The organism is Hamadaea sp. (assembly GCF_013362815.1).
Taxonomy (GTDB): Bacteria; Actinomycetota; Actinomycetes; order Mycobacteriales; family Micromonosporaceae; genus Hamadaea.
Genome location: NZ_JABFVK010000028.1, coordinates 1 through 56,049, shown reverse-complemented (window position 1 = coordinate 56,049; position 56,049 = coordinate 1). Strand labels below are relative to the sequence as shown.

Sequence of the window (56,049 nt, the reverse complement as noted above, 5' to 3'; positions counted from 1 at the left end):
GCTGCGCGCCGCCCCCGACGAACCGCTCCACATCGGACTGTCAGCGGCTGAGCGTAGTGCGGCGAAAGCAGAGCTCGAAGGCGTCACGCCGCTCTGTGTCGCCAGCTACGTGAAGGTGGCGGCCGAGGGCGACGACGACGAGTGCGTGGCGAACGCGCTCGCCCATGCCGAGTTGGCGAAAGACTTGGGCATCCCCGCCGTTCGCGTCTTCCCTGGCTCGGCTGAATCGGGGCCGGAGGCGGACGAGCGAGCCGTCAGAAGGCTCAAGACGATCGCACCACGGCTGCCGGAAGGCGTGCAGATCTGGCTGGAGACGCACGACTCCCACCCGCGAGGAGTCGACGTCGCCCGCGTCCTGCAACAGGTGGACGACGAGTGCGTACGCGCGATCTGGGATGTCCTGCACCCGTGGCGGGTCGGTGAACCGCTGACGGTGTCGGCGGCCGCACTGCACCCGTATCTCGCACACGTGCAGGTCAAGGACGTGCTCAGCCCGACCGAACGGACTCCCCTGCCCCTCGGCCAGGGCACCGTTCCGCTGCGCGACGCGCTGGAACTGCTCCGGCGAGAGGCGTACGCGGGCTGGCTGAGCCTCGAGTGGGAGAGCAAGTGGCACCCGGAGGCCGGCCCGTTGCGGGAGGCCTTGATCGCGAGCCGGGCGTGGCTGGCATCATGATCGCGTGAGCGCCCCCTCCGCCACTCTGCGTTCGAAGGCCGCCGACGAGACCGCCGCCATCGGCAAGATCGCCGGGAAGAAGGTCACACCCGCCGAGCTCTTCTGCGATCTCGTGTTCGTCTTCGCGATCGTCCAGGTCTCGGCCCTGCTGCACCACGACCACAGCTGGGCCGGGATCGGGTACGCCGCCGTGCTGTTCCTGCCGCTGTTCTGGGCGTGGTCGGCGATCTCGATCCACGCCAATCTCAACCCGATCGAGAACTCCGCCGACCGGATCACGATGTTCGTGGCGGCGCTGGGCGCGCTGTTCATGGCGATCTCGGTTCCCGAGGCGTTCGGCGACCGCGGGCTGGTCTTCGGGGCCGCGTACCTGGTTCAGCGGGCGGCGCTGACGCTGCACGAGGCGATCACTCCGACCGACCGCCATCCGGGCGTCTTCTTCCTGATCTTCTTCCAGATCAGCGGCCCGTTGATGTTCGTGGGCGGCTTCTTCCACGGCAATACGCGGCTGGGGATCTGGTTACTCGCGATCGCGATCGACATCGTGATGCCGCGGCTCATGCGACGCCACCTCAGCCGGATGACCTTCGACCTGCCGCATCTGCTCGAACGTCACGGCTTGTTCCTGCTCATCGCGCTCGGCGAGTCGATCCTCTCGGTCGGCGCGACGGCAGCCACGCTCGAACATCTGAAGGCGCCCGTGGTCGCCACGATGATCAGCGGCTTCGGGCTCGTCTGCGGACTCTGGTGGATCTACTTCGTGTTCGCCGGAGCGGCGCTGGAGGAACGGCTGCCGGTCGCCATCGCCCGCCTGCGGACCGATCAGCTCGGCCGCATGCTCGGCTTCAGCCATCTCTGGCTGGTCGCCGGGGTCATCGCGGTCGCCGTCGGCCTCGCCGAGGCCATCGCGCATCCCGACCATCATCTGGACCGCGGCGTCGCCAGCCTGCTGTTCGGCGGGGTCGCGCTCTATCTCGCCACCTTCGGCTACACGACTTGGCGCATGTTCCGCCGGCTGCCAGTCGCGCGGCTCGTCTCGGCCGGGCTCGTGCTCGGCATGCTGCCGTTCGCGACCGAGGTGCCGGCCGTGCTCGCGCTTCTCGATCTCGCCGTCGTGCTCATGCTCCTCGCCATCATCGAGTACGCCGTCCGCGCGTACCGGGAGCGTCAAGCGCGTTCCCGGCAACCTGCACCGGAAGAAGCACCGCAGTGACGAAGAAGCTGGGCGGGCGCGACTTCGCCCTGTTCTGGGCCGTGGAGACGCTGTCGGTGTTCGGCAGCTCGTTCTCGGTCATCGCGGTGCCGTTGATGGTGCTGCACGCGACCGGCTCGGTGACGCAGATGGGCCTGCTCACCGGCGCGCTCGGCGTGGCGACCTTGGTCAGTGGCTTCTTCGCCGGAGTCGTCGCCGACCGGTTCGACCGCATGCGGCTGCTGATCATCTGCAACGTCGCCCAGGCCGTGCTGTTCGGCGTCGTGCCGGTCGTGTGGCTGTTCGCCAGCCCGATCTGGCTGCTCTACGTCGTCGTGCCGTTGACCGGTGCGTTCGCGATGCTGTTCCGGGTCACCTACGTGACGGTCGTCCCCCGGCTCGTCGACGCCGACCAGCTCACCCGGGCGAACGGGCGGCTCTCGGCGAGCTTCGCCGCGACCCAGGTCATCGGGCCGATCCTGGCCGGCGTGGTCTCCGGGCGGTTCGGCGCGTCCGTCGCGATCGCGGTCGACGCCGCCACCTTCGTCCTGGCCTCGATCGGACTCCTCTTCGTACGCCTCCGGTCCCAGCCCGCCGTTGAAGACCACAGCGCACCGGCCAAGCTGTCGTTCTGGGCCGAGTTCAGCGGCGGCGCCCGGTTCCTGTGGCGGCACCCGGTGCTGCGGTCGATGCTCGTCCTGCTGACGATCCTGATCTTCTTCTGGCAGGGCCTGGTCGACGTCGTGATCTTCTACCTCAAGCACGACCTCGGTCAGCCGGACCGCACAGTCGGCTATGTCATGGCGGTCGCCGCCGGGGGAACCGTCGCCGGAGCGCTCGTCGTCGCCCGCGTACGCAAGGTGATCGGGTTCGGGGTGACCTGGATCGGCTCGACCATGCTCGCCGGGCTGTCGGTCGCCGCGATCGCGCTCACCCGTTCGGTGCCCGGCGTGGCGGTCTTCGCGACGCTCGCGTTCGCCTGCACCGCGGTCGGCGGCATCTGCTCGATGTCCCTCCGGCAGGAGATCACCCCGAGTGCGCTGCTCGGGCGGGTGACCTCGGCGTGGTGGACGATTCACTTCTCCTTGGGCCCGATCGGCGCGGCGGTGGTCACCGCGTCGGCCGAACGCTTCGGGGTCGCCCTCGTCATCGGCATCGCGGGCTTGGCGTACCTGGTCATCTCCGCGATCGGCTTCCTCACCCCGATCCGGCAACCTCATCCCGAGCGGCTGGTCGTCGACGCCGCCTGATTCGCGGCACCGGACAGGTCGCCGGAACCGGACGAGTTCGGCATACTGTCGGAGCGTCCCAACCGACCACTGTGTACTCACCGGAGGATCGCCGGATGACCGCCCCCGAGCCGCCGCCCGCTCTCCCGTACGCCCCGGCCGCCTCGTCTCCGCCGCCCACACCGTTCACCCCGCCGTCGCAGGAGGTGGCGCTCCCCGGCAGCCGGATCGCGGAGGTGGCCCGGACCTCGACCGACGCGTTGCGGCGTACGACGGCCAAGCACAACGTCCTGGCGATCGTGGCGCTGCTGACCGTCGCCCTGTCGGTGCTGACCTTCGGCATCCTCGCCCCGGTCGGCGCGATCCTCGGGCACCTCTCGTTGCGGCAGCTCAAGGGCCGCGAGCAGACGGGCCGCGGGATGGCGCGCGCGGCGGTCATCCTGGGCTGGACGTTCACCTTCTTCCTGCCCTGTCTGACGCTCTTGTTCGGGATGGGCACCATCCTCGCGCTCATCAAGGCCGGGGCGGATGTGATCGGCCTGTTCGCGGGCTGACTCGGGCGTCCGAGCCGGCTGGCGACGAGCTGTGGGACACCGTGGTGTCACAGAGTGACCGCCTTCACACTGCCGATGACGATCTTGTGATCGCCGGGCAGTCTTGCCTGCATGGCAGCCCCCGCTCGCTCTCCCCGCACGTCCCGCAAGCTCGTCCGCGCCGCGCTCGTCGCGGTTCTCGCGGGGGCGGTCGTCGCCGGCTTGGCGGTGCCCGCGAGCGCGCTGGCGGCCTGGGCGGTCGACCACGCCGGGGTGGCCTGGGACGACCTGCCCGAGGCGCTGCAGAACCCGGCCCGGCAGGAGGCCAGCTACCTGTACGCCAGCGACGGCAAGACCCTGCTCACCACGTTCTACGACCAGAACCGGCGCGACGTCGGGCTCGACGAGGTGGCCCCGGTCATGCGGCAGGCGGTCGTCGCGGCCGAGGACACACGGTTCTACGAGCACGGCGGAGTGGACCTCAAGGGCATCCTCCGCGCGGTGGTGGCCAACGGGGCGAGCGGTGAGGTCGAGCAGGGCGCGTCGACGCTGACCATGCAGTACGTCCGCAACGTGCTGAAGAACGACCCGACGCTGACCGACGAAGAGCGGGCGGCCGCAACGCAGGTGACCGCCGGTCGCAAGATCAACGAGGCCCGGTACGCGATCACGCTGGAGACCCGGCTGACCAAGGACCAGATCCTGGAGCGGTACCTCAACATCGCGTACTTCGGGCACGGCGCTTACGGCGTGCACGCCGCCTCCCACACCTACTTCTCGAAGGACCCGGGCAAGCTGACCCTCGACGAGGCGGCGTTGCTGGCGGGCCTGCTCCAGTCCCCCGAGTCGGACAACCCGATCGACGGCGACACCAGCCGCGCGCTGAGCCGGCGCAGCTACGTCCTCCAGGCCATGGTCGGCCTTAACGAGATCACCCAGGACCAGGCGAAGGCGGCCACCGACGCCGAGCTGAAGCTGACGCCGGGAGCGTCGCCGAACGACTGCACCGCCGCCAAGGCGTCGACCGGATTCTTCTGCGACTACTTCCGCAGCTGGTGGCAGGGGCAGACGGCGTTCGGCGAGACCGCCGCCGACCGGTTGCAGGCGCTCAAGACGGGCGGCTACCGCATCATCACGTCGCTCGACGCGAAGGTGCAGGCGACTGCGCAGGAGCAGGTGCTGACGGTCTACGGCTACTCGAACAAGCGGGTGTCGCCGATGGCGGTCGTCCAGCCCGGCACCGGCAAGATCCTGGCGATGGCGGTGAACCGGCACTACAGCGCCGCCACCGGGACCGGCAACACGATGAACCAGCTCGTCGCGGGCAGCGGCACCGGCCTGCCCGGCTACCAGGCCGGTTCGACGTTCAAGATGTTCACGATGCTGGCCGCGCTGGAGGCGGGCAAGGCGCTGGACACCGGCTTCTACTCGCCGAATCAGTACCAGTCGCAGTACCCCGACTCGGGCCCGAACAGCTGTGACGGCTACTGGTGCCCGGAGAACGCCGCCGCCTCGATGGCCGGCTACCGCAACATGTGGACCGGGTTCGGCCGATCGGTGAACACGTACTTCGTGCAGCTCGAGGAGTCCGTCGGGGCGGACAAGGTCGTCGAGATGGCGCAGCGGCTCGGCATCCAGTTCCGGTCCAGGGAGAACCAGCAGAACGCGCAGGACGCGTCGAGCTGGGGCGCGTTCACCCTCGGCACCTCGCTGACCACGCCGCTGGACCTGGCCAACGCGTACGCCACCGTTGCGGCCGAGGGCAAGTACTGCACGCCGACCCCGATCTCCTCGATCACCGACGCGGAAGGGCAGCCGCTGGCGGCCGGTCAGCCCGACTGCAAGCAGGTCATCAGCGCCGAAGTGGCTCGGGCCGCCACCGACGCCGCCCGGTGCCCGGTGGGTCAGCAGTCGGCGTACTACCGCTGCAACGGCGCGACCGCGAGCTCGGTCGCCGGCATCGTCGGCAGCCGCGACGTCGCGGGCAAGACCGGCAGCTCCGACGGCAACGTCACCGAGTCGTTCGTCGCGTACACGCCGCAGTTGGCCATCGCCTCGATCGCCGCCAACCCCAGCACCAGCCGGGACGCCGTGGGGGCCGCCGTGCAGCGAGACGTCATCCAGGCGGTCGCGCGTACGCTCAACACTTCGCTGAAGGGCGTGGCCGAGAAGAAGTTCGTGGCACCCAAGCTGACCAGCGCGTTCGCCTCCGGTTACGAACCTCGTGAGGAGCCGAGCCCGACCCCGACCGAGTCGGCGCAGAACGGCAACGACAACGGAAACGGCGGCCGGAAGAACCGCAACACGCCGACGCCGTCGACGAGCCCGACCAGCGGACTCGGCGGCATCATCGGCCGCTGGGGCAACTGAATCCCACCATTCAGCAGCTCTATGGGCCGGGCCGGATGATCCTATAGGATCTTGCGGCGTGAGGGTTGCACTGTTCGTGACGTGCCTGGCCGACGCCATGTTCCCCGACGTAGGCCGGGCGACGGTGACAGTGCTGGAACGCCTCGGTGTCGAAGTCGCGTTCCCGCCCGGACAGACCTGCTGCGGGCAGATGCACGTCAACACCGGCTATCAACGCCAGGCGCTGGCCTTGGTACGCAACCACGTCGAGGCCTTCGAGCCCTTCGATCACGTGGTGGCGCCGTCGGGTTCCTGCGTCGGATCGGTCCGTCACCAGCACGCGATGGTGGCCCGCAATGCCGGCGACGCCGCCCTCGCCGAGCGGGCCCAGGCGGTCGCAGCCAAGACCTATGAGCTCTCGGAGTTCCTGGTCGACGTGCTGAAGCGGGAAGACGTCGGGGCGGCGTACCCGCATCGGGTCACCTATCACCCCACCTGCCACAGCCTGCGGATGCTGCGGGTGGACGACAAACCGCTGCGGCTGCTGCGCCAGGTACGCGGTCTCGACCTCGTCGAGCTGCCCGACGCCGAGCAGTGCTGCGGCTTCGGCGGCACGTTCGCGGTGAAGAACGCCGACACGTCGACGGCGATGCTGGCCGACAAGATGCGCAACGTGCTGTCCACCCGGGCCGAAGCCGTCTGCGCCGGTGACTCGTCGTGTCTCATGCACATCGGCGGCGGGCTGTCGCGGCTGCGCACCGGCGTACGCCCCGTCCATCTGGCCGAGATTTTGGCGAGTGACTCATGACCCAGACTTTCCTCGGTATGCCGCATGCCCCCGCCGGGGTCGGCCACCTGCACGGCGACCGGCCGTTCCCCGCCGCCGCCCGGGACGCCCTCGCCGACACTCAGCTGCGGCGCAACCTGGGCCACGCGACCGCCACCATCCGGGCCAAGCGGGCCGCGGTCGTCGGCGAACTCGAGGACTGGGAAGACCTTCGCCGAGCCGGGGAGGCGCTCAAGGCGTACACGATGGCGAATTTGGACGAGCTCCTGCTGCAGCTGGAGACGGCCGTGACCGCGCGCGGCGGGATCGTGCACTGGGCCCGCGACGCGACCGAGGCGAATCAGATCGTGGTTGACCTGGTCCGCGCGACCGGGACCGACGAGGTCGTGAAGGTCAAGTCGATGGCCACCGCGGAGATCGGCTTGAACGAGGCCCTGGCCGACGCGGGCATCGCGGCGGTCGAGACGGACCTGGCCGAGCTGATCGTCCAATTGGGTCACGATCTGCCCAGCCACATCCTGGTTCCGGCGATCCACCGCAACCGGGCGGAGATCCGGGAGATCTTCCTCCGCGAGATGCCGGACGCCGACCCGTCGCTGACCGACGAGCCGAGGCAGCTGGCGATGGCCGCGCGCGCCCACCTGCGGGCGAAGTTCCTCAGTGCGAAGGTCGCCATCTCGGGAGCGAACTTCGGCATCGCGGAGACGGGCACGATCACCGTGGTGGAGTCGGAGGGCAACGGCCGCATGTGCCTGACCCTGCCGGACACCCTGATCACCGTGATGGGGATCGAGAAGGTCGTGCCGACCTGGACCGACCTCGAAGTCTTCCTCCAGTTGCTCCCCCGCTCGTCCACCGGCGAGCGGATGAACCCCTACACCTCGACCTGGTCCGGCGTGACGCCTGGTGACGGGCCGCAGACCTTCCACCTCGTGCTCGTCGACAACGGCCGGACGGCGGTGCTCGCCGATCCCGCCGGCCGATCGGCGTTGCATTGCATCCGCTGCTCGGCCTGCCTCAACGTCTGCCCGGTCTACGAACGCGCCGGCGGGCACGCCTACGGCTCGGTGTACCCGGGGCCGATCGGTGCGGTGCTGACCCCCCAGCTGACCGGGGCCGCCACCTCGCTCCCGTACGCCTCCAGCCTGTGCGGAGCCTGCTTCGACGCCTGCCCGGTACGCATCGACATCCCCTCGATGCTCGTCCATCTCCGGTCGACGCAGCCCCATCCGGTCATCGAACGCGCTTCCTTCGGCGCAGTCGCGTGGACGATGGGATCGGCCCGGCGTTTCCGGTTCGGTGAACAGCTCCTGCGCCTCGGGCGGCTGATCGCCCGCCGGGGACGCATCCGGCGGCTGCCGCCGCCGCTGTCGGCCTGGACCGACGCCCGCGACCTGCCCGCGCCACCGGCGCAGACCTTCCGCGATTGGTGGGCCGCCCGATGAACGCCCGTCCGCCAGCGGGCTCCGCCCGGGACGCCGTGCTGGCCCGGATTCGGGCCGCCAACTCCGGTGTTGCCGCCCCCGCCGTTCCTCGGGACTACCGGCGTACGCCGACGGTTTCGGGCGAGCCGTTGCTGGAGTTGTTCGTCGACCGGCTCGTCGACTACAAAGCGACCGTACGCACGTGTGCTCCCGGCGATCTGTCGTCCACATTGGTCGACATCTGTCGTGAGTGGACCATCGTCGTCCCACCCTCGTCCGGCTTGACGGTGCCGGGCGCCGTGGCGGACGACGGCCTTTCCCATACGCAGCTGGACGAGATCGACGCCGTCCTGACCGGCTGCGCCGCCGCCTGCGCCGAAACCGGCACCATCGCCCTCGACGCCGGCCCCGACCAGGGACGACGCGCGATCACCCTCATCCCCGATCGGCACGTATGCGTCGTCCGCGCCGATCAGGTGGTGCACACCGTGCCGGAACTGCTCGCCCGGCTGGACCCGGCCCGGCCGCTGACCTTCATCAGCGGGCCCTCCGCGACCAGCGACATCGAACTTCACCGGGTCGAAGGCGTTCACGGTCCGCGTACGCTCATCGTCGTTCTCGTCGCCTGACGCTCCTCGCCCGCTCGGCTCGCTCCGCTTCCGCCCCGCGGCTTGGGGTACGCCCGCCGCGCGCCGCCATGATCGTCGGGTTCCGACATTCTTGGCGGTTCGGCCTTCCATGATCGTCGGAAGCCGACATTCGTGGGCGTTTTCGTGCACTGATCGTCGGGTTCCGACGATCTTGCCAAGGCGGAGCGCGCTGATCGTCGGAACCCGACGATCATGGAGTTGCCAAGCGCGCCGGCGTACAAGATCAAGTGCCGGTGGTCAGCGCCGAGGCGCCGAATCCAGAGATCAAGTACCCAGGATCAGCGCCCAACGCCAGGTTCCGCGCTGACCACGGGTACTTGATCTTCCAAACGGGCCGGAAATCGCTGACCACCGGCACTTGATCTTGCCGCAGGACGGAGGACGACGAGTACAACGGCCGGGCGGGGGGCGGATCAGGTGGCGCGAGCGAGGATCGCAGCGGCGACCCGGTCCGGAGCGGCGTCAGGAATCCAGTGGCTGACGCCCGTGAGCTCGACGTACGCGTACTCGCCAGTGACGAAGCGCGCGCAGTCCGCTGCGGCGGTACGCCCGATGGCGACGTCTTCGTCGCTCCAGATGAACGTCGTCGGCACAGCGACCGGGCCGAGCCGGGCGAAGTCGCGGTGCCCCATCGCGCGGTACCAGTTGAGCGCGCCGGTGAGCCGGGCGCGGTCGAGCATCGGCGTGACATAACTGTCGACCCGGTCCGATGGGCACCCGAGGAACATCGCCCGCAACCGCAGCCCGTCGTCTTCGAGGATGACATCTTCGGCTTGCGGCGTACGGAAGAAGTCCATGTAGGACGATCGTTCGCGCTGATCGGCGTCGTCACGGATGGCGCTGCCGAACGCCGCCAGGTGTGGTACCGACAAGGCGGTGAGCGTACGGGTGCGATCGGGATGCACGCCGGCGAGATACCAGGCGACCGCCGCGCCCCAGTCATGGCCGACGATGTGCGCCTGTTCGGCCCCGAGCGCATCCAGGACGGCCAACGCGTCAGCCGCGCACTCACTGATCCGATAAGCCGCCACATCGTCCGGCCGCGCGCCCGGCGAGTAGCCGCGCTGGTCGAAGGCGACCGTCCGCAGCCCGGCTTCGCGCAGCGCCGGGCCGACGAGCTCCCACTCGCCGCGATGCTGCGGGAAGCCGTGGAGCAACAGCACCACCGGCCCGTCCTCCGGGCCCGCCACGTCCGCGTCGAAGGTCAGGCCGCGTACCTCGAGATCCATGCCCACGATCCTTCCCGGGCGGTCAGACCATGCGCAATACCGTGGTGTGCTTCAGGTCCGCGTCTTCCAGATCCGCATTCACTGGTACGCGGAAAGCAGCGACCTGTTCGAAGCCCGTCGTCGGGCGATAGGCGCGTCCTGGGTCCCCGACGAGCACCAGTGCCCCGCGTTCGTGCTGCCGTCGCAGGAACCCGAGCATCGCAGCCGCCATGTCCCGGCTGTAGAAGACGTCCCCAGCGAGGACGACGTCCGCTTCGGGCAGCGGCACCTCCGGCGGCGTACGCAGCAGGTCGCCGAGCGCCCGCTCGACGGCGACTCCGTTGAGGTCGGCGTTGAGCGCGATCGCCGCGTCGGCGTACTCGTCGATCTCGTTGGCGATGACGCGGCTCGCACCGGCCCGCGCGGCCGCGAGCGCGACGAGCCCGCTGCCGGCCGCGAGATCGAGCACGGTCTGGCCGGCGACCGTCGCCGGATGGTCGAGCACGTAGCGGGCGAGGCCCTGGCCACCGGCCCAAGCGAAGGCCCAGAACGGCGGCGGGAGGCCTTTGCGGCCGGTGACCTGCTCCATCAGCTCCCACAACGGGATGGCCTCGGCGGCCTGCCGCAGCTTGAGCTCGGGCAGGAACGGGAGCGCGGCCGGTTCGGTGTGGGCCCGGACGAAGTCGATCTGCACGCCTCGACCCTACCCATCGGGCTGATCCACTCCGCGTCACCGGCCCGTACGCTGTCGGCCGTGACCTCCGTCGAACACATCCGGGACGCCGCCCGCGCCGACCAGTATTGGGCGCTCGTGCCGCAGGGCCCGGGTTTCTGGAGCCTCTGCCGGCTGGACGACACCACCGGGTTCATCAGCCCGCCGGTGCATGTCTCCGGCGCCATCGGCGTCCATCCGGGGGTCGCCGTCGGCTGGGCCCAGCGGGTGACCGGACTGCCCGCGTGGGTGCCGATGACGTCCCGCCCCGGCATCCTCATCGAGGAGGCGTACTCGCTGGTCCTGGAGATCGCCCGGCAACCGCGCACCGGGCGGCGGATCGTGCTGCGGGTCGAGGCGGACCCGCAGCGGCCGAGCGGAGCGTCCGTCGTCGTCCGCGAGCGGTGGGACGCGTCCGGGCTGTACAGCGACGCGCTGTCGGTGGTCGACCGGGCGGAGTTCGCCGACGAGGCGCAGATGCTGCGGCAGACGGCGGAGGGGTTCGGGCTCGACCCGGCGCTGTGGACGCCGGTGCTCCCGGGCGTCGAGTACGCACACGGCCCCCTGTCCTGACCGGACACTGTCCTCATGTGACAGACAACCGGACTGGACGGCCACCCAGCGGTGCCCCAGGATAGGTGTCGGTGCGGCGGCGCCTCGTTCGACACGGCTCGCACCCGACCGCGTCGCCGCACCGACACCCGTCGGCGTCAGAGCACGCCGGCCTGCTGGATCACGCCGACGACCGCCTTGGCGACCTCGGGCATGCCGCCGTCGGAGGCACAGTCCACGTAGGCCACGCTGACCACGTCGACGCTGACCACGTAGGAGAAGGCGTCCCGGCATTGGGTCGGCTTCTGCGACCGCAGCGCCTCCTGGCCGAGCCGCTGGTCTGAGGTCAACGTCAGCAGCTGCTCCAGCTGAGCCGCGGTGAGCTTGCCCGACTTCGTCGTGCCGTCCTTCGCCGTCTTCGTCCAGCTGCCGTCCGGCGTGACGGCGACCTTGTCACTCATTCCAGCGATGCCGCCCGCCCGGCGTACCTCGAGAGTGGTGAACCGTGCGGCGAGGGTGGGTGCCGCCATCGTCGCCTCCGTCGAGGGCTGCTGACCAGGGGCGTCAGCGCAACCAGCGAGCAGCGCCAGGGCTACCGCTATGACACCTAGTGTCCGTCGGCTGGACAAGGATGTCACATTTCCAGCATTCACAATGTGTCTTCCTTCGATATATAAATCTCTCGGTGGCTACCGCCATCATCACACTAAGTCGGGGAGGACTCAGTGAGAAGATCCATCGCGATCGCCGGCGCCGCCCTATTGATGGGCGGCGTTTTGCTCGGCACCGCGCCCGCGAGCGCGGCTCCGAGCGGCTCGGCGTCCGCCGTCGACCGCGCCGGTCAGGCGCTGTCCGAGCATAGGGCCGCCGCGGCGGCGTCCGGGGCCGACGCGTTCAGCGCCTACCGGACCATCACCGACGCGAACGGCGCAGCGCACGTGCGCTATACGCGTACCTACCATGGGCTGCGGGTCTACGGCGGCGACATCGTCGTGCACACCAGCTCCACCGGCGCGTACGCCGGAACCTCGGTCGGTCTCGCCGCACCGCTGACCCTGAGCCCCACGGCGAAGACCTCGTCGGCTCAGGCGAAGGCGGTGGCCCGGCAGAACTTCCGGGGCACCATCACCTCCATCGGTGACTCCGAGCTGTTCGTCGACGCCTCCTCCGGCGCCGGCAAGCTGGCTTGGGAGACCGTCGTCACCGGCTGGGGCCCGGACCGGCAGACCCCGTCGAAGTTGCACGTGATCAGCGACGCGGTCACCGGGGCGTACCTCGGCGCGTTCGACGAGATCGAGACGGTCGCCGGCACGGGCAACAGCATCTTCTCGGGCACGGTCACCGTGGACACGACGCTGTCGGGCAGCACCTACTCGATGGTCGACCCGTCGCACGGCAACGGCCGCACCTGCGACCTGAACAACGGAACGTCCACCTGTACGACGTTCACCGACACGGACAACGTCTGGGGCAACGGGACGAACTCCAACCGGCAGTCGGCCGGCGTCGACGCCCACTACGGCGCGGCGCTGACGTTCGACTACTACAAGAACGTCCACGGCCGCAACGGCATCTTCGGCAACGGCACCGGCGTCCCGTCCCGCGTCCACTACGGGAGCAACTACGTCAACGCGTTCTGGGACGGCGCGCAGATGACCTACGGCGACGGATCGGGCAACGCCAACCCGCTCGTCGCGATCGACGTCGCCGGGCACGAGATGTCGCACGGCGTCACCGAGAACGTGGTCTCCGGCGGTCTGACCTACTCCGGGGAGTCCGGCGGCCTCAACGAGGCGACCAGCGACATCTTCGGCACGTCCGTCGAGTTCTACGCCAACAACACCTCCGACCCGGGCGACTACCTGATCGGCGAGGAGATCAACATCAACGGCGACGGCACGCCGCTGCGCTGGATGTACAACCCGGGTCTCGACGGCGCTTCCCACACGTGCTGGTCCACCAGCACCAACAGCGTCGACGTGCACTACTCCTCCGGTCCGGCCAACCACTTCTTCTTCAACCTGTCCGAGGGCACCGGCGCCACCTCGTGGGGCACCAGCCCGCTTTGCGGCAGCGCGCCCGGCATGGTCGGCATCGGCCGGGCCAAGGCGGAGAAGATCTGGTTCCGCGCGCTCGACGTCTACTTCACCTCGAACACGAAGTACGTGAACACGACCACGCCGTCGAACACCTCGCGGGCGTACACGCTCAGCGCCGCCACCGACCTCTATGGTCTGTGCAGCGCCGAGTACAAGGCCGTCCAGGCGGCGTGGACCGCGGTCAACGTGGCCGGCTCCGACGCGGCCTGCCCGGCGGGCAACGACTTCTCGATCTCGGCCTCGCCGGCGTCGGGCTCGGTCAACCCCGGCGGTACGCTCACCAGCACGATCAGCACCGCCCTGACCAACGGCTCGGCCCAGACGATCAACCTCACCGCCTCCGGGCTGCCGAGCGGCGCGACCGCGACGTTCAGCCCCACCTCGGTGACCACGGGTGGATCGTCGACGCTGACCATCGCCACCGCCGCCAGCACGCCGGCCGGCACCTACAACGTCGTCGTCACGGGCACCGGAACCTCGGCGACCCACACGACGACGTACGCGCTGACGGTCAACGGCCCGCCCGGATGCTCGCAGACCAACGCGACCGACGTGACGATCCCGGACAACACCACGGTCGAGTCCCTGATCACCATCTCGGGCTGCACCGGCAACGCCGGCGCCGGCTCGACGGTCGAGGTGCACATCGTGCACACGTACATCGGTGACCTGGTCGTTTCGCTGGTCGCCCCGGACGGCACCGTCTACACACTGGCCAACCGGGCCGGTGGCTCGGCGGACAACATCGACACCACGTACACGGTGAACCTGTCCAGCGAAGTGGCCAACGGCACCTGGCGGTTGCGCGTACAGGACGCCGCCAGTAACGACACCGGTTACATCAACAGCTGGACGCTCAACCTCACCTCGGTCGCCCCGCCGACCTGCTCCGGCACGAACGGCTCCGACGTCACGATTCCCGACAACACCACGGTGAACAGCCCGATCACGATCTCGGGTTGCACCGGCAACGCCGGCTCGACCTCCACTGTGGAGGTGCACATCGTGCACACCTACGTCGGTGACCTCGTCGTCTCGCTGGTCGCGCCGGACGGCACGGTGTACGCGCTGCGCAACCGGACCGGTGGGTCGGCCGACAACATCGACCAGACCTTCACCGTGAACCTGTCCAGCGAGGTACGCAACGGCACCTGGAATCTGCGCGTCCAGGACGCCGCCAGCGTCGACACCGGTTACATCAACAGCTGGACACTGACCCTCTAACAGCACCCTGGAGCACCACCGCACACCCCCGCGGAGCGGCGCCGGTCCTCGTGACCGGCGCCGCTTCGGATGTCAGATGCGGGTGTAGCTCCAGCTCACCATCTCGCCGTCCTGATAGGGCATGACCCCGTGGAACTGACGCGGGTCGTCGTCGAGCACCATCGGCAGCCACTCGTGATCGCTCGCCCACATGGGAACGCTGCGGATGGCGTCCACCTCGACCCACTCCAGGGTTCCCTCGTCCGGCCCTTCGTGGAGGTCGCCGGCGTACGCCTCGACGCGGAAGACGAAGCCCAGCCAGTCCTCGCCGTGTTTGCCGAAGCCGGGCCACAACACCGTGCCGCGCAGCGTCAGCTCCTCGGCGATCAGCCCGGACTCCTCCTTGATCTCCCGGCGTACGCCGGTGACGACGTCTTCGTCCCGCTCGACCTTCCCGCCGAGCCCGACGTACTTACCCAGGTGGAGGTCGCCGGGTCGCTTGTTCCGGTGCAGCATCAGCACCTGCCGGCGATCCGGGGAGAGCACGTACGCCAGCGTCGCCAGCACGGGAGTGACCATGGCCCGACCCTAACTGCTCTTCGCCTTCTGGCGTGCGTAGTAGGTCCGGGCGCGGTTGCGATCGCCGCAGTCCTTCGTGTTACACCAGCGACGGTTCCGCCGCGGTGACGTGTCGAGGTAGACCCAGCCGCACTTGGCGTCTTCGCACTGGTGGAGCCGGTCGAGGTCGGCCCGTTGGGTGAGCGCCAGCAGGCCGCGTACGACGCGATCGCGCGGCAGGCCGAGGCCGATCTCCCGGTCCTGCCACCGCCACCCGTCACCGGTACGCACCAAGTCGGCGGCGGCGATGGCCGCCCGATACATGTCCGCCAACGCGGCCGCAGCATCGGCGTCGTCGGCGAAGAGCGTTCCATAGACCCGTTCCCGAGCGTCGACGACCTCCCGGCGTACGCCCTCAGCCCGAGCCGGGTCCCGTTGGGCGAGGTCCCGCAGTACAGCCGCCTCGTCCTCGCTGATCAGGCCGAACTCCAGGGTCCAGCCGAGCACCTCGGCGAAGGTGAGCAGCCGCTCACTCCGCTCGGGGCCGCCGAGCCGCCAGTCGACGGTGTTCACCAGATCGAGCATCGGATCGCCCGCGATGCGGCTGAACCTCATCAGGACTCCTCTCATGGGTAAACCCATTGTTGCATGTGAGGGGACCGTCTGGCATCCTCATCCTTGATCGGGCAAACGCCCATGAGAAAGATCGGGAGATCTCACGTGCCACTCGCTCCACCCAGCACTTCCCCGCAAAGCGCCAGAAGATCCTTCGCAGCCCTCTGGGCGTCACAGGGGTCCTCGAATCTCGCCGACGGAGTCCTGCAGGCCGCCGCACCGCTGCTCGTCGCGACGCTGACCCGGGATCCGCTCGTGGTCGCGGGCATGACCGTGGTGCAGTGCCTGCCTTGGCTGGTCGCCACTCTCCCGGCGGGCGCGCTCGCCGATCGGATCGACCGGCGTCGCATCCTCACTGCCGGAAACTGGTTGCGCGCGGGCGGATTCGCGCTGCTCGCCATCACTCTCGCCAATGGGTGGCACCACGTGGCGCTGCTCTACGCCGCGGTGTTCCTGGCAGGCTGCGCCGAGACGTTGGTGGACAACGCCGCGCTCGCCATCCCGCCGCGTCTGCTCCCACGGGATCAGCTCGAACGCGCCAACGGCCGGCTGTTCGCGACTCAGTCGGTGATCAACACCTTCGTCGGGCCGCCCGCCGGAGCCGCGTTGTTCGCGCTGGCGGCGTCGGCCGCCTTCTACACCGGGGCGGCTGCCTTCGCGCTCGCCGGGTTGGCCGCATTGTTGCTGCCCGCACTTCGCCCCACCAGCCAGGACGTCAGCAGGAATCCCACTCCGGCCAGCTTCCGCACTGACATCCGCACCGGATGGGCATACTTCTGGGGCACCGATCTGCTCAGACGGGTCGCCTTCATCTCGGCGGCGAACAACTTCTTCAGCGCGGCCACCGGAAGCCTGCTCGTTCTGCTGGTCACCGGCCCGTTCGGGATTCCGGCCGCCCGTTATGGGCTCTTCATCGCGGTGCCCGCGGCCGGCGCGATCGTCGGTTCCCTGCTCGCGGCCCGAGTCGTGCCCCGCGTCGGCGGTGGCCCGATCACCTGGCTCGCCGCACTCACCCCTGCTGCGAGCTACGCCATGCTCGGCCTGACCAGCACCACAGCCCTCGCGCTCGCGGGCATGTTCTGCGCTGCCGTCGCCAGCTCACTCAACCAGATCGTGGTCAGCACTCTGCGCCAGGCCTCCGTCCCCGACGAGCTGCTCGGGCGGGTCACCGCCGCGTACCGGCTGATCGTCCTCGGCGTGGTGCCGCTCGGGGCGCTCGCCGGTGGCCTCCTCGGGCGCGGTCTCGGCCTGCGCGCCCCGTTCGTCATCGCCGCCGCCGGGCTGGCGCTCGCCGCGCTCCTGCTCGCGCCCCGGGTCACGACCCGGGCCCTCAAGGACGCCGAAAAGCCTGCGGCACAAGCGCTTCCGGACACAGCAGATGCAGTGGTACGCCGAGAGCCGGTGGCAACGGCCTAACCGCTCAGCTCAGCCGAGCCCTTTGAGCCGCCGCCACTCGCGGACGATCCGGTCGGCGTCGAGCGGTTCGATCACCACCGACGGGCCGTCCACCAGCCCGCGGTTGACCTGGTCGATCCGCTCGTTGAGGGCGGCGACGTACTGGCGCACGTTCTGCTCGGAATTCTTCTTCGCGACCTCGTCGAGCACGTCTTCGGCCGCCTTGCGAACCTTCAGCGAGGTCGGGGCGAGGCCGCCGAGATTCTCCCGGGCGACGAGGCCCTTGAGCCACCAATCCTCGTCGTAGTGCTCGCCCGCACCGGGCAGCGGCTTGCCCTTGCCGGGCAGGTCGTCGAAGTCGCCCCGCTCCTGGGCCTCACGGATCTGGCGATCGATGTGCGATTCGTACAGGCTCCCCATGGTCCGAAGATACCCGCCGCGATCTTCCGGACCGGGCACGGGATGATGGACCCGTGCCGGATCTGCGCATCACCAGCCGTAACGCCCGCTTCCAGCAGTGGTCCGCGCTGCTGACCAATCGCACCAAGCGCCACCGCGCGGGCGAGTTCCTGGTCCAGGGCGTACGCCCGATCACGCAGGCGATCGAGCACGGCTGGGCGGTCCGGGCGCTGATCTACGACCAGAACACGCAGCTCTCGCACTGGGCCACCGACCTGCTCGACACCGTACGCGCGCCGGCCGTCGCGATGGCCCCCGAGCTGGTGGCCGAACTCGGCGGCAAAGAAGAGGACGCCCCCGAGCTGATCGCGGTGGTGGCCCAGCGACCGGACGACTTCGGGCGGATCCAGCCGGCACCGGGCCACCCAGCGGTGGTGTTCGACCGTCCCACCAGTCCGGGCAACATCGGCACGCTGATCCGGTCGGCGGACGCGTTCGGCGCAGCCGGGGTGATCGTCACCGGGCACGCCGCCGATCCGTACGACCCGAAGGCGGTGCGGTCGAGCACGGGCTCGTTCTTCGCAGTACCGGTCGTCCGGGCGCCCTCCCATCGCGAGGTGCTCGAGTGGGCGGCGACCCGATCGCTGGCCGTCGCGGGCACCGACGAGACCGGCGACGTCGACGTGGCCGCGTACGGGTTCGGGCAGCCGACGCTGCTGGTGGTGGGCAACGAGACGGCCGGCATGAGCGCGGGCTGGCGCGACGCGTGCGACGCCGTCCTGAGCATCCCGATGATCGGCGCGGCCAGTTCCCTCAACGCCGCGACCGCCGGTTCCATCGCCTTGTACGAAGCGGCCCGGTCGCGGTCCCGTGCTTGACTCTTTCGTACATTCGTTCGACAATGTCGGGCATGGAACTGGTGGAGCACTGGTGGAACGGGGGTGCCGGCGGGCACCGGGAAGACGTCATCGTGCGCCGGGGACCGGAGGGCACCCACGAGGTGGAGCTGCGGGTCGGCGCGCGATCGATCAAACGGGAATACCGGACGCGCGACGAGGCGATGACGATCTCCGACGGGCTGCGGGCCGTAGGCGTGTGGCTGGAACTGTCCCGGCTGCGGAATTTCGCCACGTCCGCCGGAACGCGGTGATCCGGTTTCCATGACGGACAGAGACGTCTCGATCCTCGCCGTCCACGCCGTTCTCCGGCGGGGTGACCAGGTGCTGCTCGGCCTGCGCCAGGGCACCGGCTGGTCCGACGGTCACTGGCATCTCCCGGCCGGCCACGTCGAGCGGGAGTCCTCGCTGGCGGCGCTGGTCCGGGAGGCTTGGGAGGAGCTCGGCGTCATCGTCGATCCGGCCGCCACCCGGCTGGTGCACGTCTTGCACTTCTGGGGCTCACCGAGCCGGATCAACCTCTTCTTCGAAGTCGGCGCGTGGGAGGGCGACCCGGTCAACGCCGAGCCCGCCAAATGCGCCGCGGTCGGCTGGTTCGACCTCGACCGGCTGCCGCCCGCGACCGTTGCGTACGCCGCTCAGGGGCTGGCCCGCTATCGCGAAGGGGTCGCCTACAGCGAATTCGGATTCGCCCCGGAACGGGTCCGCTAAGCTGCGCCCCGTGACGGCGACGATCTTCGACCACCAGGAACGACGTCAGTGGCGCGACCGCGCCTCGGCGTACGCGGACAGCTTCGCGCACTTGTGCGGGCACACCGCGTCCGCACTGCTCGACGCGGTCGCGGTCAAGCCGGGTGAGCGCCTGCTCGACGCCGGAACCGGGACCGGAACGGTTGCCGCCCTCGCCGCCGCACGAGGCGCCGAAGTCACCGCCGTCGACGCCGAGCCCTCCATGGTCGCGTACGCCCGCGAACGGGTGCCCGCCGCAAACATCGTGGAGGCGATCCTCCCGTCGCTGCCGTTCGAGGACGATGCCTTCGACGCGGTGGTCGCGAACTTCGTGCTCAATCACGTCGGCGATCCCCGGGCTGCCGTCGCCGAACTGCGTCGGGTCACCCGCACGGGCGGACGGATCGCGGTCACGATCTGGCCGTATCCGCAGCCGCCGTTGCAGCGTCTCTGGGCCGACGCCGTCGAGGTGCCCGGTCTCGTCCGCCCGGCCGACCGCGTCGCTTTGCCGGCTGACCTCGACTTCCCGCGTACGCCGGACGGCTTCGCCGCGCTGCTCAGCGACGCCGGGTTCGCCGAGGTCGGCTGTGAGACGGTCGAGTGGGACCACGTGGTCGACGCCGAAGACTGGTGGAGCGGACCGGCGAACGGGATCGCTTCGATCGGGCAGCTGGTCGTGGCGCAGACGCCTGCGGTCGTCGACCGCATCCACGCCCGTTATCTGGAGCTGGCAGCGGCGTTCCGGCGGGCGGACGGGCTGCTCGCCTTGCCGACCTCAGCCCTGCTCGCCACCGGCACCGCCTGATCGGCGGTCACGCGCGGCACTCAGCGGTTACGCCGGTGGCACTGGGCGTTCGAAGAAGCTCTCCAGCACCACGACGGTCTGCGTACCGGTGACGCCCTCGACGGCGAACAGCCGCCGCAGCACGCCTTGCAGCTCCTCGGTCGTCCGCGTCCGCACCTTCACCAGTAGCGAGGCTGCGCCCGCGACGACGTGCGCCTCCAGGATCTCCGGGATCTCCGCGAGCGCCGGCTGAGTGTCGCCCATCCACTTGTTGCCGTCGACCATGACGTAGGCGAGCACGCCCCGGCCCACGGCGGCCGGATCGACGTCCACAGTGGTACGCCGGATGACCCCGCGTTCGCGCAGCTTGCGTACGCGGTCGTGCGCGGCGGCGGCGGACAGCCCGACCGCGCGCCCGAGTGCGGCGTACGCCGATGTCGCGTCCCGCTGCAGTTCGGCCAGCAACGCACGGTCGACGTCATCCAGATCACTCACGGGTTGACCGTACCAGATTCGGCGTGCATAGGATCTACCCGAATGTCATACAGACAGGAGCGAAGAATCATGGAGTCGAACGGCACGGACACGATCCCGGCCCGATTCGAGAAGCTCGACGAGCGGTTCCGCTGGTGCGACGGCGACTACGAGGTGCGCCGCCTGTTCACCGGCGCCCGCAAGACGGAGGGACCGGCGTACTTCCCCGCCGGGCGTTACCTCGTCTTCAGCGACATCCCCAACGACCGGCTGATGCGCTACGACGAGACCACCGGAGCGGTCGGCGTGTTCCGCGAGACCTCCGGGTACGCCAACGGCAACACCGTCGACCGCGAGGGCCGCCTGATCACCTGCGAGCAAGGCAACCGCCGAGTCACTCGCACCGAACACGACGGCACGGTGACCGTGTTGGCCGACCGTTACCGGGGCAAGCGACTCAACAGCCCCAACGACGTGGTCGTACGCGCCGACGGCTCGATCTGGTTCACCGACCCCAGCTATGGCATCGACTCCGACTACGAGGGCAACCGCGGCGAGTCCGAACTGGACGGCTGCTTCGTCTTCCGGCTCGACCCATCCGGCGAGCTGACCGTGGTGGCCGACGACTTCTGCCGCCCGAACGGGCTGGCCTTCTCCCCCGACTTCAAGCGGCTGTTCATCGCCGACACCCGGCAGGAACCGAGCCACATCCGGGTCTTCGACGTGACCGACGACGGCCGGCTCACCGGCGGCGACATCCACGCCGTCTGCACCTTCGGACGGTTCGACGGCCTACGCCTCGACACCGAGGGCCGGATCTGGGCGGCGGCCTGGGACGGCGTGCACTGCTTCGCCCCGAACGGCGACCTCATCGGCAAGCTGCTGCTGCCCGAGTCGGTGTCCAATCTGACCTTCGCCGGGCCGAAGCGCAACCAGCTCTACATCACCGCTGCCACGTCGCTCTACTCCTTGCGCGTCACCTTCAACGGCGCCCGCTGAAAGAGGCGCTGGATCAGGGATCTCAGCCGAATCACGGCCCAAGATTCGACCCATAGCCCTGATCCAGCGCGCACAGCGCCAAACGGCGGAGCGGGAAAAGGGCGTCTAGCGCGAACAGTCGGCGCAGCTTAAAATTCACACTGCCCAATGTGGGAGCGCTCCCAACGCCCAAGGAGACAGCATGCCCAGATTCCGCCTGCTGGCGGCCACGGCGGTGACCGCCTTGATCGCCGGCCTGACCAGCGCCGTCCCCGCCCCCGCCCAAGCGGCCGGCCCTTACAACTACGCGGAGGCTCTTCAGAAGTCCATCTGGTTCTACGAGGCGCAGCAGTCCGGCGCGAAGCTGAGTTGGAGCCGGGTCGGCTGGCGCGGCAACTCCGGGATGTCCGACGGTTCCGACGTCGGCCTCGACCTCACCGGCGGCTGGTACGACGCCGGCGACCACGTGAAGTTCGGCTTCCCCATGGCGGCCAGCACCACCATGCTGGCCTGGGGCGCGGTCGAGTACCGGACGGCGTACCAGAGTTCGGGGCAGCTGACGCCGCTGCTCAACAACCTGCGGTTCGTCAACGACTACTTCATCAAGGCCCATCCGTCGGCCAACGTCCTCTACGGGCAGGTCGGCAACGGCAGCACCGACCACGCGTGGTGGGGACCGGCCGAGGTGATGAAGATGGCGCGCCCGGCGTACAAGATCGATGCCAGCTGCGGCGGCACCGACCTGGCGGCGGAGACGGCGGCCGCGATGGCGGCGAGCTCGATGGTCTTCCGCCCCACGGACAGCGCGTATGCCGACAAGCTGCTGACCCACGCGACGCAGCTGTACACGTTCGCGGACACGGTCCGTAAGAAGTACCACGAGTGCATCACCGACGCGCAGGGCTACTACCAGTCCTGGAGCGGCTACAACGACGAGCTGGTCTGGGGAGCGATTTGGCTCTACCGCGCGACCGGCACCGCGTCCTACTTGGACAAGGCCAAGGCGTACTACGCCAACCTCGGCACCGAGCCGCAGTCGACGACGCACTCCTACAAGTGGACGCAGGACTGGGACGACAAGTCGTACGGGTCCTACGTGCTGATGGCCAAGCTGACCGGCGAGCAGCAGTACATCGACGACGCCAACCGCTGGCTCGACTACTGGACCGTCGGCGTCAACGGCGCGAAGATCACCTACTCCCCCGGCGGCCAGGCATGGCTGCAGCAGTGGGGTTCGCTGCGCTACTCGGCGAACACCGCGTGGGTGGCGCTCGTCTACTCGGATTACCTGAGCGACGCTACGCGGAAGGCGCGCTACCACGACTTCGCCACGTCGCAGATCAACTACATCCTCGGTAGCAACCCGAACAACCGCAGCTACATGATCGGGTTCGGCAACAACTCCCCGATCAACCCGCATCACCGCACCGCGCACGGATCGTGGACCGACAGCCTCACCAGCCCGACCAACAACCGGCACGTGCTCTACGGCGCGCTCGTCGGCGGGCCCGGCTCGGCGAACGACGCGTACACCGACGACCGCAGCAACTATCAGATGAACGAGGTCGCCGACGACTACAACGCCGGCTTCACCTCGGCGCTCGTCCGCATGTATTCGGAGTACGGCGGCACCCCGCTGGCGAACTTCCCGCCCACGGAGACGCCGGACGACAACGAGATGTACGTCGAGGCGGGCGTCAACGCGTCCGGCACCACGTTCACCGAGATGAAGGCGACCGTCTACAACAAGTCGGCCTGGCCCGCCCGCGCGCTGACCAACGGCTCGTTCCGGTATTACTTCACCCTCGACGGCAGCACCACGCCATCGCAGATCACCCTGTCGTCGGCGTACAACCAGTGCTCTGCGCCGACCGGCCCGACTCAGTACAGCGGCAGCGTCTACTACGTGACCGTCTCGTGCGCCGGGCAGAGCATCGCCCCCGCCGGGCAGTCCGACTGGCGGCGCGAGGTCCAGTTCCGCATCGCCAGCTCCGGCACGTGGGACCCGACCAACGACTGGTCTTACCAGTCGGCCATCGCGCGCGACGCGCACATCACGCTCTACGACGGCGCGGCGCTCGTCTGGGGTTCGGCTCCGGGCGGCGGCACGTCCGACACGACTCCGCCATCATCACCTGGTACGCCTACCGCATCGGCGATCACGTCCACCTCGGCGACGCTGACGTGGACCGCGTCCACCGACACCGGGGGCAGCGGCCTGGCCGGCTACGACGTCTACCGCGAAGCGGGTGCCACCGACGTCCTCGCCGGAACCACCACTTCGCTGTCGCTGGCACTGTCGGGTCTGACCGCCTCCACCTCGTACACGTATTACGTGGTGGCCCGGGACGGAGCCGGCAACTCCACGGCGTCGTCGCCGGTGACGTTCTCGACGAGCGCACCGCCCAACGACACCACTCCCCCGTCGGCCCCCGGTACGCCGGTCGCCTCGGGTGTCACGTCGAGCGGCGCGACGCTGACCTGGACCGCGTCCACCGACACCGGGGGCAGCGGCCTGGCCGGCTACGACGTCTACCGCGAAGCGGGCGCGACCGACGTCCTCGCCGGGACGACGACCACCACCTCGTTCGCCCTCACCGGGCTGTCACCGTCCACTTCGTACACGTACTACGTGGTGGCCCGGGACGGGTCGGGTAACAAGACGGCGTCGTCGCCGGTCACGTTCAGCACCACGGCGGTGGCGGCGCTGAGCTGCGACGTCGCGTTCGTCTACACCAACCAGTGGCCCGGCGGGTTCACCGCGTCGATCACCATCAAGAACACCGGCACGACAACGATCGGCCCGGGCTGGACCCTGGTGTTCACGTGGCCGGCGAGCGGACAGTCGGTGACCTCCGGCTGGTCGGCGACCTACAGCCAAAGCGGCCAGGTCCTCACCGCGAAGAGCATGGACTACAACGGCTCGATCGCACCGGGGGCCAGTGTGGGCATCGGCTTCAACGGAGCGTGGACCGGCTCGAACCCGGAGCCGACCTCGTTCACGCTGAACGGCGTCGCCTGCACCGTCTCCTGACCTCGCACCGTTAGCTGCAGATCAGGGATATCCATGGGATCTCGACGAGTTTTCCCATGGATATCCCTGATCTGCACCGGATCTCCTCGTCGGCGTCGGGCGTACGTGGCCGTCGGAGGCGACAATGGAAGCAGCCGGCAGCGTCGGTCAACGGAGGAGGCAATTGTGGCGAACGAATGGAACGAGCTGGGCGAGAAGCTGGAGGGCCTCGGCCTGAAGCTGAAGATGCACCTGCAGCAGAGCGACACCGGTGACGTGCCGGACGCGCTGAGCAAGATCGGGCACGCCGTGCAGGAGGTCTTCGCCGCGGCGGGCAACGCCGTCAAGGACGATGCCGTCCGGGCCGACGTCAAGGAAGCCGGGCAGATGCTCGGCGACGCGCTCGCGAACACGTTCAGCAAGGCGGGCAACGACATCCGTGACGCGTTCGGGAAGAAGCCCGGCGAGGCCGGATCGGCGTCTTCGGAAGCCCCCGAAGCCAAGCCCGCCGACAAGCCCGGCGAGGGATCAGCTCAGGAATGACAGGATGCGCCGCCAGGCGTCGGCGGAGGCCTGGCGGTGCTCCTCGTAGTGCCGGTCGAAGAAGCTGTGCGGGGCGTCCGGATAGACCACCAGGTCGTGGGGCGTACGCGCGGCGGTGAGCGCCCGATCGAAGCGGTCCACCGCCTCGGCGGGAATGCCCGGATCGGCCCCGCCGAAGAGCCCCAGGATCGGCGTCGTCAGCGTCGCCGCGACCTGGTTCGGGCCGGGTGAGCCGTTGATCTCGTCGAGCGCTCCGTAGAGCCCGACGACGTGGGACAGGCCATACGCCGGATCGGCGGTCAGGAAGGCGAGCCGGCCGCCGAAGCAGAAGCCGAGCGCGGCGACCGGCAGGTCCAACGCCCGCAAGTACGCGATCCCCGCATCGATGTCGCCGTACAGGCCGGGCCGAGTGAGCGCCATGAGGTGCGGCATCACGGTCGCCATGTCGTCGAACCCGGTGCGCGCTCGGTGATCGAGACCTGCCGTACGCCCGAAGTAGTCGACGGCGAGCGCGGGGTGGCCCTGCTCGGCGAGCCGGATCGCGAGCGTCTCGTAGAACCCGGAGAGCCCCCGATTGTCGGGCAGGATCAGCACCGCCCGCCCCGTTACAGTCGCCGGCATCGCCCGGTACGCCGCAAAAGCAGCCCCGTCCGTGCCGTTGAGAATGAGCGAACCACCGTCGGCGGTGGTGACGGGTTCGGAGTAGATCGGCGGTTCTGCGGAAGCGTCGTGGCACATGCGGCCGATGCTAGTTCGGCGATTCGCCCATAATACCACAAAAACGATCTTGAATCAAGTACGCAGTGGACGGAAACGATCCGCCGAAGGCCTTAAGGTGTCGCCATGAAGGTCATCGTGTTCGGCGCCACCGGCATGGTCGGGCAGGGCGTGCTGCGGGAATGCCTGCTCGCCCCCGATGTCGACCAAGTACTCACGGTCGGGCGTCGGGCCACCGCGCGCGGGCACACCAAGCTGCGCGAGATCGAGGTGCCGGATCTGGCGAACCTGTCGGCCATCGCGGACGAGCTCGGGGCGTACGACGCCTGCTTCTTCTGCCTCGGCGTCTCCTCGGCCGGGATGAAGGAGGACGACTACCGGCGGCTGACCTACGACCTGACGATGGCGGCCGCCCACCCGCTGGCCGAGCGCAATCCCGACGCGACTTTCGTGTACGTGTCCGGTGCGGGTACCGACAGCACCGAGCAGGGCCGCACCATGTGGGCCCGGGTGAAGGGCAAGACGGAGAACGACCTGTTCGCCCTGCCCTTCCAGGCGTACGCGTTGCGCCCGGGGTTCATCCAGCCGATGCACGGCGAAGTCTCGCGTACGCGGCTGTATCGCACGTTGTACGCGGTCGGCCGCCCGATCTTCCCCCTCGTCCGGCGGTTCGCGCCGAAGTCGGTGACCACCACGGAGAACATGGGCCGGGCGATGCTGACCTTGGCCCGGCACGGCTGGCCGGAGAAGGTGCTCGACCCGGAGCAGATCAACGCGGCGGCTGGACGAAGCTGACGCCGTGCCGCGCCGCCGCGGCAGCGGCGAGCGGAAACACCTCGGCCATCGGGGCGTCCACCGGGATCGACTCGTCGAGGTCGGCGAAGAACCGTCCCATCGCGTCGGTCAGCGTGAACACGAGGAACTTCGCCGACGGCGTCGCGATCGTGAAGGTGTGCTCGGCGTACGGCGGGACGTTCAGCGCCGCTCCCGGCGTCAGCTCGTAGAACCCCTCGCCGACCTGCACGTTCAGCGTGCCGTACAGCAGGTAGTACGCCTCCGGCCAGGCATGGGTGTGCAACGGGATGGCGTGCCCGCGCGGGGCGTCGATCTCGAAGAGCTCGTAGTCGCCGCCGGTCTGCTTCCCGCCGATCTTCACCGTGTGGATCGCGTCGATCGCCCGCAGCTCCACGCCGTCGCCGACCGGGCTGTGGTGCACGAAGTGCGTCATGACTCCCCCTCGAATGATCGTTTCAACTCGGGCAGCCCTGGGCCGCCGAGTGGACGCAGACCGGCCGGACGACCGGTCAGCACGAGCAGCAATGCGGAGATCGGACCCTCGACGCGTACGCCGTCTCCGTCCGACCAAGTGGCGTCGGTGGCCACCAGCCGGAATCCCCGCAGCCGGCGGCGCGCCCCGAACGGGAAACCCTTCGACCACACCCGGGTCGCGGCGTCCACGGCGGCGTCGGCGGGCATCTTCCGGTCGACGCCGAGCGGGATCGCGATGTCCTGACCGTGCACGAGGATGTCCAGCAACGGTTCGTGGATCGTGGTGCCCGGCGCGAGACGGCGCGACCCGCTGATCGCCCGTAAGTCGGCCACGATCTGCGCGGTCGGGCGGTCGGCGCGGCGTACGGCCGTGTCGTACACCATGCGGTTGAAGCTTCCCCGCGCGCGGACGATCTCCTGCAACACGGTGCCCCACGAGGTGATCGGGCCGAGGGTCAGGTGCGCGGCGACATCGCGTACGCGCCAGCCCGGGCACAGCGACGGCCGCTCCCACTGCTCCGGAGTCAGCCCGGCGAGCAGCCCGGCCAGGTCGAGCCGCTGCGCGTCGACCTCCCGCCAGATCTCGTCGTCTCGCATGACGTCGCCACCCACTCCCGAATTTGGTACGATTCTCTTACCATTTTAGTCAGAGGCTCTGACTAACCGTCAAGAGCAACCGCCAAGGGGAGACGATGCCGGAGGAGCAGCTCAACGTGGGATTGCTGCTGTTCATCCCGTACCGGGCGATGGAGTCGCGAGTCTTCGCCGAGCTCGCCGACGCCGGGTTCGGCGACTTCACGCCGGCTCAGGCCCGTGTGTTCCAGCGCATCGGCCCCGACGGCACCCGGCTGACCGAGCTGGCCGAAGCGGCCGGAGTCACCAAGCAGACCGCCGGCTTCCTTGTGGACCAACTCGAGAAGGCCGGCTACGTCGAGCGCGCACCCGATCCGCAGGACGCCCGGGCCCGGCTCGTCCGCATAGCGAAGCGCGGCCACGAGGCGATTCCCGTGGCCGCGCAGGTCGTGGAGCGGGTGGAGGCGGAGTGGACCGCCCAGTTGGGCAAGCGGCGGATGGCCCAGCTCAAGGCCATCCTCACCGACCTCCGCGCGGTCACCGATCCGTACCAGTGACCGGGTTCCACTAGGCCCGGTGCAGCTCCCACTTCACAAAGCCGCTGTCCAGCACGGCGGTGTCACCGGAGCAGGTGTAGGCCAGGCTGTTCTTCGAGATGTCGAGATTGCCGTCGAACGCCGTGGTCGGCAGCGGTTGCTCGACCCCGTTCATCACCATGACGGCCTTCGTGGTGACGGTTCCGCCCGGCGACGTCCCGGCCAGGCGGCCGTTCTCGCCCGACCAGGAGGTGCTGGTCGAACTGCCGTTGAAGGTCTGCTTGATGGTGATCGTCTGACCCGCCTGGGTGGTCTTGATGATCACGGCGGCGTTGGCGAACTTGATGGTCATCTGATCGGCGAAGGTGAGCGTGATCGCGCCGGTGCCGCTACCGGTCGCGCCGTTGCCCACCAACGCGGCGGCCGAGCCGGCGAGTTTGTCGACGTCGACCTTCCAGCTGCCCTTGAGGCACTCCGCGCCGGTCGCGGTGCCGCCACCGGACGTCGGGCTCGCCGAGACGCCGGCCGAGGCGTCGGCGGCGACCGTGGCACTCGGTGAGTCGCTCGCCGCGGGCGCGTCCGTTCCGCAGCCGGCGAGCGCGAACAGGGATGCGGCCAGCAGGCCGAGGAGGGGCGCCTTGGGGGTCATGGCGCCATGGTGGGCAAGCTCCGCTTCCGGATCAACGCGGCGTCGGCTTTCAGACATCGAGCACGGCGTCGGCCACCGCGGCCAGGTGACGGGCCGCGTCCGGTCCTGGCAGCAGCAGATCCGACGTGTACGCGAAGACGACCGCCCGTTCGGGGTCGGCCCAGCCGATGCAGCAGTTGCTGCCGTTGTGCCCGAAGGCGGCCCGGCTCAACCGGCCCATCGGGCGCGCCGATCCGTCGCCTCGGCCGGTCTCGGTCCCGCCGAGCTGGAAGCCGTTGGCCCAGCGCATCGGCAGCTTCACGATCCGGTCGACCTCCCCGTCGGAGGACGGTGCGACCGCCCGGGCGATCGTCTCCGGCCGCAGGACGCGTACGCCGTCGAGGTGGCCGCCGTTGAGCAGCATCCGGTAGAACCGGGCCAGGTCCCGGGCGGTGGTGGAGATCCCGGCGGCGGGGACGACCGCTTGGCGTACGGAGCGACGGTTGAACAGCGCGGCACCGGCCCGCCCGGTCGCGCCCCGGCTCCGGATCGGAACATGCCGGGGCCACGCCTCGTCCGGCAGCCCGAGAAAGGTGTCGTGCAGTCCGAGCGGGCCGAAGAACTCCCGGGCCAGCACGACTTCCACCGGATCGCCGGTCAGCCGGCGTACCAGTTCACCGAGGATGAAGCCGAAACTGACCGCCTGGTACGCCGGTCCCGATCCGACCGGCCACTTCGGACGCGCTCGCTCGGCTGCGCGTACCGATCGGTCCCAGTCCGCCGCGATCACCACGTCCAGCAGCAGACTCCGGGCGTACGCCGATCCCGTGCGGTGTTGCAGGACGTGCTCGATGGTGACCTCGGCCTTGCCGTTGACGGCGTACTCCGGCCAGTGGTCGGCCACCCGATCCGTGACGTCGGCCAGTCCTCGCTCCTGCAGGAGGTGCACCGCCATCGCCACGAACGGCTTGCTCGCCGAGAACGTCCAGAAGAGCGCGTCCGGCGCGCACCCGACCGCCTCGTCGAGCACGAGCTGATCGTCGCGCCAGACCACCAGCTGCGAGGCGCCGCCCCGGGCCCGCATCAGATCGACGGGATGCACGCCCGGGACTGTACCCGAGCGGCTCAGCCCGCGGGGCGGGCGAACGGGGCGAACGGGCTCTCCCGGGAGGCCGCGACTGCGCCGAAGGCGTACTCCAGCATCTGGCGCTCGTAGTCGGACTTGGCCTGCGCCCACGGGCGGCCGGAGCTGAGCACATCGGTGAGCAGCTCGGCGTCCCGCAACGCGACGTTGGCACCTTCACCGCGGCCCGGGGACATCGTGTGGATCGCGTCGCCCAGCAGGGTGACCCGCGGTTCGGCCCACGGCTCGACCGGGCGGGCCGAGGTGATCGCGACTGGGAAGGTCGCCTCGACGTCGGCCGCCTCGACGATGCGGCGTACGCCGGGATGCCAGCCGCGCACGGTGTGCAGCACCATTTCGTGCAACTCGCGGGGATCCATCTTGGCCGGCCGGCGACCCGGGATGGTTGCCGTCCAGGAGAAGTACTCGCCGACGTCGGTCAGCTCGGCGTACGGGGCGATCCGGGCGACGGCCGCCGCGATCGGCTCCCGCGACCGGCAGGTGGCGATCGCGATCGCCGACCCGTCCGGGGCGATCACCCGGTTGAAGCTGTCGACCAGCTCCTCCGGGGTCTGCGCCAGCAGGTCCGGAGTCATCGGAGTACGCCCGTATGCCGCCCAGCCCAGCTCGTCGATCGCCGAATCCGGGAGCAGCTTTCGGCGTATCACCGAGTTTGTGCCGTCCGCACCCACCAGCAAGTCGCCGACGGCGCTGGACCCGTCCGCGAAGCCGGCGCGCACTTGCCGGTCGTCGGCGTCGTAGCCGGTGCACGTCTTTCCGAAGTGGACACCGGGAAGCGCGGTCAGGAGGATCTCGCGGAGCGTGCGGCGGTGGACGCCGAAGCCTTCGCGCAGGTCGGGGATGGGTTTGGCGGACTTCGGGGTGAGGTCGGGGTTCATGAAGATCATGACGGTGGCGGGACGGAGCGCGGTGGCCTGCGCGAGCGCGAACAGGTCGGGCGGGAGGCACGCGCGGAGGGCCTGCTCCCCCGCGCCCTTGAGGCTGATGCGGTAACCCTGCTCTTCAGCTCCACTGTGGAGGGATCGTTCGTAGACGGCGAACGGCACGCCGGCCCGGCGAAGCCCGTGCGCGAGGCACAATCCGCCGATGCCGCCGCCCGCGATGAGGACGGTCATGGCGGCGAAGCTAGCACGATCACGCTTTCGCGGTGGCTGACTGGGTGTGGCGCCACCAGAAGAAGGCCGTCATGCCGAGCGGGATCGGCAGCAGCCACACGAAGATGCGGAAGATCAGGCTGGCCGCGACCAACTGGGCGTTCAGCTCGTCCGACTGCAGTCCCAGGACCCCGATCAGGATCAGCTCGGTCACGCCGAGGTTGCCCGGGGTGAGCGGCACCAGCGACGCGATCGTGCCGAGGGCGTACGCGTAAAGCACCTCCGACGGCGTGAGCACGTCCCGGCCGAGTCCCACCGCCCGGAGCGAGGCCAGCAGGACGGCGTAACTGGCTCCGGTCGCGGCGATCTGCGTCGCCACGACGAGCGGGGCGTTCTGGCGTACGCCGACCACCAGGTGTTCCCGCGTACGCAGCACCCGCGTCACGATGTCCCTCGGCGGCGGTTTGTTCAGGCGGCGGGCGAGCGCGGCGGCGACCGACTGCAGACGGTGGGCGAACCGATGGGCGTAGTCCTCCCGGCGCAGCAGTACCCAGGGCACACCGACAAGCAGCACCAACGCGGTCAGGCCGAGCGCGAAGAACAGCGGCGTATGCTCATCGCCCCGGCCGGTGATCAACACCGCAGACGTGCCCACCACCGGAAGCAGCAGCATCGTGAGGTAGCGGCCGATGCCGGCCAGGGCGACCGCCGTCGTCGTCCGGTCAGTGGAGAAACCCCAGGAGCGGCACATCGCGTACCGGGCGGCCAGGTCGGCTCCGGTCGGAAACAGTGCGGTGAGGAAGTTGCCGACGAGGCCGGTCTGCGTACCGTGCCACCAGCTGAGGCCGGGCAACGCCGCGACAGCGGACCAGCCGTTCAACGCGAGCACCACCAGGCCCAGCCCGAGCAGGAGCACCAGTTCGCCGCCGGACAGGCCTTGGAGCGTGCGCCAGATCTCGGCGTAGCTGGCGACTCTCGGCACGACCCAGACGAAGACGACGATCATCGCCAGTGCGCCGACCAGCCAGACGATCTTCTCCTTCCGGCTGGATCGCACCTTCTCTGTCCGGCTGGGTGGGGGCTCTTCCGCCCGGCTGGGTGGCGCCATGAAGATCATGCTAAACGGACTATTCGCCCCTCGGGCCGTTTGGCGAGCGCCTCACCGGCGTTTGCGGACGCCGCCGGCATTCAACGGACGCCTCGCGGACGGAACTGGATGCTGATCCGGGGCCCGGCGGGCTTGGCCGTCTTGAGGATGGCGTGCTCCCACGTACGCTGACAGCTGCCGCCCATCACGATCAGGTCGCCATGACCCTGCTCGAAGCGCAGCACGTCACCCCCGCCGGACGGACGCAACGCCAGCGCCCGGGGATCGCCGACCGAGATGATGGCGACCATCGTGTCGTGGGTGGCTCCGCGACCGATCCGATCGCCGTGCCAGGCGACGCTGTCCTGCCCGTCGCGGTAGTAGCAGAGCCCTGCCGTTCGGAACGGCTCGCCGAGCTCCTCGGCGTAGTACGCGTTGAGCGCCGTCTTCACGGTGTCCAAGGACGGGTCGGGCAGCTCGGCGTCCTCGTCGTAGAAGCACAGCAGCCGCGGCACGTCGACGACCCGCTCGTACATCTGTCGGCGTTCGGCCTTCCACGGGACCTGGTCCCGCAGGCGCAGGAACAGCTCGTCGGCACCGGTGAGCCAGCCCGGACACAAGTCCACCCAAGCGCCCCGGCTCAGCTCGACCCGCTGCACCGAATCGGCCAGCGGACCGGGCGTGATCTCGTCACCGAGATCGAAGAGCGAGCCCTGGAACGCGGCGGTCATCCTCGCAGCATACCGCGCCTCTTCGCACAGGTGTTCGCTCGTGTCGCTGCGTCATATTTCGGCTACTTACGGTTATTGTGCGGAGATGACCGGTTCCGCCCTTCTCCGGCCGCTTCTGTTCGTCAGCGTCGTCCTCCTTGGCGTACTCCTGCACCCTGTCGGCTCACACGCCGGGGATCAGCTCGCTCGTACTAACGGGCTCGCTCGTACGGACTCCCTGAAGCTCACCGACGCCGAAGCCCGAGCTCGGCTCAAGACGGCGGGCATCACCTGGTGGTCCAGCGGCAACTGCACCAATCGGCAGCGCACCGACTGCACCTCGTTCGAGCAGATCCGGCGCACGACGATCGCGGGCGTGGTGACCCTCCACAAATCGAGCGCCTGCCCGATCATGGTGACCGGCGGAACCGAGGCCGGCCACGGCACGGGCACCTACACCCATTGGAACGGCTGGAAAGTCGACATCGCGTTGAACGATTGCGTCAACGCGTACGTGCGCAGCTGGTTCAGCGACGCCGGCTACATCAGCGGCTGGGGTCACCAGTACCGGGCGCCCTCCGGGAACCTCTACACCAACGAAGGCGACCACTGGGACATCCTGTATTACAGCTGCGGTGGCTGCGATCCTGAGCCTGCGCCGCCTAAACCGGTCGTGCTGCCGTCGGCCCCCGCCTCCCCTTCCGCCGGCTCGGCCGCTGCGGCGAGCGCCTCTTCACCCGCCGCGCCGTACGCCACTTCGCCAGCCCCGACCGCATCGCCGGGCACGGTTACCTCGCCGGACACGATCCCACCAGCGAGCACCGCATTGCCGGGCACCGCCACCCAGCCTGGCACGCTCGCATCGCCGGGCGCCGCGTCGACGAGCGCAGTCGCATCTCCGGACACGACCGCGGCCGGCGCTCCTTCGCCGGGCTCTCCTCCGTTCACCGAAGCCCCGACCGGCACCGCCGCCCCGACCGGCACCGAAGCCGACCCACTGCCGACGGTCGAACCGCCTGCGCCGGAGCCGACCGGGCCGCCGCCCAGCCCGCCCGGCGTACTGAGCGTCGCGGGCTGACTCTCGCCGCGCCCGGCGACGCCGACCGAGCCCGCCCACAAGATCGTCGGATGCCGACGATCAGTGCACGAAAACGCCCACGATTGTCGGCTCCCGACGATCATGGAACCCGCATGCGCCAAGAATGTCGGAACCCGACGATCACGGAGACACACGTGCCCCGCACCAGCGCCGAACTAGCCGATTCCCGCTGGCCACCGGTACTTGATCTCCGAATCGCCAACCCAGATCGCTGACCCAGGACACGCGATCACAGCGCTAGTTGATCATGAGGTTTCCAGTCACGACACACCGACGAGACCACGGTCAACTCCATGATCAACTGGAAGTCGGGCGGACGAGGGCGATCTGGTAGCTGTAGCGGTCGCCGCGATATAGGGACACGGCCCGTTCGATGGGCCGGTCGCGTTGGTCGAACGCAGTCCGCTCGACCAGCAGCGCCGGACTGAAAGCGGGCACCGCCAGCAGTTCCGCAGTGGCCTGGTCCAGCACGGTGGCCCGGATGGTCTGCTCGGCGCGCACCATCGTGATCCGGTAGCGCTCGCGGAGGACGTCGTAGAGCGAGGCGTCGAGCGGTTCGTCGAGCAGCCCCGGCACTGCGGATCCGGCCAGATACGTGTGCTCCAGGCACATCGGCTCGCCGTCGGCGGTGCGTACGCGTTCGATGTGGACCACGGAGGCGGATGGGGACAGGCCGAGCGCGAAGCCGATCTCGGCTCCGGCTGGGACGTCCTCGGCGACGCAGAGCCGGGAGCCGGGTTGCAGGCCACGGCTGCGCATGTCGTCGCTGAACGACGTCAGCTCGATGCTTTTGGTGATCGCGGGCGGGGCGACGAAGGTGCCCGCCCCCTGGACCCGGTAGACCCGGCGTTCCTGTTCCAGGCGTTCGAGCGCCTGGCGAACCGTCATGCGGCTGACCCCGAACTCTTCGGCGAGGTCGCGTTCGGTGGGCAGCCGATCGTGCGGGGCCAGCTCATGGTCGATGAGCCGGCCCAGATGGTTCTGCAGCACTTCCCGCTTCGTCCGCGCCATGTCCCCCACCCGAGCCGAAAACCTGATTGGTATGAACCAGCAAGAGGATACGACGCCTCTTGCGGAAACGCGAGAGCTGGTGCAGACTCCGTCACACAGCGATTGGACTATACCAAATCTGATCTAGCTTACTGAGCTGTGGAGGTCTTATGTACCGAAGGCTCCGACCGATCGCCGCCGTCGCGGCGGCGGTGCTCACCGCGGCGGTGGCCGCCTGCGGAGGCGGCGGCGACACCGCGTCCGGGAAGACCGAGGTGGTCTTCTCCTACCTGTGGTCCGGCCAGGAGGCCGCCGCGCTGGAGAAGGTCATCGCGGACTTCAACGCCAGCCAGGACAAGATCGTGGTCAAGGGCGTGTCCAGCCCCGACTTCCAGAAGCAGCTGACGTCGATGTCGAGCGCCAACGGGAGCTTCGACATCTCCGACAACTTCGGCAGCGGCGTCGGGGCTTGGGCGAGCAAGGGCATCCTGACCCCGCTCGACGACTTCATGAAGACCGACGGTTACGACACCGCCGACTTCGTCCCGTCGGCGATGAACCAGATGAAGTACGACGGCAAGACCTACTCGATGCCGATCGCGCTGCATACGCAACTGCTCATGTACAACAAGAAGCTGTTCGCCGAGGCCGGCATCGACAAGGCGCCGGTCACCGTCGAGGAGTGGGCCGCCGACATCGACAAGCTCACCAAGCGGGGTGCGGACGGCACGATCACCCAGCTCGGGTACGCCAACGCCGAGATCAACACGTCGCTGACCACCCTGGGCTTCATGTTCGGCGGCAGCTGGGACGACGCGCAGGGCAAGCCGTCGCCGGCCGACCCGGGCGTGGTGGCCGGGACGAAGTTCTACGCCGACACGATCCCGGGGAAGTACGGCGTGGACAAGGTCCGCAAGTTCACCTCGGGCTTCGGCGAGTACCAGTCCGCACAGAACCCGTTCTACACCGGCAAGGTCGCCACGATGATCGACGGCGAGTGGCAGTCGGTCTTCATTAAGAAGTTCGCGCCGAACTTGGAGTGGGGCGTCGCACCGCTGCCTTACCCCGCCGCCAAGCCGGAGCTGGCCGGGACCACTCAGGTCACCACCAGCACCCTGTTCATCCCGAAGAACGCCAAGCATCCCAAGGAAGCCTGGACTTTCATGAAGTACCTGCTCGACAAGAAGTCGATGCTGGACTTCACGCTGGCCCTCGGCAATCTGCCGGCGCGTACCTCCATGGTGGACGATCCGGGCTACGCCGAGTTGCCGAACTTCTCGGCCTGGCTCGCCGCGATGAAGGGCTCGAATGCCAAGTCGCTGGCCAGCGGCCCGACGGCCGCCCAGTACGCCGCCGATCTCGGCACGGCGTTCGACGACATCGCCCAGCTGCGCAAGTCGCCGGCGGACGCGCTCGCGGGCGTGGCGGACAAGGCCAAGAAGTATGCGCCGTAAGGCAACCCGCGCTGCGGGCTCGCGTCGCCGGCTGTGGCTGGGCCTGGCGTTCGCGAGCCCGTGGCTCCTCGGGTTCGTCGCGCTCGTGGCCGGGCCGATCCTGGCCTCCGGCTACTACAGCTTCACCGATTTCAACCTGTTCCAGTCCCCCACCAACGTCGGCTTCGCGAACTATCAGGAGCTGCTGCACGACGAGCGGTTCGGCCAGGCGCTCGCCAACACCCTGATCCTCACGGTGGTCGGCGTACCGGTGTCGCTGATGCTCGCCTTGCTGCTCGCGCTCGCCCTGAACCTCCGCGTACGCGGAATGCCGTTCTACCGGGCGGTCGTGTACCTGCCGACGATCGTCCCCATCGTGGTGACCACTTACGTGTGGCGCTGGCTGCTGAATGCCCAGTACGGCTGGATCAACCGGCTGCTCGGGTTGGTGGGCCTGCCCCAGCCGAGCTGGCTGGAGGACCCCGCGTTCACCAAGCCGGCCGTGATCCTCATCGGGTTGTGGACGGTCGGCGGCACCACCGTGATCTACCTGGCGGCGTTGAAGAACGTCCCCCAGGAGACCTACGAGGCGGCCGCGATGGACGGTGCCGGGCCTTGGCAGAAGTTCCGGGCGGTCACCTGGCCGGCGCTCAGCCCGGTCACCCTCTTCCAGCTCATCGTCGGGGTGATCGCGAGCCTTCAGCTGTTCACCCAGCCGTACCTACTGGCCCAGAACCGGCTCAACGGCGCGGCGGGCGGCCCCGACGACTCCCTGCTCACCTACGGGATGTACGTGTTCCAGAACGCGTTCGTGTTCCTGAAGATGGGCTACGCCTCGGCGCTGGCCTGGGTGCTGTTCCTGATCACGATGGCGGTCAGCGCCGGACTGCTCCTGACCTCCCGGCGGTGGGTCCACTATGGGAATTAAGACCACAGCTAGATACGCGACGGTCTGGGCGATCGTCCTCGGCATGGCGTTCCCGTTCCTCATCATGCTCAGCACGGCGCTCAAGGGGCCGAACGAGATCTTCGCCGCTCCCCCGAAGCTGCTGCCGCACGAGTGGAACTTCGCCAGCTTCGGCGACGCCCTGAATGCGATGCCGTTCTGGCGTTACCTCGGCAACACCTTGCTCGTCTCCGGGCTGTGCGTGGTGGGCAGTCTGATCTCGTGCCCGCTCGTGGCGTACTCGTTGTCGAAGCTGCATTGGCCGGGCCGCAACGTGGTGCTCGTCCTCATGCTCTCGACGATGATGCTGCCGCCGCAGGTGACCCTGGTTCCGCTGTACCTGCTCTGGGACAAGCTGGGTCTCGTCGGGACCTACCTGCCGCTGGTGATCCCGAGTTTCCTCGGTACGCCGTTCCTCATCTTCATGCTGCGCCAGTTCCTGATGGGCGTACCGGACGAGCTGCTCGACGCCGCCCGCCTCGACGGCGCCTCCGAACTTCGGGTGTACGCCAGCGTCGTCCTGCCGCTGGCCCGCCCGGCGCTGGCGACGGTCGCGGTGTTCCAGTTCGTCTGGAGCTGGACCGACTTCCTCAACCCGCTGATCTACCTCAACGACAGCTCGCAGTACACGTTGTCGATCGGCCTCTACAACTTCTTCTCCGAGCACGGCGTCGACTGGGGTCCGCTGATGGCCGCCAGCGTCATGTTCACCCTGCCCGCGCTGGTCATCTTCCTGCTCGGCCAACGGCACTTCGTCGAGGGCATAGCGACTCGAGGCCTGAAGTAGCCCCACGGCCCGAAGTAGACCCGGCGTCAAGTAAGAACTGAAAGGAACAGAAATGCCTGACCGCACTCCTGGCGGCTCGGCCGACTGCACTTCTGGCGGCTCGGCCGAGAGCCTCCCCGGCTTGAGCCTCCCCGGCTACCAGGCGATCTCCGGAACCTTCCTCGACGAGATCTCCGTCGACATCCCGTCGCAGAACTGGGGTCCGCGTGAGTGGGCCACCGAGTTCGACACCATGCGGGCCGCCGGCATCGACACGGTGATCCTCATCCGGGCCGGTCTCGGCGAGCGGCTGGCCTGCCCGTCCGAGGCGGTGAGCAAGCGGGTCGCGACTCTGCCCGTCCACGTCGACCTGGTACGCCTGTTCCTCGACCTCGCGGCCGAGCGCGGCATGTCGTTCTACTTCGGGCTCTACGACTCGCACTACTTCTGGTACCGCTACGACTGGCGTACCGAGGTCGACGTCAACCTCGCGTTCATCGACGAGATCTGGGAGCGGTACGGCGACTCGCCCGCCTTCCGGGGCTGGTACCTGCCGCACGAGACGACCGACTCCAGTCTGCGCATCCTAGACATCAACACGACGCTGGCCGCCCGCCTGCGCGAGATCTCCGAGCTGCCGATCCTGATCTCGCCGTTCTTCCTGGGCCGGGCCGACATGGCGATGACTACCGATCCGCGCCAGCAGCCGCGGTCTCCGGAGGAGCACGTACGCATCTGGGAGGAGATCTTCGGCCGCTACAGCGGACTGGTCGACTACTGCGCGTTCCAGGACGGCACGGTGGAGATCGCCCGCTCGGCCGAGTACTTCGCCGCCACCGCCGAAGCCGCGTCACGCCACGGCATCACGTCGTGGGCCAACATCGAGACCTTCGACCGGGACATGCCGATCAAGTTCCCGCCGACCGACTGGCGCAAGCTCGCGCACAAGCTCGACGCGGTGCAGCCGTACGTCGAGAAGGTCATCTCGTTCGAGTTCTCGCACTTCCTGAGCCCGAACTCGGTATGGCCCGCGGCGCGCAATCTGTTCGACCGCTACGCCGAACACCTGGCCACGCGCGGAGTCCAGCTGTGAGCGTCCTGGAGCGGCTCACGGGCGGCCTGGTCGTGTCCTGCCAGGCCAAGCAGGGCCATCCGCTGCGCTCGGCCGAGATCATCGCGCGGCTCGCGGAGTGCGCGGTCCTGGGCGGGGCGGTGGGCGTACGGGTGAACGCGCCGGAAGACGTCCGCGCCGTCCGGGCCGCCGTCGGCGACCTGCCCATCATCGGCCTGCACAAGGTGCGCGCGGCCGACCGCGACATCATCACGCCGCGGTTCGAGCTGGCTGAAGGGCTGGCCGAGGCGGGAGCGGACGTGATCGCGTTCGAGGCGACCGACCGCATCGACGTCGCTCCCGGGAAGTTCGTCGCCCGCGTCCACGAGGAGCTGCGGCTGCCGGTCATGGCCGACGTCGCGACCGCGGCCGAGGGGTTCGCCGCCTGGGACGCGGGGGCCGACCTCGTGGGCAGCACTCTTTCCGGGTACACATCGGACAGTCCAACGCGCGAGGAGCCGGACCTCGACCTGGTCGCGGCGCTGGCGGCCTACGGCGCGCGTACGGTCGCCGAGGGCCGCCTGGTCACCCCGGACCACGTCCGCTCGGCCTTCGCGGCGGGCGCATGCGCCGTCGTGGTGGGCACGGCGGTCACCGATCCGGCCGCCATCGCCCGCCGTCTGGTCGCCTCGACTCCAGCCTTCTCCGGGGATACGCGGTGAGCAGCGCGCCTCGTTCACCAGGGAGTTCGCCGGTGGTCGGCGTCGACATCGGCGGCACCAAGATCCTGGCGGCCGCAGTCGGGGCCGACGGCGTACTCGGTGAACTGGTTCGCATACCGACTCCGGCGGCCGACGGACCAGACGCGATTCTCGCCGCCGCGATCGGCGCGGCGCACCAAGCAGCCACCGGGATCGGCATCGCAGCCTGCGGCATCGGCACGGCGGGCGCGGTCGATCCGGCCGGGCGGATCAGTCATGCGACGGCGACACTGCCCGGCTGGCTCGGGACGGACGTCCGGGGCGCGTTCGAGGCGGCGCTCGGCGTACGCACGATCGTGCTGAACGACGTCCACGCGATGGCTGTCGGCGAGGCCGCCGGCGAATCCGGAACGGTCCTCGTCGTCGCGGCCGGGACTGGAGTCGGCGGCGCACTCTTGCGGGACGGCGTACTGCTGACCGGGGAACACGGCCTCGCCGGGAGCGTCGGTCACCTGCCGTCTGCCGTCCGGGACGGCCGCCCGTGCGGGTGCGGCGGAGTGGACCACGTCGAGGCGTACGCCGCCGGCCCGGCGATCGCCGCCGACTACGCCGTCCGGGCCGGGCGAAGCGATGCGCCTCCGTTGGAGGCGGTCGCCACTGCGGCCGCAGCCGGCGATGCCGCCGCAATAGCGGCGATCGATCTCGGCGCACATGTGCTCGGGGCCGGACTAGGCGCGGCTGCGACGCTGCTGGACCCGGTCGCGATCGTCCTCGGCGGCGGGGTGCTCAACCTCGGCGACCGATACCTGTCGACCGTACGCAAGGAGGTGACTGCGAACTCACTTGGCGAAACCGGGCACGCCGTTGTGCGTACCACTGCCTGGGGACCGGCAGCGGTCGTAGCGGGAGCGGCCCGAGCAGCGCAAGCAGAACGAACCTGATGGAGGTTTGCATGCACCGAACGCTGTACCGCCTGATGACCGTGGCGGCGCTGGCCGGGACGGCTCTGGTCGTCCCGACCGCCGCGCACGCCGTGACCTGCACCACCACCCCGCGGCTCGCGGGCTCGTTCATCCAGCCCGCGCTGGCCGACGGCTGGACGAACACGCAGCTGGCCAACGAGTACACCTACCTGACGAACGCCTGCATGACCACCCAGGTCATCCAGTGGACCGCCGACAGCAAGCACCACACCGCCACCTATTCGACCGGGCTGAGCGGGTACACCAAGTCGACGGCGACCGAGGTGCCCGACCGCATCCTGAGCAAGGCCGAGACGGCCGGGGTGAACGTCTACGTGGGACTCCAGATCAACGACGACTGGTGGACCAATTACGCCGACAACGCCACCTGGCTGGCGAACGAGGCGACGCTGGCCGAGAACCTCGCCGACGAGCTGTGGTCCAACTACGGCCCCTACGATTCCTTCGCGGGCTGGTACCTGCCGTTCGAGGCGGACAACCTGCATTTCCAGACGACCGCGCAGCAGGACGCGCTGGCCGGCTTCTACGCCGACGTCATCGGGCACCTGCACACGCTGAGCCCCGGCCTGCCGGTCGTGACCTCGCCGTTCTACAACGCGAACCTGACGGGCACGCTCGACCCGACGGGCTGGCAGTCCATGTGGACGCGCATCCTGGGCACCGCGCCGATCGACGCGATCGCCCTGCAGGACGGCGTGGGCGCCGGCCACGCCACGAGTACGCAGCTGGCCTCGTGGTTCAGCGCTACCAAGAACGCCATCACGGCAGCCCGCCCGGCGACGCTGCTCTACGACGACGTGGAGACCTTCGTGCTGGGCGCGTCCGGCTTCCAGCCGATGCCGATCAAGGACGTCGTCACCGACATGGCGGCGGTCTCCTCCTACGTGAGCGGCTACTGGGCCTTCTCCTACGACCACTACCAGTCGCCGCTTGCGCCTTACTCGACGTACTACGACGCGACCTATCGGAATTACTTGACCAACGGCGTCGTGGAAACCACCGTCCCCGGTACGCCGACCTCGCTGGCGGCGACCGCGACCAACTCGCAGACGGTGTCGCTGACCTGGACCGCTCCGACGGACAACATCGGCGTCGCCGGGTACAACATCTACCGGGGCGGTGATCTGGTGGCGACCAAGCACGGTAGCGCCACCGGCTTCACCGACCAGCAGCTGGACGGCTCGACGGCGTACAGCTACACCGTGAAGGCGTTCGACGGCGCGGGCAACCTGTCGGCGGCGGCCACCACGGCGAACGTCACCACTCCGGCAGCCCCGGTCTACTCGACCAACTGGGCGGCCGGGAAGACCTACACCTCGTCCATCGCGGCCAACGCGTCGTACCCGGACACGGGCGGCGTCGAGCTGACCGACGGGGTGAAGGCGACCGGCCCGTTCTACGGCGCGCCGTGGCAGGGCCGCAACGCCGTCGGCAGCTACACCTTCGTGATCGACCTCGGCACGAGCCGGACGATCAACTCCCTCACGAGCAGCTGGCTCCAGGTACGCCCGGACTACGTCTTCCTGCCGACCTCGGTGAAGTACGAGGTCTCGGCGACCGGCAGCAGCTACACGACGGCCGGCACGGTCACCCTGCCCGCCGTCAACTCGGTCAACCAGATCAAGAACTACAAGCTGATCTCGCTCTCGCTCACCGGGCGCTATGTCCGGGTCACCGTCGACGGGGGCAGCGCCTGGTCGATGCTCGACGAGATCGAGGTCCGGGCCGTCTGACTTATTCCCCCTCGTGGGATGGGTCTCCATCCGGCCTCCCGCGCTGATCTTTATGCCTACGATCAGCGCGGGAGGTGGCTTTCGCCGATGGTCAACGGGACGACGCTGCGTACGGCGTGGACGCGGAACATGGACACGCCGCTGCGGCGCTTTCTGCGTACGGCGACCGGCGGGGCGGCCGTCCTGCTCGGCGCGACCGTCGTCGCCCTCGTCTGGGCCAATCTCAGCCTCTCCTCCTACGAACAGGTCTGGGAGACGGAGTTCTCGTTCCACCTGGGACGTTGGGGCGTCGAGCTGAGCCTCCGCGAGTGGATCAACTCGGGGCTCATGACGTTCTTCTTCTTCGTCGTCGGCCTGGAGGCCCGCCGGGAGTTCGATCTCGGCGAGCTGCGCGAACGTCGCCGGTTCGCCCTGCCGCTAGCCGCCGGAACGGCGGGGATCCTCGTGCCGATCGGGATCTACCTGCTGATCAACGCCGGTTCGAGCACCGCGCACGGCTGGGGCGCGGCCATGTCGACCGACACCGCGCTGGCCCTCGGCATGCTTGCGCTGGTCGGCCCCCGGTTCCCCGACCGGCTGCGGGCCTTCCTGCTCACGGTGACCGTCGTCGACGACCTGCTCGCCTTGGTCGTCATCGCGCTGTTCTACACCGGCGGAGTCTCGCTCGGCCCACTGCTGCTCGGCGTGCTCTTCCTCCTGCTCATGCTCGCGGCGCGGATCGCCCGTATCCGGTCCGGCCTGGTCTACCTGGTCCTCAGCGTGGCCGCCTGGCTCGCCGTGTTCGGCTCCGGCGTCGACCCGATCGTGGTGGGCCTCGTCGCCGGGTTGGTCACGTACGCGTACCCGTCGCCGCGGAGCGAGCTCGAACGGGCGACCGACCTGTTCCGCACCTTCCGCGAGGAGCCGACCGCCGAGCTCGAACGCGAGGCCCGGGCGGGCCTGCGGCTGGCGGTCTCCCCCAACGAACGGCTCCAGGCGCTCTACCTGCCCTGGACCTCCTACCTCATCGTGCCGTTGTTCGCACTGGCCAACGCCGGGATCAAGATCGACGGCGAGTTCCTCGGCCGGGCGCTGACCTCACCGATCACGCTCGGCATCGCGGCCGGCTTCGTGATCGGCAAGCCGATCGGGATCATCGGCGGCTCCTGGCTGGTCGCCCGGCTGTCGCGGGGACGGCTTCGGCCCCCGGTCGGCTGGGCGGCCGTCGCCGGAGCCGGCACCATCGCCGGGATCGGCTTCACCGTCTCCCTGCTGGTCGCCACCTTGGCGTTCAGCGGTGACCAGCTGGAGGAGGCCAAGCTCGGCGTACTGGTCGCGGGGTTGTTGGCCTCGGCGGTGACCTGGATCGTCTTCCGGGTCGTCACGATGCTGTCGCCGCTTCGGCGGGCCCGCGCACTGGCCGACGGGGCGGAGTCCATCGTGGACTTGGCCGTCGACGTGGACCCCGCGCGCGACCACATCCGCGGCCCGGCCGACGCTCGCATCACCATCGTGGAGTACGGCGACTTCGAATGCCCCCACTGCGGGCGGGCCGAGGGAATCATGCGGGAGCTGTTGTCCGGCGCGACCGAGATCGCGTACGTGTGGCGGCATCTGCCGCTGACCGACGTGCACCCGCACGCACAGCTCGCCGCCGAGGCCGCCGAGGCCGCCGCCGAGCAGGACGCGTTCTGGGAGATGCACGACGTGCTGCTCGATCACCAGGGCGATCTCGACCTGTCCGACCTCGTCCAGTACGCCGAACGCCTGAACCTCGACACCGCGCGGTTCGAGGAGGATCTGCGTACGCGGGAAGGGGCGGCGCGCATCGCCGAGGACGTCGACTCGGCCGACCTCAGTGGAGTCGCCGGAACGCCTACGTTCTTCGTGAACGGGCGGCGGCACCACGGCGCGTACGACATCGACTCGCTGAAGGCGGCCGTGCACGCGGCCAAGACAAGAGCCGTGATCCTCAACGTTTAGCGGTTTTCCGGGTTGGGTAGCTCTCGCGCCGTGCCGAATTCCGCCGTCCAGATGATGGTTGTTACGACCCGTTTTACCCGTTATCTCCTGAACGGGGTACGGGTCCCCGCCGCCACCGCCAGTTCGCCTCGTCGGCCGAAGGCGGCGGACCGGGAAGATCGGGACTCGCGTCGGTCCGGCGAAGACCGGTTCGGCGGAGACCGGCGAGAATGACGGCGAGATAGCGGCGGCGCAGTTCCTTGGTGCGCCCCGAGTCCGGTACGCGGATCGCCGCACACGCCTCCAGCACGAACCCCAGGTCGTTCACTCCGACGCCGGGACGCAGTTCGTCCTGCGCGCCTTCCACTAGCCGGGTGGCCAATTCACCCGAACGCCTCGCCTCCTGCATCATCTCCGGCGTGGGCGTGAACGTGCCCGCCAGGTGCACGGTGAGCGAGTGCACGTCCGCGTCGACCACGTTGCCCAGGAACGATTCCAGCGCGCCCCACCCGTGTTCTCCGCCCGCCAGCGCGGCCTCGGCCTCGGCGTTGTACCGCAGCAGGCCGTCATGACAGAGCCGGCGCAACATGTCCTCCTTGCCGGGGAACCGCCGATACAGCGCGCTCATGCCGACGCCCGCCCGCTCGGCGACTGCGGCCACCGGAGCCTTGGGGTCGGCCAGGAAGACCTCGCGGGCTGCTTCGAGAATCGCCTCGTCGTTGCGGGCGGCCTGGGCTCGGCGGCCGGAGAGTCCTTGCGTCACAGCGATCACCTTATCGGAACGGACCATTCCGGTCTACAGTGTCCGCCCCGCCGGCGCGCGGCGAGTGGTACGCCATCGACGTCATGGCAGCGCCGTAAGGTGCACTGCGTACCACCGACCGCCACGCCCTTCCGAGCGTGGCGAAGCAGCGTTACTGCGTGAGTTTCACGACACGAGGCGTGACTCATCCGTTCGGCGGAGCACGTCCGGGTTGCGAAGACCCCCAACGGATCGGCAGACTGTCTGCCTGCCCGGCGTACGCATCGAGGCGGTTCCGATTGGCGGACCGGAGCCGTAACCTCGGTCGGCCCAGAGTCGGTTAAGCCGTGGCAGGCCGGGAGACCGGCACGGCGCGCGGGATGCGGGCGGGAGACCAGCCGTCCGGCCAGGGGCACCGTCCGCACCCCCGCGTCGTGCACACGGCCGGCTGTCAGCAAGAAGATCAGCGGTCGTGTTTGTGAACGACGCCGATCGCCCCGGAACCGTGATGGGTCAAGGCCCGGCTCACCGAACCGAGCAACGCGCCCGCGAATCCACCTCGACCCCGGCACCCCACGACGGTCAGCCCGGCGGTCCGCGAAGCCGAAATCATCGTGTCTTCCACACCTTTGCTTGCCACTGATCGCTTCTCCACGGGAATCCCCGCGACCTCGGCCGCAGCCGCGTCAAGAAGCTCATCAGGAAGCCCGTCGTCCGTCGCGTGCAGCAGCACCAGCGAAGTCTGCCGCAACTGCGCCTCCTCGGCCGCGAACCGAAGCGCCGCTTGGGATTCCTCCGATCCGTCGACGCCCACGAGCACCGGTCCGGCGTCCGGATCGGGGTCGGTCCCGGCATCGTCATCGTCGTCCGACGCCGAAGAAACAGGTCGGACCACCACGACCGGGCCCTGGCCATGTGCGGCGACCTGACTGGAGACCGAGCCGAGCAGCAGCTGCTCGAAGCCGCCGACGCCCCGGCTGCCGACCACCGTGACGGCGGCCGTACGGGAGAGCTCGATGAGGGCGGCGGCTGGCCCGCCGGGTACCTGACGCGCGGTGATCTCGGTCAGCTCCGGGTACGCCTGACGCAGCCCGTCACCGATGTGGGCGACCATCCGGTCGAGGTCTTCGCGTACCTGGTCGTCGGCGAGCAGTCCGGGATCCATCCCGCCCATCGGGGGGTATGCGTACACGGCCGGTTGGTACACCAGCACGCAGTCGAGGGAGGTCTGACGGCGTACGGCGAGACGGGCGGCGTAACGGGCGGCGGCCAGGCTGGAGGGTGAGCCGTCGACGCCGACGACAACTGGAGCGCTCATGTGCCACGTTTCCCCCGTACGCCGCGCGCCGAAACGGGGGCCGGTCTTATGGTGGGGTGATGAAAGCCAAGGTCGGCGATCGCTTGATCATGGAAGGCGCCCACGTCGGGGAGGCCCGCCGGGTCGGCGTCATCATGGAGCTTCGCCACGAGGACGGCACCCCGCCTTACCTCGTGCACTGGGAGGACGACCACGAGGGCCTGGTGTTCCCGGGCCCCGATTCGCACATCGAGGAACCCCGGGAACGTTAGCGCAGGGCGGCGGCCAGCTGCCCCAGCCCGAGCGAGCCGAGGTCGAGCGCTCGCCGGTGGAACTCCCGCAACGGAAGGCCCGACGCCGTACGTGCGTCGAGCCAGACCCGTTCGCCCGCCTTGTACGCCAGCGCCTGTGCCGGGCGGCCGAGGTAGCGGGCCAGCTCCGACGACGCGTACCCACCTTGCTGGCAGCGGTTGGCGAGCATTTCGTAGGCCGCGTCGGCGGTCCACGTACGCCCCGTGTCGTCGGGCAGCTCCAGATGCAGTCCGATGTCGATCACGACACGGGCCGCCCGGAGCAGCTGCGCGAACAGGTAGCCCAGTCGCGCGCCGGGCTGCGTGTACCAGCCCAGCTCGTCCATCAGGCGCTCGGCGTACAGCGCCCAGCCTTCCTGTCCCGCCGACAGTCCGCCGAGCAGGTTCAGCCGCTGCCCGAGCGGGTTGCGCCACGACTCGTACCCGAGCTGCAGGTGATGTCCGGGCACGCCCTCGTGATAGACGGTCGAATAGGCCCACCAGGTCGGGAACACCTCCGCGCCGTCCGGCAGCTGCCACCACACGCGGCCCGGCCGGGTCAGGTCGGCCGACGGCCCGATGTACATCGTCCCGGCCGACGTCGTGACGCGGGATTCGATGCGCCGCAACGGCTCCGGGATGTCGAACTGCGTACCGTCCAATTCGGACACCGTGCGCTCCAGGACGCCTTGGAGCCAGTCCGCGAACTCAGCGGGGCTGGTGAGCGTACCGGGTGCGCCGGGGGCGTCGAGGAAGTCGAGCACCTCGCCCAGCCCGGCGCCCGGCCGGATCGCCTCGGCCTCCGCGCGCAGCTGCGCCTCGATCGCCGCCACCTCGGCCCAGCCCCACGCGTACAGCTCGACCAGATCGGGTCGCACGCCCAGGAACTTGCGCAGCCAGACCGCGTACCGGTCCGGGCCGAAGGCCTCCTTCGGGTCCGCCTGCGGCCTCAGGTCCGCGCTGAGCCAGGTCGCCATCTGCTGGTACGCCTTCGCCGCGGACGTCGCTGCCATGCTCAGTGCGGCCTGATGCGGTCCGGCGTCGTAGGACGCGACGAGTTGCTCGGTGTCGGCGATCCAGCCGTCGCAGCGTGCCACGCACAGGTTGATCTGCCGCACCGAGGCGACGTGACCGCGGCTCGCCGCGACGGTCAGGCTCTCGGCGTACCCGGCCAGCGCCCGGGGCACGTCGGCCAGGCGCTCGGCGACCAATGCCCACCCGGTTTCCCGCGCGGCCGCATCGGCGTCGTCCGCTGGGACGGCCGCGTCGACGGCCTGCCGGATCATCGCCAGCGGGCCGGTCGCGGCGGCATGCAGTTCCCGGAGGTCTTCGCCGCTGTCGTGGAACTCGGCCAGTGACTCCAGCCGCTCGGCGAGATGGTCGAGCAGCCGGCGATCGTGATCCGATTCGGCCGTGATCCCGGCGACCTCGCGCAGCTTGCCGGCGGCGAAGTCGGCCCGCGCCTGGTGCCCGGCCGGGCTGTAATCGGTCAGCCGATTCGGTTCCTGCGCACCCGCCTCGACGACCGCGCCGGTCGGATCGAGTCCGGCGTACGCCGCGAGCAGTTCGTCGGCCCAACTCTGGAGGTCAGCCATCAGAAGTACGTCCTCAGCAGTTCGGTGACGGTGTAGTCGTCCTCGACGACCGGGATCACTGACCATTTGTCGAACGCGGTGCACGGATGGGAGATGCCCAGGCACACCAGGTCACCGACGGCGACCGCCCCTTCGTCGCGTACCGACAGATGCCCATGATGATCGTTGAGCCGCAGAACCTCCAGCCCGTCCGCGGCCTCGACCCGCCCGTCGGCTGTGCCACTACCAGCCGACTCTCCGTCCTCACGCCCGGCTCGAGCGTTCGAGCCGGCTCTGCGGACCCGCAGCGGGACCGGCAGGCCATCGTCGTAGGGGGCCTCGCGCTTGCCCATGCCGAGGATCGCAAGCCCGGGCTCGGGCGTCGCGAGGACCTGAGCCCAGACCTCCAGCGCGGCGTCGAGCGCACCTTCCGCCGGTGCGCGCAGGAAGGGCGTCTTGTGGCCGTAGGTCCCATGGTCGTGCGAGATGTACGCACCGCTGCGCAGCACGAGCCGGATCTGCCGGCCCTCGAGCCACTGACCGCCGAACGTGGCCGTGACCAGGTCGAAGTACGCGCTGCCACCGGCCGTCACGATCGGGTCGGCCGGGAGCAGGTGGGCGATCGCCTTGGTCGCCTCGACCATGCTGTCCAAAAAGGACTGAACCGCGTCGTCGTCGGACATGAGCCCCTCGAACGACGAGATGCCGACGAGGTCGAGGTTCGGCGCGTCGTGCACCGCCTGCGCGACGGCGAGCGCGTCGGCGACGGTCCGGCAGCCGGCCCGCCCGCCCGGATAGCCCCATTCGAGCAGCACCTGGAAGCGTCCGCCGCTCTCCGCCAGTCTCTGCACAGCGGCGACGGAGTCCGCGTAGATCAGGATCTCCGTATCCGGCTGGGCCGCCAGCCAGCGCAGCGCCACCGGGTCGACCACCTCGTTGGCGAGCACGATGCGTGGTACGCCGAGCTGCACGCAGACGAGCGCCTGATTCGGCGTCGCGACCGTGATCGCCCACGCGCCGGCGTCCAACTGAGCCTGGAACAGCGACGGAGCCATGGTGGTCTTGCCGTGCGGGGCGAACAGCGCGCCGTGCCGCTCGCAGTAGTCCGCCATGGTCCGCACGTTGTGCTCGATCGCCGTACGCCGCGCGACCATCACCGGCCAGGTGAACGCCCCGCCGAACAGGTTGTGCCGGGCGGCGGCGAACTCGGTGAGCGTGACCGGCGGGCCGGGATTCCAGACGCCCTTGGTCCGCCAGTCCAGATACTCGTCCGGGATCTTCATCCCCGCATTCTGTCTGGTTTCGCCATGGGCGGAACACTGACCCATGACGTATGTGAAGCAACGGTGTAATCATGTAAGCATGATTCGAGTAGTGAGTCGCGCCGAACAACCACCACCGGCCGACGACGCCCCGGCCTGGATCACCGGCCTGCTGCCGGACGACTGGTTCACCGGACCGGCGGAGATCGTCATCGACCGCGACGAGATCCTCATCGTCGGCACCCTCGCCGAGCCCGCCCACGCGGCGGAGGCGTCCGAGGCCGACCGCGCTGCCGCGGAGCGCGGCCGCATCGCCGCGTACCGGGAGGAGACCCGCGAGCGGCGAATCCGGTTCGCCCGTCAGATCGAGCACAAGTACCAGCGCAAAGCCGCCTGGGGCGTGGTCTGCGGCGGCACCCGGGAACTGTTCACCACCCTGTCCGCTCCGGTGATGACCCGGCTGCGGCAGCCCGAGCGGCAAGTCCTCGACACCCTCGTGGACGCCGGAGTGGCCCGCTCCCGATCCGAGGCGCTGGCCTGGTGCGTACGCCTCGTGGGGCAGCATGCCGACGAGTGGCTCGGCGAATTGCGGGACGCCATGACGGCGGTGGACGATCTCCGCAAACGCGGGCCCGCCCGCTGACTACGCTGACCGGGTGCTGCATCACGTCGAACTATGGGTGCCCGACCTCGACCGCGCGGTCGCCGGCTGGGGCTGGCTGCTGACCGAGCTGGGTTACGAACAGTTCCAGGACTGGCCGGGCGGACGTAGCTGGCGGTTCGGGCCGACGTACCTCGTCGTCGAGCAGAGCCCGGCGTTGACCGCCGATACCCACGACCGGCATCGGCCCGGCCTCAACCACCTTGCGTTCACCGTCTCCGGGCGCGACCGCGTCGACGAGCTCGTCGCGGCTGCGCCCGAGCACGGATGGTCGCTGATGTTCTCCGACCGTCACCCGTACGCCGGCGGCCCCTCGCACTACGCGGCTTACCTGGAGAATGTGGACGGTTACGAGGTGGAACTCGTCGCCTCCTGACCCTCCCCCGCCGGGCGTGGGGCCGCGGCCGCTCACGCGGCGCGCGGCCAAGTCCGAGTGCGCTTCGTCAGCAGAACCGGCCCGGAAACGGAGATCATGTGCCGCTCATCAGCGAAATCCGGCCCTATCGCGCTGATCACGGGCCCTCGATCTCTGTTTGCGGGCGGATCGCGCTGACCGTGGACACATGATCTTTGGTTCCGGTCGGCAATCCTCGGACGGCCGCTATCATGATCGTCGGTTCCCGACATTCTTGGCTGTCCGCGCGCCCATGATCGTCGGTTCCCGACAATCGTGAGCGTTTTCGTGCATTGATCGTCGGCTTCCGACGATCTTGCGGCGGCGGGCGGGCGGGCGGCGGGCCGCGGAAGGCGCGGGCCGCCGCTCAGCGAACCTGGTCGAGGTACGGCAGGTGAGCCCCGCCGAACGGCCCGCGGCGTTCGCGTACCGCACTCATCAGCCAGGCGGCCGACGCCTCCGCGCTCGCGATGACGTCCGGCGGGTAGGCGTACTTCACTTGGTGCTCGGCGAACTCGTCCGCGTCGTCCAGCAGCACCCGGCCGTCGCGCATACGCAGCACGTCGAGATCGAGGTCGACCATGGTCACCTCGCCGTCCTGCGGCCACACCGGGGGCGTCGTGATGTCGCAGTAGATCTCGTTGCGGGCGCCCGGGCCGTTGAACGCGGCCGTCCACCAGGCGTCGCGCGGAATGAGGATGACGTGCGGCCAGTCCGCCTCGGTGACCACGTCGTCGTGGCCCTTGCGGAGGATTGTCCCCTTGGTACCGCCGAGCCAGACACCGTGCGCGTCTTCGCCGAGCCGGCGCGTCATCTGGTGCCAGTGCAGAGAACCGTCGTATTTCGTGAACGCGAGCCAGACATCCGCCATGCCGTGAAGGTATCGGTCAACGGGCCGCCTGTCGTGCCCTTAACACGTCGGCGGTGAACTGATCCGCCGGGAAGAACGACTCGATCGCCAGCTCTGCCACCGTGACGTCAGCCGGGATGCCGAAGGTCGCGATGGTGCTGAAGAAGGTGAGCTCGCCGAGCGGCGTACGCAGTCGCAGCGGCGTCACGACGTCGCCCGACCCGGGCGACTCCACCTCCGGCTCGGGATCGTCACACGGGTACGCCTTGAGCTCGGCGTACAACTCCATCAGCTCGGAATCGCCCGCGACGGCGGCCTGCCGCCGAAGGCGGGTGAGCAGGTGCGCCCGCCATTCGCCGAAGTTCACGATATGCGGAGCAAGCCCCTCGGGGTGCAGACCGGCGCGCAGGATGTTCGCCGGAGGCTCCAGCAGCCAGGGTGCCACCACCCCGGTCATCAGGTCGATAGCGGCGTTGGCGTCCAGCATCCGCCAGAACCGGTCGGTCACCACCGCCGGATACGGCTCGTGTCCCGTCAGCACCTGGCGTACCGCTTGCCACACACCGGCCATTCGCGGCGAAGTCACTTCACTCTCCGTGTACGCCGGGGCGTACCCGGACGCCAGGAGCAACCGGTTCCGTTCACGTAGCGGGACGTCCAGCATCTCGGCGAGCCGGAGCAGCATCGGCCGGCTGGGCTTGGCGCGGCCGGTCTCGAGGAAGCTGAGGTGCCGGGCCGACACCTCGGCCAGCCCGGCCAGGTCGAGCTGGCTGAGCCGACGATGGGACCGCCAGTGCCGCAGCAACTCACCCACAGTAGGCGACGAAACGGTCATCAGGCCCACCTCTCCGGCTCAGGTTCTGCGATTCGGCCGACAGGGCCACGGTAGCGGGCAATGCTGGACAGATGACCAGCGCCAACGGCGTCTTGGGCGCCGCACAGGGACCAGCCATCCACGAACACGGCCTGATCGGCGATCTGCAGACCGCGGCCTTGATCGATACGAACGGGACGGTCGACTGGTTCTGTGCTCCCCGGTTCGACGGGCCGAGCATCTTCGCCGCCCTGCTCGACAACGAACGCGGCGGCTACCTCAGAGTCGCCCCCGAAGGCGTCGACTACGTGACCCGGCAGCTCTACCTCCCCGGTACGCCGATTCTGATCACCCGCTTCCTCAGCGAGAGCGGTGTCGGGGAAGTCATGGACTTCATGCCGATCGCACCCGATGGCGGGCGTACGGCGACCGATCAGCACCGCCTCGTCCGCATGATCAGCGTGGTCCGGGGCAGTATGCGTTTCCGCTTCGACTGCGAGCCGCGGTTCGACTACGGCCGCGCCCGGACCGAGGTCGAGTTCAGCTCCGACGGCGCGGTGTTCAAGGGCGGCGGAATGCGGATGAACATCAATCCGTCGCGTCGCGACCGGGCGTTCATCCAGCCCGGCGATCTCCAGCGTACCGAGCAGGGCTTGACGGCGTTCGCCGATCTGGTGGCCGGCGACGTCGGCGGCATGATCCTGGAGACGATGCCGGACGGCCCGCCCCGCGTCGTCCCGCCCGAGGAGATCATGGCGTTGTTCGAGCAGACGCGGGACTTCTGGCGGTCGTGGATCGGGCGTTCGCAGTATCGCGGCCGGTGGCGCGAGATGGTGGAGCGCTCGGCGATGACCCTCAAACTCATGACGTACGCCCCGACGGGCGCGCTCGTCGCCGCTCCGACGGCGGCACTGCCCGAACAGCTCGGCGGCGAGCGGAACTGGGACTACCGGTTCACCTGGATCCGGGACGCCTCCTTCTCCGTGTACGCCTTGCTCGGCCTGGGCTTCACCGACGAGGCGGCGGCGTACATGGGCTGGCTCAACCAGCGAGTGCAGGACTCCAACAGCACCGGCACTCCGTTGCAGATCATGTACAGAGTGGACGGTTCGCCCGATCTGGACGAGGAGATCCTCGACCACCTGTCGGGTTACCGGAACTCCCGACCGGTACGCATCGGCAACGGCGCGGCCGGGCAGTTGCAGCTGGACATCTACGGCGAGGCGATGGATTCGCTGTTCCTGGCCGACAGCCATGGGCTCACCATCGGCAACTCCGGCTGGACGAACGTCCGCGATCTCGTCGACTGGCTGTGCGACAACTGGGACCAGCCCGACGAGGGGATCTGGGAGACGAGAGGCGGCCGCCAGGACTTCACCTACGGCCGGCTGATGTCGTGGGTGGCCTTCGACCGGGCGGTACGCCTCGCCCGCGACAAGGGCCGGCCGGCCGACCTGGCCCGGTGGACCCAGCAGCGCGACGCGGTCTACGAGCAGATCATGGATCGCGGCTTCCATCCCAAACGGGAGGCGTTCGTCCAGCACTACGACACCGACGTGCTCGACGCGTCGCTGCTCTACATGCCGCTCGTCGGATTCGTCGCACCCACCGACCCGCTGTGGCAGTCGACGCTGCGCGCGATGGACGGCGAACTGGTCTCCGACAGCCTCGTCTACCGCTACGACCCCGAGGCTTCGCCGGACGGTCTGCAGGGCTCGGAGGGCACCTTCACCATCTGCTCCTTCTGGTACGTCGACGCCCTCGCGCGCTCGGGCCGGCTCGAAGAGGCCCGGCTGACCTTCGAGAAGATGCTCACCTACAGCAATCACCTTGGGCTCTACTCGGAGGAGATCGCCCCGACCGGTGAGCAGATCGGCAACTTCCCGCAGGCGTTCAGCCATCTGTCGCTGATCAGCGCGGCTATGAACCTCGACTTCCAGCTCGACCACGGCGCGGGGTGGGTCGAGCCGGTATTGGCGCATGCGGGCCGGTAGCCGCCCGCTCGTTCCGTTGGCGCTGGCGCAGTTCATCTGCAGCTTCGCCGGCTCCAACATGAACGTGATGATCAACGACATCAGCCACGACCTGCACACGACGGTGGCCGGCGTACAGCTGTCCATCACGCTGTTCCTCCTGGTCATGGCGGCGTTGATGATCCCGGGTGGCAAGCTGACGGACAAGTTCGGACGCAAGCGCTGCTTCCAGCTCGGGCTCATGGTCTACGGCGTCGGCGCGCTGCTGTGCGCGGTCGCGCCGGGGCTGGGCGTACTGGTGCTCGGAAACTCCATTTTGGAGGGTGTCGGGACGGCGCTGCTCATCCCGCCCGTCTACATCCTCGCCACGCTCTACTTCACCGACCTGACCTCCCGCGCGCGGGCCTTCGGGATGATCAGCGCCATGGCCGGGGTCGGCGCGGCCACCGGTCCGCTGCTGGGCGGGCTCATCACCAGCGCGTTCAGCTGGCGGGCCGCGTTCGTCTTCCAGGCCATGGTCATCGTCGTGATCATCGTCCTGGGCCGCGGGCTCACCGACCCGCTGCCCGCGCAACCCGACCGGACCTTCGACATCCGCGGCACGGTGCTGTCGGCCGCGGGTCTCATCCTGATCGTCTCGGGCATTCTCCTGGCCAGCAAGAAGGCCTGGCTCATGCTCGTGATGATCGCCGCCGGGGCCGCGGTTCTCGCGCTCTTCTTCCGACATGTACGCACAACGGAGGCAGCGGGTCGTGAGCCGTTGCTGTCGATGCGATTGTTCGGCAGCCGCGTCGCGAACCTCGGCATGATCACCCAGAATCTCCAGTGGCTCGTCCTGATGGGCACCTCGTTCGTCGTCGCCGCGTTCCTCCAGGTGGTCCGCGGCTACAACGCGATCGAGACCGGCCTGATCTTCACGGCCGCCACGGTCGGCGTACTCGGGTCGTCGCTCGCCGCCGAACGGCTGGCCAAACGATGGCCGCAGCGTACGCTCATCGAAACCGGCTTCTTCGTCACCGTCGTCGGCATCTGCGCCCTGCTGCTCATCGTCACCTGGTCGGCCGGGGGCGCACCGGCCCTCATCCCGGGCCTGTTCGTCATCGGCGTCGGCATCGGGCTGATGATCACGCCGTCGGTGAACATCGTGCAGTCGGCGTTCGGCGAGAAACTCCAGGGCGAGATCTCCGGGTTGTCCCGCAGCGTGTCGAACCTGGGCTCCTCGCTCGGCACCGCCGTCGCCGGCACGGTCATCGTCGCCGGGATCGCCCGTACCCCGGAGCGCTCGTACGCCCTGGCGATGCTCGTGCTCGCGATCGCGGCGCTCGCCGGTCTCCTCGTCGCCGAGCGCCTGCCGAAGGAGCAGCCGTCAGGCGGCGCTGCTCCGGACGGCACCGCCTCCGACGGCACGGCGGACGCGACGCAGACCGAGGTACTCGAGATCGATGAACAACAGCACGGGCAACGCTTGGAGGGCTGACAGGGCGACGCCCCACCCGGTGAGGTCGAACGCCCCGCCGAACGCGATCGCCAGGCTGCCCGCGATCCAGCCGACGTTGAGCACGATCACCGTCCACACCGCACCCGGGGCGATCTCCGATCGGGCCGCCAACAACGCCAGCCCCGCCGCCCATACCAGCAGGAACACTCCGACCCCGAGGCTGAACGCGGTCGGCGTACCGAGCCACTCGTCGAGCTTGCCGCTCAGAGCGAGGATGACGACGCCGAGCCCGGCCGAGGCCCCGGCGTCCAGTCGCAACGCGAAACGCAGAAGATTCATGCGCCTACTGTCGCGG

57 protein-coding genes (1 of these 57 only partly in view) are annotated in these 56,049 nt (G+C 69.1%); 34 read left to right on the top strand and 23 right to left on the bottom strand.

The features are described from left to right. The 8 genes from HOV77_RS15775 to HOV77_RS15740 all read left to right on the top strand — a co-directional run. Positions 1-676, top strand: partial view of a sugar phosphate isomerase/epimerase family protein gene (locus tag HOV77_RS15775; protein ID WP_290862908.1) — the 3' portion only. 92 nt of this gene lie to the left of the window's left edge; only the last 676 of its 768 coding nucleotides appear in the window; its start codon lies beyond the left edge, outside the window; its stop codon occupies positions 674-676. A gap of 4 nt (positions 677-680) precedes the next feature. Next, positions 681-1,889: a low temperature requirement protein A gene (locus HOV77_RS15770; RefSeq protein ID WP_290862906.1), complete on the top strand. Its 1,209-nt coding sequence runs from the start codon at positions 681-683 to the stop codon at positions 1,887-1,889. Beyond that, complete coding sequence (locus HOV77_RS15765) at positions 1,886-3,118, top strand: MFS transporter (RefSeq protein ID WP_290862904.1); 1,233 nt, start codon at positions 1,886-1,888, stop codon at positions 3,116-3,118. Before HOV77_RS15770 ends, HOV77_RS15765 begins: the two co-directional genes overlap by 4 nt. A gap of 95 nt (positions 3,119-3,213) precedes the next feature. Beyond that, the gene (locus HOV77_RS15760) at positions 3,214-3,651 is read left to right on the top strand and encodes a DUF4190 domain-containing protein (protein WP_290862902.1); all 438 of its coding nucleotides are present in this window, start codon (positions 3,214-3,216) and stop codon (positions 3,649-3,651) included. Positions 3,652-3,762: 111 nt separating this feature from the next. Continuing rightward, positions 3,763-6,000: a transglycosylase domain-containing protein gene (locus tag HOV77_RS15755; RefSeq protein ID WP_290862900.1), complete on the top strand. Its 2,238-nt coding sequence runs from the start codon at positions 3,763-3,765 to the stop codon at positions 5,998-6,000. A 58-nt stretch (positions 6,001-6,058) separates the two neighbouring features. Then, entirely contained in the window at positions 6,059-6,787 is a 729-nt protein-coding gene (locus tag HOV77_RS15750; RefSeq protein WP_290862898.1) for a (Fe-S)-binding protein, read from the top strand. Further along, positions 6,784-8,211 (top strand): lactate utilization protein B, encoded by a 1,428-nt coding sequence (locus tag HOV77_RS15745; RefSeq protein ID WP_290862896.1) that lies wholly within the window; start codon positions 6,784-6,786, stop codon positions 8,209-8,211. The genes HOV77_RS15750 and HOV77_RS15745 overlap by 4 nt, the downstream gene beginning before the upstream one ends. Next, positions 8,208-8,819, top strand: coding sequence for an LUD domain-containing protein (locus HOV77_RS15740; protein WP_290862894.1), 612 nt, complete (start codon positions 8,208-8,210; stop codon positions 8,817-8,819). The genes HOV77_RS15745 and HOV77_RS15740 overlap by 4 nt, the downstream gene beginning before the upstream one ends. Before the next feature lie 434 nt (positions 8,820-9,253). On the opposite strand, the gene HOV77_RS15735 is transcribed toward HOV77_RS15740, so the two are convergent. Together HOV77_RS15735 and HOV77_RS15730 are read right to left on the bottom strand one after the other, a co-directional pair. Further along, positions 9,254-10,069, bottom strand: a complete 816-nt coding sequence (locus HOV77_RS15735; RefSeq protein WP_290862892.1) for an alpha/beta hydrolase — start codon at positions 10,067-10,069, stop codon at positions 9,254-9,256. A 22-nt stretch (positions 10,070-10,091) separates the two neighbouring features. Then, the gene (locus HOV77_RS15730; RefSeq protein ID WP_290862890.1) at positions 10,092-10,742 is read right to left on the bottom strand and encodes a 50S ribosomal protein L11 methyltransferase; all 651 of its coding nucleotides are present in this window, start codon (positions 10,740-10,742) and stop codon (positions 10,092-10,094) included. A 60-nt stretch (positions 10,743-10,802) separates the two neighbouring features. On the opposite strand from HOV77_RS15730, the gene HOV77_RS15725 reads away from it, so the two are divergent. Beyond that, a complete protein-coding gene (locus HOV77_RS15725) occupies positions 10,803-11,333 on the top strand; it encodes a hypothetical protein (protein ID WP_290862888.1) in 531 nt (176 codons plus the stop codon). Between the two features lie 137 nt (positions 11,334-11,470). Here the strand turns inward: HOV77_RS15725 and HOV77_RS15720 are convergent, their stop codons facing one another. Then, on the bottom strand, positions 11,471-11,842 hold the full coding sequence (locus tag HOV77_RS15720; protein ID WP_290862886.1) for a hypothetical protein: 372 nt from the start codon (positions 11,840-11,842) through the stop codon (positions 11,471-11,473). Positions 11,843-12,037: 195 nt separating this feature from the next. Between HOV77_RS15720 and HOV77_RS15715 the strand changes: the two genes are divergently transcribed. Next, positions 12,038-14,635, top strand: coding sequence for a proprotein convertase P-domain-containing protein (locus tag HOV77_RS15715; RefSeq protein WP_290862884.1), 2,598 nt, complete (start codon positions 12,038-12,040; stop codon positions 14,633-14,635). A gap of 72 nt (positions 14,636-14,707) precedes the next feature. Here HOV77_RS15715 and HOV77_RS15710 read toward each other — a convergent pair whose 3' ends face one another. Both HOV77_RS15710 and HOV77_RS15705 read right to left on the bottom strand, forming a co-directional pair. Next, on the bottom strand, positions 14,708-15,193 hold the full coding sequence (locus HOV77_RS15710) for an 8-oxo-dGTP diphosphatase (RefSeq protein ID WP_290862882.1): 486 nt from the start codon (positions 15,191-15,193) through the stop codon (positions 14,708-14,710). A gap of 9 nt (positions 15,194-15,202) precedes the next feature. Continuing rightward, entirely contained in the window at positions 15,203-15,787 is a 585-nt protein-coding gene (locus HOV77_RS15705) for a CGNR zinc finger domain-containing protein (RefSeq protein ID WP_290862880.1), read from the bottom strand. Positions 15,788-15,892: 105 nt separating this feature from the next. Between HOV77_RS15705 and HOV77_RS15700 the strand changes: the two genes are divergently transcribed. Continuing rightward, a complete protein-coding gene (locus HOV77_RS15700) occupies positions 15,893-17,203 on the top strand; it encodes an MFS transporter (protein ID WP_290862878.1) in 1,311 nt (436 codons plus the stop codon). A gap of 9 nt (positions 17,204-17,212) precedes the next feature. Here HOV77_RS15700 and HOV77_RS15695 read toward each other — a convergent pair whose 3' ends face one another. Beyond that, positions 17,213-17,602: a DUF1992 domain-containing protein gene (locus HOV77_RS15695; RefSeq protein ID WP_290862876.1), complete on the bottom strand. Its 390-nt coding sequence runs from the start codon at positions 17,600-17,602 to the stop codon at positions 17,213-17,215. Between the two features lie 53 nt (positions 17,603-17,655). Here HOV77_RS15695 and HOV77_RS15690 point away from each other — a divergent pair, with 53 nt between their 5' ends. Genes HOV77_RS15690 through HOV77_RS15675 form a run of 4 tightly spaced genes read left to right on the top strand, consistent with a single transcriptional unit; the run spans position 17,656 to position 20,011 of the window. Beyond that, on the top strand, positions 17,656-18,459 hold the full coding sequence (locus tag HOV77_RS15690) for a TrmH family RNA methyltransferase (protein ID WP_290862874.1): 804 nt from the start codon (positions 17,656-17,658) through the stop codon (positions 18,457-18,459). A gap of 32 nt (positions 18,460-18,491) precedes the next feature. Beyond that, positions 18,492-18,731: a hypothetical protein gene (locus tag HOV77_RS15685; RefSeq protein ID WP_290862872.1), complete on the top strand. Its 240-nt coding sequence runs from the start codon at positions 18,492-18,494 to the stop codon at positions 18,729-18,731. A gap of 10 nt (positions 18,732-18,741) precedes the next feature. After that, positions 18,742-19,188, top strand: a complete 447-nt coding sequence (locus HOV77_RS15680; RefSeq protein WP_290862870.1) for an NUDIX domain-containing protein — start codon at positions 18,742-18,744, stop codon at positions 19,186-19,188. Positions 19,189-19,198: 10 nt separating this feature from the next. Beyond that, entirely contained in the window at positions 19,199-20,011 is an 813-nt protein-coding gene (locus HOV77_RS15675) for a methyltransferase domain-containing protein (RefSeq protein ID WP_290862868.1), read from the top strand. Positions 20,012-20,038: 27 nt separating this feature from the next. Here the strand turns inward: HOV77_RS15675 and HOV77_RS15670 are convergent, their stop codons facing one another. After that, positions 20,039-20,476 carry an Lrp/AsnC family transcriptional regulator gene (locus tag HOV77_RS15670; RefSeq protein WP_290862923.1) on the bottom strand — a complete coding sequence of 146 codons (438 nt, stop codon included), beginning with the start codon at positions 20,474-20,476 and terminating at the stop codon, positions 20,039-20,041. A 78-nt stretch (positions 20,477-20,554) separates the two neighbouring features. On the opposite strand from HOV77_RS15670, the gene HOV77_RS15665 reads away from it, so the two are divergent. The 3 genes from HOV77_RS15665 to HOV77_RS15655 all read left to right on the top strand — a co-directional run bounded on the left by HOV77_RS15665 (position 20,555) and on the right by HOV77_RS15655 (position 24,998). Beyond that, positions 20,555-21,463: an SMP-30/gluconolactonase/LRE family protein gene (locus HOV77_RS15665; protein ID WP_290862922.1), complete on the top strand. Its 909-nt coding sequence runs from the start codon at positions 20,555-20,557 to the stop codon at positions 21,461-21,463. A 181-nt stretch (positions 21,464-21,644) separates the two neighbouring features. Further along, positions 21,645-24,476, top strand: a complete 2,832-nt coding sequence (locus tag HOV77_RS15660; RefSeq protein WP_290862866.1) for a glycoside hydrolase family 9 protein — start codon at positions 21,645-21,647, stop codon at positions 24,474-24,476. A 165-nt stretch (positions 24,477-24,641) separates the two neighbouring features. After that, positions 24,642-24,998 carry a hypothetical protein gene (locus HOV77_RS15655; protein ID WP_290862864.1) on the top strand — a complete coding sequence of 119 codons (357 nt, stop codon included), beginning with the start codon at positions 24,642-24,644 and terminating at the stop codon, positions 24,996-24,998. Here the strand turns inward: HOV77_RS15655 and HOV77_RS15650 are convergent. Further along, the gene (locus HOV77_RS15650; protein WP_290862863.1) at positions 24,984-25,736 is read right to left on the bottom strand and encodes a dienelactone hydrolase family protein; all 753 of its coding nucleotides are present in this window, start codon (positions 25,734-25,736) and stop codon (positions 24,984-24,986) included. The two genes, HOV77_RS15655 and HOV77_RS15650, sit on opposite strands and share 15 nt — an antisense overlap. A gap of 105 nt (positions 25,737-25,841) precedes the next feature. On the opposite strand from HOV77_RS15650, the gene HOV77_RS15645 reads away from it, so the two are divergent. Continuing rightward, complete coding sequence (locus HOV77_RS15645) at positions 25,842-26,510, top strand: NAD-dependent epimerase/dehydratase family protein (protein WP_290862861.1); 669 nt, start codon at positions 25,842-25,844, stop codon at positions 26,508-26,510. Here HOV77_RS15645 and HOV77_RS15640 read toward each other — a convergent pair. Continuing rightward, the gene (locus tag HOV77_RS15640) at positions 26,485-26,943 is read right to left on the bottom strand and encodes a cupin domain-containing protein (protein ID WP_290862859.1); all 459 of its coding nucleotides are present in this window, start codon (positions 26,941-26,943) and stop codon (positions 26,485-26,487) included. The two genes, HOV77_RS15645 and HOV77_RS15640, sit on opposite strands and share 26 nt — an antisense overlap. Further along, positions 26,940-27,581, bottom strand: a complete 642-nt coding sequence (locus HOV77_RS15635; RefSeq protein WP_290862857.1) for a maleylpyruvate isomerase family mycothiol-dependent enzyme — start codon at positions 27,579-27,581, stop codon at positions 26,940-26,942. The genes HOV77_RS15640 and HOV77_RS15635 overlap by 4 nt, the downstream gene beginning before the upstream one ends. Before the next feature lie 95 nt (positions 27,582-27,676). Between HOV77_RS15635 and HOV77_RS15630 the strand changes: the two genes are divergently transcribed. Beyond that, entirely contained in the window at positions 27,677-28,114 is a 438-nt protein-coding gene (locus tag HOV77_RS15630; RefSeq protein WP_290862855.1) for a MarR family transcriptional regulator, read from the top strand. 10 nt (positions 28,115-28,124) lie between these two features. On the opposite strand, the gene HOV77_RS15625 is transcribed toward HOV77_RS15630, so the two are convergent. The 5 genes from HOV77_RS15625 to HOV77_RS15605 form a co-directional block, all read right to left on the bottom strand. Further along, a complete protein-coding gene (locus tag HOV77_RS15625; RefSeq protein WP_290862853.1) occupies positions 28,125-28,742 on the bottom strand; it encodes a hypothetical protein in 618 nt (205 codons plus the stop codon). A gap of 49 nt (positions 28,743-28,791) precedes the next feature. Beyond that, positions 28,792-29,823 (bottom strand): serine hydrolase domain-containing protein, encoded by a 1,032-nt coding sequence (locus HOV77_RS15620; RefSeq protein WP_290862851.1) that lies wholly within the window; start codon positions 29,821-29,823, stop codon positions 28,792-28,794. 23 nt (positions 29,824-29,846) lie between these two features. Further along, positions 29,847-30,980: an NAD(P)/FAD-dependent oxidoreductase gene (locus HOV77_RS15615; protein ID WP_290862849.1), complete on the bottom strand. Its 1,134-nt coding sequence runs from the start codon at positions 30,978-30,980 to the stop codon at positions 29,847-29,849. A gap of 19 nt (positions 30,981-30,999) precedes the next feature. Next, positions 31,000-32,067, bottom strand: a complete 1,068-nt coding sequence (locus tag HOV77_RS15610) for a lysylphosphatidylglycerol synthase transmembrane domain-containing protein (RefSeq protein ID WP_290862847.1) — start codon at positions 32,065-32,067, stop codon at positions 31,000-31,002. Positions 32,068-32,147: 80 nt separating this feature from the next. Beyond that, positions 32,148-32,777 (bottom strand): alpha-ketoglutarate-dependent dioxygenase AlkB, encoded by a 630-nt coding sequence (locus tag HOV77_RS15605; protein ID WP_290862846.1) that lies wholly within the window; start codon positions 32,775-32,777, stop codon positions 32,148-32,150. An 85-nt stretch (positions 32,778-32,862) separates the two neighbouring features. Here HOV77_RS15605 and HOV77_RS15600 point away from each other — a divergent pair, with 85 nt between their 5' ends. Then, positions 32,863-33,834 carry a hypothetical protein gene (locus HOV77_RS15600; protein WP_290862844.1) on the top strand — a complete coding sequence of 324 codons (972 nt, stop codon included), beginning with the start codon at positions 32,863-32,865 and terminating at the stop codon, positions 33,832-33,834. Positions 33,835-34,152: 318 nt separating this feature from the next. Here HOV77_RS15600 and HOV77_RS15595 read toward each other — a convergent pair whose 3' ends face one another. After that, positions 34,153-34,866 (bottom strand): GntR family transcriptional regulator, encoded by a 714-nt coding sequence (locus HOV77_RS15595; RefSeq protein ID WP_290862842.1) that lies wholly within the window; start codon positions 34,864-34,866, stop codon positions 34,153-34,155. 149 nt (positions 34,867-35,015) lie between these two features. On the opposite strand from HOV77_RS15595, the gene HOV77_RS15590 reads away from it, so the two are divergent. From HOV77_RS15590 to nhaA, 8 genes are all read left to right on the top strand, one after another. Continuing rightward, entirely contained in the window at positions 35,016-36,299 is a 1,284-nt protein-coding gene (locus HOV77_RS15590; protein ID WP_290862839.1) for an ABC transporter substrate-binding protein, read from the top strand. Next, complete coding sequence (locus HOV77_RS15585; RefSeq protein ID WP_290862837.1) at positions 36,289-37,206, top strand: sugar ABC transporter permease; 918 nt, start codon at positions 36,289-36,291, stop codon at positions 37,204-37,206. Before HOV77_RS15590 ends, HOV77_RS15585 begins: the two co-directional genes overlap by 11 nt. Next, on the top strand, positions 37,196-38,011 hold the full coding sequence (locus HOV77_RS15580; RefSeq protein ID WP_290862835.1) for a carbohydrate ABC transporter permease: 816 nt from the start codon (positions 37,196-37,198) through the stop codon (positions 38,009-38,011). The genes HOV77_RS15585 and HOV77_RS15580 overlap by 11 nt, the downstream gene beginning before the upstream one ends. A 52-nt stretch (positions 38,012-38,063) precedes the next feature. Then, positions 38,064-39,083: a DUF4434 domain-containing protein gene (locus HOV77_RS15575; RefSeq protein ID WP_290862833.1), complete on the top strand. Its 1,020-nt coding sequence runs from the start codon at positions 38,064-38,066 to the stop codon at positions 39,081-39,083. Continuing rightward, entirely contained in the window at positions 39,080-39,763 is a 684-nt protein-coding gene (locus tag HOV77_RS15570) for a putative N-acetylmannosamine-6-phosphate 2-epimerase (RefSeq protein WP_290862831.1), read from the top strand. The genes HOV77_RS15575 and HOV77_RS15570 overlap by 4 nt, the downstream gene beginning before the upstream one ends. 32 nt (positions 39,764-39,795) lie before the next feature. Beyond that, the gene (locus HOV77_RS15565) at positions 39,796-40,683 is read left to right on the top strand and encodes an ROK family protein (protein WP_290862829.1); all 888 of its coding nucleotides are present in this window, start codon (positions 39,796-39,798) and stop codon (positions 40,681-40,683) included. Positions 40,684-40,694: 11 nt separating this feature from the next. Next, on the top strand, positions 40,695-42,458 hold the full coding sequence (locus HOV77_RS15560; RefSeq protein WP_290862827.1) for a DUF4434 domain-containing protein: 1,764 nt from the start codon (positions 40,695-40,697) through the stop codon (positions 42,456-42,458). 87 nt (positions 42,459-42,545) lie between these two features. Further along, entirely contained in the window at positions 42,546-44,420 is a 1,875-nt protein-coding gene (nhaA, locus tag HOV77_RS15555) for a Na+/H+ antiporter NhaA (protein WP_363260317.1), read from the top strand. A gap of 73 nt (positions 44,421-44,493) precedes the next feature. On the opposite strand, the gene HOV77_RS15550 is transcribed toward nhaA, so the two are convergent. Beyond that, positions 44,494-45,162 (bottom strand): TetR/AcrR family transcriptional regulator, encoded by a 669-nt coding sequence (locus tag HOV77_RS15550; protein ID WP_290862825.1) that lies wholly within the window; start codon positions 45,160-45,162, stop codon positions 44,494-44,496. A gap of 442 nt (positions 45,163-45,604) precedes the next feature. Further along, the gene (locus HOV77_RS15545; RefSeq protein ID WP_290862823.1) at positions 45,605-46,459 is read right to left on the bottom strand and encodes a universal stress protein; all 855 of its coding nucleotides are present in this window, start codon (positions 46,457-46,459) and stop codon (positions 45,605-45,607) included. Positions 46,460-46,518: 59 nt separating this feature from the next. Between HOV77_RS15545 and HOV77_RS15540 the strand changes: the two genes are divergently transcribed. Next, the gene (locus tag HOV77_RS15540) at positions 46,519-46,710 is read left to right on the top strand and encodes a DUF1918 domain-containing protein (protein WP_290862821.1); all 192 of its coding nucleotides are present in this window, start codon (positions 46,519-46,521) and stop codon (positions 46,708-46,710) included. Here the strand turns inward: HOV77_RS15540 and HOV77_RS15535 are convergent. Further along, the gene (locus HOV77_RS15535; protein ID WP_290862820.1) at positions 46,707-48,323 is read right to left on the bottom strand and encodes a DUF885 domain-containing protein; all 1,617 of its coding nucleotides are present in this window, start codon (positions 48,321-48,323) and stop codon (positions 46,707-46,709) included. The two genes, HOV77_RS15540 and HOV77_RS15535, sit on opposite strands and share 4 nt — an antisense overlap. Then, positions 48,323-49,585, bottom strand: coding sequence for an alanine racemase (locus tag HOV77_RS15530; RefSeq protein WP_290862818.1), 1,263 nt, complete (start codon positions 49,583-49,585; stop codon positions 48,323-48,325). Before HOV77_RS15530 ends, HOV77_RS15535 begins: the two co-directional genes overlap by 1 nt. Before the next feature lie 79 nt (positions 49,586-49,664). Here HOV77_RS15530 and HOV77_RS15525 point away from each other — a divergent pair, with 79 nt between their 5' ends. Together HOV77_RS15525 and HOV77_RS15520 are read left to right on the top strand one after the other, a co-directional pair. Further along, positions 49,665-50,207 carry a hypothetical protein gene (locus HOV77_RS15525; protein ID WP_290862816.1) on the top strand — a complete coding sequence of 181 codons (543 nt, stop codon included), beginning with the start codon at positions 49,665-49,667 and terminating at the stop codon, positions 50,205-50,207. A gap of 13 nt (positions 50,208-50,220) precedes the next feature. After that, complete coding sequence (locus HOV77_RS15520; protein WP_290862814.1) at positions 50,221-50,601, top strand: VOC family protein; 381 nt, start codon at positions 50,221-50,223, stop codon at positions 50,599-50,601. A gap of 385 nt (positions 50,602-50,986) precedes the next feature. Here the strand turns inward: HOV77_RS15520 and HOV77_RS15515 are convergent, their stop codons facing one another. Together HOV77_RS15515 and HOV77_RS15510 are read right to left on the bottom strand one after the other, a co-directional pair. Then, positions 50,987-51,490 carry a DUF402 domain-containing protein gene (locus HOV77_RS15515; RefSeq protein ID WP_290862811.1) on the bottom strand — a complete coding sequence of 168 codons (504 nt, stop codon included), beginning with the start codon at positions 51,488-51,490 and terminating at the stop codon, positions 50,987-50,989. 16 nt (positions 51,491-51,506) lie between these two features. Beyond that, positions 51,507-52,304, bottom strand: coding sequence for a helix-turn-helix transcriptional regulator (locus tag HOV77_RS15510; RefSeq protein WP_290862809.1), 798 nt, complete (start codon positions 52,302-52,304; stop codon positions 51,507-51,509). A gap of 71 nt (positions 52,305-52,375) precedes the next feature. On the opposite strand from HOV77_RS15510, the gene HOV77_RS15505 reads away from it, so the two are divergent. After that, positions 52,376-54,277, top strand: coding sequence for a glycoside hydrolase family 15 protein (locus HOV77_RS15505; RefSeq protein ID WP_290862807.1), 1,902 nt, complete (start codon positions 52,376-52,378; stop codon positions 54,275-54,277). Next, a complete protein-coding gene (locus HOV77_RS15500) occupies positions 54,264-55,733 on the top strand; it encodes an MFS transporter (RefSeq protein ID WP_290862805.1) in 1,470 nt (489 codons plus the stop codon). The genes HOV77_RS15505 and HOV77_RS15500 overlap by 14 nt, the downstream gene beginning before the upstream one ends. Here HOV77_RS15500 and HOV77_RS15495 read toward each other — a convergent pair. Further along, on the bottom strand, positions 55,623-56,033 hold the full coding sequence (locus HOV77_RS15495; protein WP_290862803.1) for a hypothetical protein: 411 nt from the start codon (positions 56,031-56,033) through the stop codon (positions 55,623-55,625). The two genes, HOV77_RS15500 and HOV77_RS15495, sit on opposite strands and share 111 nt — an antisense overlap. Between the last annotated feature and the right edge of the window lie 16 nt (positions 56,034-56,049).

Bases quoted from the DNA above. Each gene is read 5' to 3' on its own strand.
- HOV77_RS15505 (WP_290862807.1), top strand. From the start codon at position 52,376: ATGACCAGCGCCAACGGCGTCTTGGGCGCCGCACAGGGACCAGCCATC.
- HOV77_RS15600 (WP_290862844.1), top strand. From the start codon at position 32,863: ATGACCGGTTCCGCCCTTCTCCGGCCGCTTCTGTTCGTCAGCGTCGTC.
- HOV77_RS15735 (WP_290862892.1), bottom strand. From the start codon at position 10,069: ATGGATCTCGAGGTACGCGGCCTGACCTTCGACGCGGACGTGGCGGGC.
- HOV77_RS15525 (WP_290862816.1), top strand. From the start codon at position 49,665: ATGATTCGAGTAGTGAGTCGCGCCGAACAACCACCACCGGCCGACGAC.
- HOV77_RS15645 (WP_290862861.1), top strand. From the start codon at position 25,842: ATGAAGGTCATCGTGTTCGGCGCCACCGGCATGGTCGGGCAGGGCGTG.
- HOV77_RS15560 (WP_290862827.1), top strand. From the start codon at position 40,695: ATGCACCGAACGCTGTACCGCCTGATGACCGTGGCGGCGCTGGCCGGG.
- HOV77_RS15495 (WP_290862803.1), bottom strand. From the start codon at position 56,033: ATGAATCTTCTGCGTTTCGCGTTGCGACTGGACGCCGGGGCCTCGGCC.
- HOV77_RS15545 (WP_290862823.1), bottom strand. From the start codon at position 46,459: ATGAGCGCTCCAGTTGTCGTCGGCGTCGACGGCTCACCCTCCAGCCTG.
- HOV77_RS15540 (WP_290862821.1), top strand. From the start codon at position 46,519: ATGAAAGCCAAGGTCGGCGATCGCTTGATCATGGAAGGCGCCCACGTC.
- HOV77_RS15650 (WP_290862863.1), bottom strand. From the start codon at position 25,736: ATGTGCCACGACGCTTCCGCAGAACCGCCGATCTACTCCGAACCCGTC.
- HOV77_RS15510 (WP_290862809.1), bottom strand. From the start codon at position 52,304: ATGACCGTTTCGTCGCCTACTGTGGGTGAGTTGCTGCGGCACTGGCGG.
- HOV77_RS15720 (WP_290862886.1), bottom strand. From the start codon at position 11,842: ATGGCGGCACCCACCCTCGCCGCACGGTTCACCACTCTCGAGGTACGC.
- HOV77_RS15685 (WP_290862872.1), top strand. From the start codon at position 18,492: ATGGAACTGGTGGAGCACTGGTGGAACGGGGGTGCCGGCGGGCACCGG.
- HOV77_RS15635 (WP_290862857.1), bottom strand. From the start codon at position 27,581: ATGCGAGACGACGAGATCTGGCGGGAGGTCGACGCGCAGCGGCTCGAC.
- HOV77_RS15530 (WP_290862818.1), bottom strand. From the start codon at position 49,585: ATGAAGATCCCGGACGAGTATCTGGACTGGCGGACCAAGGGCGTCTGG.
- HOV77_RS15500 (WP_290862805.1), top strand. From the start codon at position 54,264: ATGCGGGCCGGTAGCCGCCCGCTCGTTCCGTTGGCGCTGGCGCAGTTC.
- HOV77_RS15710 (WP_290862882.1), bottom strand. From the start codon at position 15,193: ATGGTCACTCCCGTGCTGGCGACGCTGGCGTACGTGCTCTCCCCGGAT.
- HOV77_RS15605 (WP_290862846.1), bottom strand. From the start codon at position 32,777: ATGACCGCCGCGTTCCAGGGCTCGCTCTTCGATCTCGGTGACGAGATC.
- HOV77_RS15615 (WP_290862849.1), bottom strand. From the start codon at position 30,980: ATGACCGTCCTCATCGCGGGCGGCGGCATCGGCGGATTGTGCCTCGCG.
- HOV77_RS15695 (WP_290862876.1), bottom strand. From the start codon at position 17,602: ATGGGGAGCCTGTACGAATCGCACATCGATCGCCAGATCCGTGAGGCC.
- HOV77_RS15625 (WP_290862853.1), bottom strand. From the start codon at position 28,742: ATGACCCCCAAGGCGCCCCTCCTCGGCCTGCTGGCCGCATCCCTGTTC.
- HOV77_RS15595 (WP_290862842.1), bottom strand. From the start codon at position 34,866: ATGGCGCGGACGAAGCGGGAAGTGCTGCAGAACCATCTGGGCCGGCTC.
- HOV77_RS15740 (WP_290862894.1), top strand. From the start codon at position 8,208: ATGAACGCCCGTCCGCCAGCGGGCTCCGCCCGGGACGCCGTGCTGGCC.
- HOV77_RS15640 (WP_290862859.1), bottom strand. From the start codon at position 26,943: ATGACGCACTTCGTGCACCACAGCCCGGTCGGCGACGGCGTGGAGCTG.
- HOV77_RS15745 (WP_290862896.1), top strand. From the start codon at position 6,784: ATGACCCAGACTTTCCTCGGTATGCCGCATGCCCCCGCCGGGGTCGGC.
- HOV77_RS15590 (WP_290862839.1), top strand. From the start codon at position 35,016: ATGTACCGAAGGCTCCGACCGATCGCCGCCGTCGCGGCGGCGGTGCTC.
- HOV77_RS15580 (WP_290862835.1), top strand. From the start codon at position 37,196: ATGGGAATTAAGACCACAGCTAGATACGCGACGGTCTGGGCGATCGTC.
- HOV77_RS15755 (WP_290862900.1), top strand. From the start codon at position 3,763: ATGGCAGCCCCCGCTCGCTCTCCCCGCACGTCCCGCAAGCTCGTCCGC.
- HOV77_RS15575 (WP_290862833.1), top strand. From the start codon at position 38,064: ATGCCTGACCGCACTCCTGGCGGCTCGGCCGACTGCACTTCTGGCGGC.
- HOV77_RS15630 (WP_290862855.1), top strand. From the start codon at position 27,677: ATGCCGGAGGAGCAGCTCAACGTGGGATTGCTGCTGTTCATCCCGTAC.
- nhaA (WP_363260317.1), top strand. From the start codon at position 42,546: ATGGTCAACGGGACGACGCTGCGTACGGCGTGGACGCGGAACATGGAC.
- HOV77_RS15705 (WP_290862880.1), bottom strand. From the start codon at position 15,787: ATGAGGTTCAGCCGCATCGCGGGCGATCCGATGCTCGATCTGGTGAAC.
- HOV77_RS15585 (WP_290862837.1), top strand. From the start codon at position 36,289: ATGCGCCGTAAGGCAACCCGCGCTGCGGGCTCGCGTCGCCGGCTGTGG.
- HOV77_RS15535 (WP_290862820.1), bottom strand. From the start codon at position 48,323: ATGGCTGACCTCCAGAGTTGGGCCGACGAACTGCTCGCGGCGTACGCC.
- HOV77_RS15660 (WP_290862866.1), top strand. From the start codon at position 21,645: ATGCCCAGATTCCGCCTGCTGGCGGCCACGGCGGTGACCGCCTTGATC.
- HOV77_RS15760 (WP_290862902.1), top strand. From the start codon at position 3,214: ATGACCGCCCCCGAGCCGCCGCCCGCTCTCCCGTACGCCCCGGCCGCC.
- HOV77_RS15610 (WP_290862847.1), bottom strand. From the start codon at position 32,067: ATGGCGCCACCCAGCCGGGCGGAAGAGCCCCCACCCAGCCGGACAGAG.
- HOV77_RS15515 (WP_290862811.1), bottom strand. From the start codon at position 51,490: ATGGCGGATGTCTGGCTCGCGTTCACGAAATACGACGGTTCTCTGCAC.
- HOV77_RS15665 (WP_290862922.1), top strand. From the start codon at position 20,555: ATGGAGTCGAACGGCACGGACACGATCCCGGCCCGATTCGAGAAGCTC.
- HOV77_RS15680 (WP_290862870.1), top strand. From the start codon at position 18,742: ATGACGGACAGAGACGTCTCGATCCTCGCCGTCCACGCCGTTCTCCGG.